59 protein-coding genes, 26 tRNA genes and 1 riboswitch (2 of these 86 only partly in view) are annotated in these 53,166 nt (G+C 72.7%); of the genes, 19 read left to right on the top strand and 66 right to left on the bottom strand.

Annotated elements, in window-relative coordinates; genetic code table 11:
- Positions 1 to 43, bottom strand: partial view of a 1-phosphofructokinase family hexose kinase gene (locus ACN27A_RS13180; RefSeq protein ID WP_421453012.1) — the 5' portion only. Its footprint begins 935 nt before the window's first position; the window shows 43 of its 978 coding nt (coding positions 1-43); its start codon is at positions 41 to 43; its stop codon lies off the left edge, out of view.
- A 178-nt stretch (positions 44 to 221) separates the two neighbouring features.
- Between ACN27A_RS13180 and ACN27A_RS13175 the strand changes: the two genes are divergently transcribed.
- Positions 222 to 686, top strand: coding sequence for an SRPBCC family protein (locus ACN27A_RS13175; RefSeq protein WP_421453009.1), 465 nt, complete (start codon positions 222 to 224; stop codon positions 684 to 686).
- A 91-nt stretch (positions 687 to 777) separates the two neighbouring features.
- On the opposite strand, the gene ACN27A_RS13170 is transcribed toward ACN27A_RS13175, so the two are convergent.
- The 4 genes from ACN27A_RS13170 to ACN27A_RS13155 form a co-directional block, all read right to left on the bottom strand.
- A complete protein-coding gene (locus ACN27A_RS13170) occupies positions 778 to 1,863 on the bottom strand; it encodes a coiled-coil domain-containing protein (RefSeq protein ID WP_421458452.1) in 1,086 nt (361 codons plus the stop codon).
- Between the two features lie 13 nt (positions 1,864 to 1,876).
- Positions 1,877 to 2,008, bottom strand: a riboswitch (cyclic di-AMP (ydaO/yuaA leader).
- 153 nt (positions 2,009 to 2,161) lie between these two features.
- Positions 2,162 to 3,079: a cation diffusion facilitator family transporter gene (locus ACN27A_RS13165; protein WP_421453006.1), complete on the bottom strand. Its 918-nt coding sequence runs from the start codon at positions 3,077 to 3,079 to the stop codon at positions 2,162 to 2,164.
- Between the two features lie 76 nt (positions 3,080 to 3,155).
- The gene (locus ACN27A_RS13160) at positions 3,156 to 5,273 is read right to left on the bottom strand and encodes a HelD family protein (RefSeq protein ID WP_421453003.1); all 2,118 of its coding nucleotides are present in this window, start codon (positions 5,271 to 5,273) and stop codon (positions 3,156 to 3,158) included.
- A gap of 199 nt (positions 5,274 to 5,472) precedes the next feature.
- Positions 5,473 to 6,441, bottom strand: a complete 969-nt coding sequence (locus tag ACN27A_RS13155; RefSeq protein ID WP_421453000.1) for an alpha/beta fold hydrolase — start codon at positions 6,439 to 6,441, stop codon at positions 5,473 to 5,475.
- Between the two features lie 146 nt (positions 6,442 to 6,587).
- Here ACN27A_RS13155 and ACN27A_RS13150 point away from each other — a divergent pair, with 146 nt between their 5' ends.
- Positions 6,588 to 7,175 (top strand): carbonic anhydrase, encoded by a 588-nt coding sequence (locus ACN27A_RS13150; RefSeq protein ID WP_421452997.1) that lies wholly within the window; start codon positions 6,588 to 6,590, stop codon positions 7,173 to 7,175.
- Positions 7,176 to 7,233: 58 nt separating this feature from the next.
- On the opposite strand, the gene ACN27A_RS13145 is transcribed toward ACN27A_RS13150, so the two are convergent.
- The gene (locus tag ACN27A_RS13145; protein WP_074313395.1) at positions 7,234 to 7,563 is read right to left on the bottom strand and encodes a hypothetical protein; all 330 of its coding nucleotides are present in this window, start codon (positions 7,561 to 7,563) and stop codon (positions 7,234 to 7,236) included.
- Positions 7,564 to 7,870: 307 nt separating this feature from the next.
- On the opposite strand from ACN27A_RS13145, the gene ACN27A_RS13140 reads away from it, so the two are divergent.
- Together ACN27A_RS13140 and ACN27A_RS13135 are read left to right on the top strand one after the other, a co-directional pair.
- Positions 7,871 to 8,362, top strand: a complete 492-nt coding sequence (locus ACN27A_RS13140) for a DUF3145 domain-containing protein (protein WP_121400330.1) — start codon at positions 7,871 to 7,873, stop codon at positions 8,360 to 8,362.
- Between the two features lie 77 nt (positions 8,363 to 8,439).
- Complete coding sequence (locus tag ACN27A_RS13135; protein ID WP_421452993.1) at positions 8,440 to 10,179, top strand: glycoside hydrolase family 3 protein; 1,740 nt, start codon at positions 8,440 to 8,442, stop codon at positions 10,177 to 10,179.
- Positions 10,180 to 10,185: 6 nt separating this feature from the next.
- Here ACN27A_RS13135 and ACN27A_RS13130 read toward each other — a convergent pair whose 3' ends face one another.
- A complete protein-coding gene (locus ACN27A_RS13130; protein ID WP_421452990.1) occupies positions 10,186 to 10,836 on the bottom strand; it encodes a lipoprotein in 651 nt (216 codons plus the stop codon).
- Between the two features lie 74 nt (positions 10,837 to 10,910).
- Entirely contained in the window at positions 10,911 to 11,810 is a 900-nt protein-coding gene (locus tag ACN27A_RS13125) for a MerR family transcriptional regulator (protein ID WP_132237202.1), read from the bottom strand.
- A gap of 88 nt (positions 11,811 to 11,898) precedes the next feature.
- Here ACN27A_RS13125 and ACN27A_RS13120 point away from each other — a divergent pair, with 88 nt between their 5' ends.
- Positions 11,899 to 12,117, top strand: coding sequence for a hypothetical protein (locus tag ACN27A_RS13120; protein ID WP_421452987.1), 219 nt, complete (start codon positions 11,899 to 11,901; stop codon positions 12,115 to 12,117).
- 54 nt (positions 12,118 to 12,171) lie between these two features.
- Here ACN27A_RS13120 and ACN27A_RS13115 read toward each other — a convergent pair whose 3' ends face one another.
- From ACN27A_RS13115 to ACN27A_RS13080, 8 genes are all read right to left on the bottom strand, one after another.
- The gene (locus ACN27A_RS13115; RefSeq protein WP_421452984.1) at positions 12,172 to 13,611 is read right to left on the bottom strand and encodes an acyl-CoA carboxylase subunit beta; all 1,440 of its coding nucleotides are present in this window, start codon (positions 13,609 to 13,611) and stop codon (positions 12,172 to 12,174) included.
- Between the two features lie 10 nt (positions 13,612 to 13,621).
- Positions 13,622 to 14,848 (bottom strand): beta-ketoacyl-ACP synthase II, encoded by a 1,227-nt coding sequence (gene fabF, locus ACN27A_RS13110; RefSeq protein WP_421452981.1) that lies wholly within the window; start codon positions 14,846 to 14,848, stop codon positions 13,622 to 13,624.
- Between the two features lie 2 nt (positions 14,849 to 14,850).
- Complete coding sequence (locus ACN27A_RS13105) at positions 14,851 to 15,090, bottom strand: acyl carrier protein (protein WP_007072348.1); 240 nt, start codon at positions 15,088 to 15,090, stop codon at positions 14,851 to 14,853.
- An 83-nt stretch (positions 15,091 to 15,173) separates the two neighbouring features.
- Positions 15,174 to 16,118, bottom strand: a complete 945-nt coding sequence (locus ACN27A_RS13100) for a beta-ketoacyl-ACP synthase III (protein ID WP_311411918.1) — start codon at positions 16,116 to 16,118, stop codon at positions 15,174 to 15,176.
- Complete coding sequence (locus tag ACN27A_RS13095) at positions 16,115 to 17,284, bottom strand: acyltransferase domain-containing protein (protein ID WP_421452975.1); 1,170 nt, start codon at positions 17,282 to 17,284, stop codon at positions 16,115 to 16,117. Before ACN27A_RS13095 ends, ACN27A_RS13100 begins: the two co-directional genes overlap by 4 nt.
- A gap of 78 nt (positions 17,285 to 17,362) precedes the next feature.
- A complete protein-coding gene (locus tag ACN27A_RS13090) occupies positions 17,363 to 18,778 on the bottom strand; it encodes a PucR family transcriptional regulator (protein ID WP_421452972.1) in 1,416 nt (471 codons plus the stop codon).
- Between the two features lie 13 nt (positions 18,779 to 18,791).
- Entirely contained in the window at positions 18,792 to 19,460 is a 669-nt protein-coding gene (locus ACN27A_RS13085) for a response regulator transcription factor (RefSeq protein ID WP_357579444.1), read from the bottom strand.
- Positions 19,461 to 19,476: 16 nt separating this feature from the next.
- Positions 19,477 to 20,661 carry a sensor histidine kinase gene (locus ACN27A_RS13080; RefSeq protein ID WP_421452969.1) on the bottom strand — a complete coding sequence of 395 codons (1,185 nt, stop codon included), beginning with the start codon at positions 20,659 to 20,661 and terminating at the stop codon, positions 19,477 to 19,479.
- A 291-nt stretch (positions 20,662 to 20,952) separates the two neighbouring features.
- Here ACN27A_RS13080 and ACN27A_RS13075 point away from each other — a divergent pair, with 291 nt between their 5' ends.
- Both ACN27A_RS13075 and ACN27A_RS13070 read left to right on the top strand, forming a co-directional pair.
- Positions 20,953 to 21,291, top strand: coding sequence for a hypothetical protein (locus tag ACN27A_RS13075; RefSeq protein WP_421452966.1), 339 nt, complete (start codon positions 20,953 to 20,955; stop codon positions 21,289 to 21,291).
- A gap of 36 nt (positions 21,292 to 21,327) precedes the next feature.
- Positions 21,328 to 22,254 carry an NADP-dependent oxidoreductase gene (locus ACN27A_RS13070; RefSeq protein WP_421452964.1) on the top strand — a complete coding sequence of 309 codons (927 nt, stop codon included), beginning with the start codon at positions 21,328 to 21,330 and terminating at the stop codon, positions 22,252 to 22,254.
- 102 nt (positions 22,255 to 22,356) lie between these two features.
- On the opposite strand, the gene ACN27A_RS13065 is transcribed toward ACN27A_RS13070, so the two are convergent.
- Positions 22,357 to 23,007 (bottom strand): hypothetical protein, encoded by a 651-nt coding sequence (locus ACN27A_RS13065; RefSeq protein ID WP_421452961.1) that lies wholly within the window; start codon positions 23,005 to 23,007, stop codon positions 22,357 to 22,359.
- Between the two features lie 273 nt (positions 23,008 to 23,280).
- Here ACN27A_RS13065 and ACN27A_RS13060 point away from each other — a divergent pair, with 273 nt between their 5' ends.
- A complete protein-coding gene (locus tag ACN27A_RS13060) occupies positions 23,281 to 23,877 on the top strand; it encodes a copper resistance protein CopC (protein WP_421452959.1) in 597 nt (198 codons plus the stop codon).
- 178 nt (positions 23,878 to 24,055) lie between these two features.
- Here ACN27A_RS13060 and gltX read toward each other — a convergent pair whose 3' ends face one another.
- From gltX to ACN27A_RS13045, 3 genes are read right to left on the bottom strand one after another with little or no spacing between them, the layout of a single operon-like run.
- Positions 24,056 to 25,465 (bottom strand): glutamate--tRNA ligase, encoded by a 1,410-nt coding sequence (gene gltX / locus ACN27A_RS13055; RefSeq protein ID WP_421452956.1) that lies wholly within the window; start codon positions 25,463 to 25,465, stop codon positions 24,056 to 24,058.
- A 49-nt stretch (positions 25,466 to 25,514) separates the two neighbouring features.
- Complete coding sequence (locus ACN27A_RS13050; RefSeq protein ID WP_421452953.1) at positions 25,515 to 26,792, bottom strand: MFS transporter; 1,278 nt, start codon at positions 26,790 to 26,792, stop codon at positions 25,515 to 25,517.
- Positions 26,789 to 28,120: a GH1 family beta-glucosidase gene (locus ACN27A_RS13045; RefSeq protein WP_421452951.1), complete on the bottom strand. Its 1,332-nt coding sequence runs from the start codon at positions 28,118 to 28,120 to the stop codon at positions 26,789 to 26,791. The genes ACN27A_RS13050 and ACN27A_RS13045 overlap by 4 nt, the downstream gene beginning before the upstream one ends.
- A 186-nt stretch (positions 28,121 to 28,306) precedes the next feature.
- Here ACN27A_RS13045 and ACN27A_RS13040 point away from each other — a divergent pair, with 186 nt between their 5' ends.
- The gene (locus ACN27A_RS13040) at positions 28,307 to 28,753 is read left to right on the top strand and encodes an SRPBCC family protein (RefSeq protein ID WP_393165056.1); all 447 of its coding nucleotides are present in this window, start codon (positions 28,307 to 28,309) and stop codon (positions 28,751 to 28,753) included.
- A gap of 140 nt (positions 28,754 to 28,893) precedes the next feature.
- Here ACN27A_RS13040 and aceE read toward each other — a convergent pair whose 3' ends face one another.
- On the bottom strand, positions 28,894 to 31,638 hold the full coding sequence (aceE, locus tag ACN27A_RS13035; RefSeq protein WP_421452948.1) for a pyruvate dehydrogenase (acetyl-transferring), homodimeric type: 2,745 nt from the start codon (positions 31,636 to 31,638) through the stop codon (positions 28,894 to 28,896).
- Positions 31,639 to 31,823: 185 nt separating this feature from the next.
- Here aceE and ACN27A_RS13030 point away from each other — a divergent pair, with 185 nt between their 5' ends.
- The 7 genes from ACN27A_RS13030 (at position 31,824) to ACN27A_RS13000 (ending at position 37,914) form a co-directional block, all read left to right on the top strand.
- Positions 31,824 to 32,228, top strand: a complete 405-nt coding sequence (locus tag ACN27A_RS13030; protein ID WP_132237228.1) for a YjbQ family protein — start codon at positions 31,824 to 31,826, stop codon at positions 32,226 to 32,228.
- A gap of 69 nt (positions 32,229 to 32,297) precedes the next feature.
- Positions 32,298 to 32,780 (top strand): MarR family winged helix-turn-helix transcriptional regulator, encoded by a 483-nt coding sequence (locus tag ACN27A_RS13025; RefSeq protein WP_421452945.1) that lies wholly within the window; start codon positions 32,298 to 32,300, stop codon positions 32,778 to 32,780.
- Between the two features lie 171 nt (positions 32,781 to 32,951).
- Positions 32,952 to 35,456 carry a transketolase C-terminal domain-containing protein gene (locus tag ACN27A_RS13020; protein WP_421458450.1) on the top strand — a complete coding sequence of 835 codons (2,505 nt, stop codon included), beginning with the start codon at positions 32,952 to 32,954 and terminating at the stop codon, positions 35,454 to 35,456.
- Positions 35,457 to 35,568: 112 nt separating this feature from the next.
- Entirely contained in the window at positions 35,569 to 36,006 is a 438-nt protein-coding gene (locus ACN27A_RS13015; RefSeq protein WP_132237238.1) for a DUF3052 domain-containing protein, read from the top strand.
- Positions 36,007 to 36,089: 83 nt separating this feature from the next.
- Positions 36,090 to 36,557 (top strand): peroxiredoxin, encoded by a 468-nt coding sequence (locus ACN27A_RS13010; protein ID WP_121400357.1) that lies wholly within the window; start codon positions 36,090 to 36,092, stop codon positions 36,555 to 36,557.
- Positions 36,558 to 36,636: 79 nt separating this feature from the next.
- A tRNA-Val gene (locus ACN27A_RS13005) sits at positions 36,637 to 36,708 on the top strand.
- 264 nt (positions 36,709 to 36,972) lie between these two features.
- Entirely contained in the window at positions 36,973 to 37,914 is a 942-nt protein-coding gene (locus tag ACN27A_RS13000; protein WP_421452942.1) for a tyrosine-type recombinase/integrase, read from the top strand.
- Here the strand turns inward: ACN27A_RS13000 and ACN27A_RS12995 are convergent.
- The 17 genes from ACN27A_RS12995 to ACN27A_RS12915 form a co-directional block, all read right to left on the bottom strand.
- Complete coding sequence (locus ACN27A_RS12995; protein WP_421452939.1) at positions 37,911 to 38,408, bottom strand: hypothetical protein; 498 nt, start codon at positions 38,406 to 38,408, stop codon at positions 37,911 to 37,913. The genes ACN27A_RS13000 and ACN27A_RS12995 overlap by 4 nt on opposite strands.
- 198 nt (positions 38,409 to 38,606) lie before the next feature.
- Positions 38,607 to 39,383, bottom strand: a complete 777-nt coding sequence (locus ACN27A_RS12990) for a hypothetical protein (protein WP_421452936.1) — start codon at positions 39,381 to 39,383, stop codon at positions 38,607 to 38,609.
- 219 nt (positions 39,384 to 39,602) lie between these two features.
- Complete coding sequence (locus ACN27A_RS12985; RefSeq protein ID WP_421452933.1) at positions 39,603 to 39,914, bottom strand: hypothetical protein; 312 nt, start codon at positions 39,912 to 39,914, stop codon at positions 39,603 to 39,605.
- Positions 39,914 to 40,282: a hypothetical protein gene (locus ACN27A_RS12980; RefSeq protein ID WP_421452931.1), complete on the bottom strand. Its 369-nt coding sequence runs from the start codon at positions 40,280 to 40,282 to the stop codon at positions 39,914 to 39,916. Before ACN27A_RS12980 ends, ACN27A_RS12985 begins: the two co-directional genes overlap by 1 nt.
- The gene (locus ACN27A_RS12975) at positions 40,269 to 40,415 is read right to left on the bottom strand and encodes a hypothetical protein (RefSeq protein WP_421452928.1); all 147 of its coding nucleotides are present in this window, start codon (positions 40,413 to 40,415) and stop codon (positions 40,269 to 40,271) included. The genes ACN27A_RS12980 and ACN27A_RS12975 overlap by 14 nt, the downstream gene beginning before the upstream one ends.
- 56 nt (positions 40,416 to 40,471) lie before the next feature.
- Positions 40,472 to 40,684 carry a hypothetical protein gene (locus tag ACN27A_RS12970; RefSeq protein WP_421452926.1) on the bottom strand — a complete coding sequence of 71 codons (213 nt, stop codon included), beginning with the start codon at positions 40,682 to 40,684 and terminating at the stop codon, positions 40,472 to 40,474.
- Positions 40,681 to 41,385, bottom strand: coding sequence for a DNA polymerase beta superfamily protein (locus ACN27A_RS12965; protein WP_421452924.1), 705 nt, complete (start codon positions 41,383 to 41,385; stop codon positions 40,681 to 40,683). Before ACN27A_RS12965 ends, ACN27A_RS12970 begins: the two co-directional genes overlap by 4 nt.
- Positions 41,382 to 42,155, bottom strand: coding sequence for a hypothetical protein (locus ACN27A_RS12960; protein WP_421452921.1), 774 nt, complete (start codon positions 42,153 to 42,155; stop codon positions 41,382 to 41,384). Before ACN27A_RS12960 ends, ACN27A_RS12965 begins: the two co-directional genes overlap by 4 nt.
- Positions 42,152 to 42,541, bottom strand: coding sequence for a hypothetical protein (locus ACN27A_RS12955; RefSeq protein WP_421452918.1), 390 nt, complete (start codon positions 42,539 to 42,541; stop codon positions 42,152 to 42,154). Before ACN27A_RS12955 ends, ACN27A_RS12960 begins: the two co-directional genes overlap by 4 nt.
- Positions 42,538 to 42,930 carry a hypothetical protein gene (locus tag ACN27A_RS12950; protein WP_421452917.1) on the bottom strand — a complete coding sequence of 131 codons (393 nt, stop codon included), beginning with the start codon at positions 42,928 to 42,930 and terminating at the stop codon, positions 42,538 to 42,540. Before ACN27A_RS12950 ends, ACN27A_RS12955 begins: the two co-directional genes overlap by 4 nt.
- A 34-nt stretch (positions 42,931 to 42,964) precedes the next feature.
- The gene (locus ACN27A_RS12945; protein ID WP_421452915.1) at positions 42,965 to 43,489 is read right to left on the bottom strand and encodes an AAA family ATPase; all 525 of its coding nucleotides are present in this window, start codon (positions 43,487 to 43,489) and stop codon (positions 42,965 to 42,967) included.
- A complete protein-coding gene (locus tag ACN27A_RS12940; protein WP_421452912.1) occupies positions 43,486 to 43,875 on the bottom strand; it encodes a hypothetical protein in 390 nt (129 codons plus the stop codon). The genes ACN27A_RS12945 and ACN27A_RS12940 overlap by 4 nt, the downstream gene beginning before the upstream one ends.
- Positions 43,876 to 43,885: 10 nt before the next feature.
- A complete protein-coding gene (locus ACN27A_RS12935) occupies positions 43,886 to 44,383 on the bottom strand; it encodes a hypothetical protein (protein ID WP_421452910.1) in 498 nt (165 codons plus the stop codon).
- Positions 44,380 to 44,634, bottom strand: a complete 255-nt coding sequence (locus tag ACN27A_RS12930) for a hypothetical protein (RefSeq protein WP_421452907.1) — start codon at positions 44,632 to 44,634, stop codon at positions 44,380 to 44,382. The genes ACN27A_RS12935 and ACN27A_RS12930 overlap by 4 nt, the downstream gene beginning before the upstream one ends.
- A gap of 85 nt (positions 44,635 to 44,719) precedes the next feature.
- Complete coding sequence (locus ACN27A_RS12925) at positions 44,720 to 45,997, bottom strand: DUF7221 family queuine tRNA-ribosyltransferase-like protein (protein WP_421452905.1); 1,278 nt, start codon at positions 45,995 to 45,997, stop codon at positions 44,720 to 44,722.
- The gene (locus ACN27A_RS12920; protein WP_421452902.1) at positions 45,994 to 46,362 is read right to left on the bottom strand and encodes a hypothetical protein; all 369 of its coding nucleotides are present in this window, start codon (positions 46,360 to 46,362) and stop codon (positions 45,994 to 45,996) included. Before ACN27A_RS12920 ends, ACN27A_RS12925 begins: the two co-directional genes overlap by 4 nt.
- A complete protein-coding gene (locus ACN27A_RS12915) occupies positions 46,359 to 47,033 on the bottom strand; it encodes a hypothetical protein (RefSeq protein WP_421452899.1) in 675 nt (224 codons plus the stop codon). Before ACN27A_RS12915 ends, ACN27A_RS12920 begins: the two co-directional genes overlap by 4 nt.
- Before the next feature lie 185 nt (positions 47,034 to 47,218).
- On the opposite strand from ACN27A_RS12915, the gene ACN27A_RS12910 reads away from it, so the two are divergent.
- Both ACN27A_RS12910 and ACN27A_RS12905 read left to right on the top strand, forming a co-directional pair.
- A complete protein-coding gene (locus ACN27A_RS12910; protein ID WP_421452896.1) occupies positions 47,219 to 47,551 on the top strand; it encodes a PadR family transcriptional regulator in 333 nt (110 codons plus the stop codon).
- Complete coding sequence (locus ACN27A_RS12905; RefSeq protein ID WP_421452894.1) at positions 47,548 to 48,090, top strand: hypothetical protein; 543 nt, start codon at positions 47,548 to 47,550, stop codon at positions 48,088 to 48,090. Before ACN27A_RS12910 ends, ACN27A_RS12905 begins: the two co-directional genes overlap by 4 nt.
- Before the next feature lie 210 nt (positions 48,091 to 48,300).
- On the opposite strand, the gene ACN27A_RS12900 is transcribed toward ACN27A_RS12905, so the two are convergent.
- Together ACN27A_RS12900 and ACN27A_RS12895 are read right to left on the bottom strand one after the other, a co-directional pair.
- The gene (locus ACN27A_RS12900; protein WP_421452892.1) at positions 48,301 to 48,996 is read right to left on the bottom strand and encodes a hypothetical protein; all 696 of its coding nucleotides are present in this window, start codon (positions 48,994 to 48,996) and stop codon (positions 48,301 to 48,303) included.
- 75 nt (positions 48,997 to 49,071) lie between these two features.
- A tRNA-Cys gene (locus tag ACN27A_RS12895) sits at positions 49,072 to 49,145 on the bottom strand.
- Positions 49,146 to 49,166: 21 nt separating this feature from the next.
- On the opposite strand from ACN27A_RS12895, the gene ACN27A_RS12890 reads away from it, so the two are divergent.
- Positions 49,167 to 49,460 (top strand): hypothetical protein, encoded by a 294-nt coding sequence (locus ACN27A_RS12890; protein ID WP_421452890.1) that lies wholly within the window; start codon positions 49,167 to 49,169, stop codon positions 49,458 to 49,460.
- Between the two features lie 4 nt (positions 49,461 to 49,464).
- Here ACN27A_RS12890 and ACN27A_RS12885 read toward each other — a convergent pair.
- The 26 genes from ACN27A_RS12885 to ACN27A_RS12760 all read right to left on the bottom strand — a co-directional run.
- Positions 49,465 to 49,537 (bottom strand) — tRNA-Arg (locus ACN27A_RS12885).
- Positions 49,538 to 49,773: 236 nt separating this feature from the next.
- A tRNA-His gene (locus tag ACN27A_RS12880) sits at positions 49,774 to 49,847 on the bottom strand.
- Positions 49,848 to 49,867: 20 nt separating this feature from the next.
- Positions 49,868 to 49,939: transfer RNA gene (locus ACN27A_RS12875), tRNA-Val, on the bottom strand.
- A gap of 1 nt (position 49,940) precedes the next feature.
- Positions 49,941 to 50,030, bottom strand: a tRNA-Asn gene (locus ACN27A_RS12870).
- Positions 50,031 to 50,035: 5 nt separating this feature from the next.
- Positions 50,036 to 50,108 (bottom strand) — tRNA-Glu (locus tag ACN27A_RS12865).
- A gap of 1 nt (position 50,109) precedes the next feature.
- Positions 50,110 to 50,184 (bottom strand) — tRNA-Val (locus tag ACN27A_RS12860).
- A 5-nt stretch (positions 50,185 to 50,189) separates the two neighbouring features.
- Positions 50,190 to 50,258: transfer RNA gene (locus tag ACN27A_RS12855), tRNA-Ile, on the bottom strand.
- A 3-nt stretch (positions 50,259 to 50,261) separates the two neighbouring features.
- Positions 50,262 to 50,334 (bottom strand) — tRNA-Lys (locus ACN27A_RS12850).
- Between the two features lie 6 nt (positions 50,335 to 50,340).
- Positions 50,341 to 50,414 (bottom strand) — tRNA-Arg (locus tag ACN27A_RS12845).
- Positions 50,415 to 50,417: 3 nt separating this feature from the next.
- A tRNA-Lys gene (locus ACN27A_RS12840) sits at positions 50,418 to 50,493 on the bottom strand.
- A gap of 1 nt (position 50,494) precedes the next feature.
- A tRNA-OTHER gene (locus ACN27A_RS12835) sits at positions 50,495 to 50,581 on the bottom strand.
- A gap of 5 nt (positions 50,582 to 50,586) precedes the next feature.
- Positions 50,587 to 50,659 (bottom strand) — tRNA-Pro (locus ACN27A_RS12830).
- A gap of 4 nt (positions 50,660 to 50,663) precedes the next feature.
- Positions 50,664 to 50,735: transfer RNA gene (locus tag ACN27A_RS12825), tRNA-Arg, on the bottom strand.
- Positions 50,736 to 50,748: 13 nt separating this feature from the next.
- Positions 50,749 to 50,823 (bottom strand) — tRNA-Ile (locus ACN27A_RS12820).
- Position 50,824: 1 nt separating this feature from the next.
- Positions 50,825 to 50,914: transfer RNA gene (locus tag ACN27A_RS12815), tRNA-Ser, on the bottom strand.
- Positions 50,915 to 50,919: 5 nt separating this feature from the next.
- A tRNA-Asp gene (locus ACN27A_RS12810) sits at positions 50,920 to 50,992 on the bottom strand.
- Between the two features lie 87 nt (positions 50,993 to 51,079).
- Positions 51,080 to 51,152, bottom strand: a tRNA-Ala gene (locus ACN27A_RS12805).
- A 178-nt stretch (positions 51,153 to 51,330) separates the two neighbouring features.
- Positions 51,331 to 51,414 (bottom strand) — tRNA-Leu (locus tag ACN27A_RS12800).
- A gap of 11 nt (positions 51,415 to 51,425) precedes the next feature.
- Positions 51,426 to 51,497, bottom strand: a tRNA-Met gene (locus tag ACN27A_RS12795).
- 4 nt (positions 51,498 to 51,501) lie between these two features.
- Positions 51,502 to 51,579 (bottom strand) — tRNA-Thr (locus tag ACN27A_RS12790).
- Between the two features lie 86 nt (positions 51,580 to 51,665).
- Positions 51,666 to 51,737 (bottom strand) — tRNA-Gln (locus ACN27A_RS12785).
- A 35-nt stretch (positions 51,738 to 51,772) separates the two neighbouring features.
- Positions 51,773 to 52,216 carry an HNH endonuclease gene (locus ACN27A_RS12780; protein ID WP_421452887.1) on the bottom strand — a complete coding sequence of 148 codons (444 nt, stop codon included), beginning with the start codon at positions 52,214 to 52,216 and terminating at the stop codon, positions 51,773 to 51,775.
- A gap of 103 nt (positions 52,217 to 52,319) precedes the next feature.
- A tRNA-Gly gene (locus tag ACN27A_RS12775) sits at positions 52,320 to 52,392 on the bottom strand.
- Position 52,393: 1 nt separating this feature from the next.
- Positions 52,394 to 52,470, bottom strand: a tRNA-Thr gene (locus ACN27A_RS12770).
- A 5-nt stretch (positions 52,471 to 52,475) separates the two neighbouring features.
- On the bottom strand, positions 52,476 to 52,715 hold the full coding sequence (locus ACN27A_RS12765; RefSeq protein ID WP_421452884.1) for a hypothetical protein: 240 nt from the start codon (positions 52,713 to 52,715) through the stop codon (positions 52,476 to 52,478).
- Between the two features lie 389 nt (positions 52,716 to 53,104).
- Positions 53,105 to 53,166 (bottom strand) — tRNA-Leu (locus ACN27A_RS12760); it runs 14 nt beyond the window's last position.

The following is a 53,166-nucleotide window of genomic DNA, read 5'->3' as shown; positions in this document are numbered from 1 at the left end:
TCAGCCGGGGCGTGGGCGCGAATACCATCACATGCCCGCTCATCCGTCGTACCCGTTCATGCGCCCATCCTCCGTCGGTCGACACGTGCCGTGACCATCCATCAGCTGACCGTAGTGGGGTCGGCGGCCGGACGTCCGGACTCCGGGCGGGATCGGCGCGGCGTTGCCAGGGCGCCCGGCATGCGCGACGATCGGGCGACCACCGACGCTGGGGAGACGGCGTGCTCAGGCGAAGTTCCTTCAGCTACACCGTCCAGGCGCGTTGCTCCCTCGCGGAGGCCGCGGCGCTGCTCGCCGACCCCACCCGGCAGGAGGACCTGCACCCGCTGATCGTCCGGGTCCGCCGGGTGCCGCCCCGTCCTGGCGCGCGGGCCAGCTACGACATCACCGATCGACTGGCCGCCGGGCCGGTGCGCCTGCCGATCACCTACCGGGCCGACGTCCTCGTGGACGATGCCGACGAGATCGTCACCGTGGCCCGGCAGTGGCCTGCCACCACGGTGCGCAACCACACCCGGCTGCGGGCGGAGCCCGACGGCGTCCGCATCGAGGTCGAGATCACCCTCGCCGCGCCCGCGCCGCTCTTCGGGTACGCGTTCCGCCAGGCCCGCGCCGCCCACCTCGGGCTGGCCGCCCGCCTCGCTGCGGCCCTCGACACGAGCCCGCCCGGGTCGCCGGCCGACTGACCGCCGGACAGGCCCGGCCGCGGTGGCGGGAGGCGACGGACGCCGTCGCGCCCCGGTGACCCGCGACGGGCGGGGCACCGGGGCGCGGGCGTCAGTAGACCGACAGGTGCACGTGGTTGGTGTGGTCGCTGGACGGGTCGCCGTTGGCCCCGCTGTACGACTTCCAGCCACTGCTGGGCAGCCAGATCTGCCTGTACCAGATCACGTAGAGCACGGCGAGCCGGTCGGCGTTGCGCACGAAGTACGCCGACAGGTTGTTGCCGTACGTCCGGTCGCCGCCGGTGGCGTCGCCGCCGAAGCCGCCCTTCTGGGCCGCGAAGTCGCAGGCCCGGCCCTTCGGGTGTTCGCCTGAGCCGCCGGGGCGGTAGCAGGAGACGTAGCGGGTGAAGCCCGCTGCCTTGGCCTGGTTGAGCGCGTGCAGGGTGCGCGGGGTGATGCAGCCGTTGGCGGGGGTGGGGTCGTTGACGCTGCACGACTCGCGCGGCCAGGAGCCGTCGGAGTTGCGCGGGGCCGCCTTCGCCGTCTTGTTCGAGGTGCCGCCCGGCGAGACGCCCGCCCCCGTGGACTGCTGGCGCTGTTGCTGCTGCTCGCGGTTGGCGACCGTCAGCGCCCGTTCGGCCTGCTCCTTGCGCTTGGCCATCACGGTGACCTGCTTGCGCTGCTCCCGGATCTCGCCGTCCAGGGCGAGCTTGGTGCGGGTGGCCTGGTCCCGGGTCTCCTGGAGTTCGCGCAGGGCCCGGTCCTCCTTGGCGGCCACCGCGTCGAGGGCGGCGGCGCGGTCCATGAAGCCGTCCGGCGAGCTGCTGTTGAGCAGGGCGGACGCCACGCTGAGCCGGCCGGTGCGGTAGGCCGCTCCCGCGATCTCGCCGACCCTGGCGGTGTGCGCGGCCAGCTCGACCTCGGTGGTCTTGAGCTGCGCGGCGAGCTGCTGCTGCCGCCTGGCCGACGTGTCCAGGGCGCGCTTGGCGTCGAGGTAGCCCTTGCTGGCGGCCTCCAACTGGGCCCGCAGGGCGGGGGTGCCGCCCTCCTCGTCCTGGCCGGGGGCCGCGGCGAGCAGTCCGGCCCGGGTGGCGGCCGCCGCCGGGGCGGCGGTGACCGGGGCCACCGCGGCGCCGAGGGCGAGCATCGTGGCGATCAGGGCCGCCGTCCGGGCGGCACGTCGTCGTACAGGTGCCATCACTGGCATACACGTGTCCTTCCGTCAGCCGCCGACCGGGTTAGCTGACGGGTTCGGGACGGAAGATCCCTACCGCTGAAGCGGATGCACCCCACGAACATGGTTCCCCGGTTCGCCCCGCCGGGCGATTAGGCGGCGGCCACCGCCGGCACCGGTGGGTGCCGCCTGGCGGAGGCCGAAGCCGAGCCTACCGGTGCCGGTGTGACTGATGCAGCGCAGGTGACGCAGGGTGTACGTCCACTAACAGTCAAATCCGGCATAAGTGCACAATACTCTCCCAGATTTAAGGTTGTCCTCATTACCACTCAAGCGACCCGCAGGCCCCGCGCGACGCTCCGGGCTCGATCTGCAACGTGGCGTGCTCGATGTGGAAGTCGTCGTGCAGCGCGGCCCGGGCGGCGCCCAGCACCGCGCCGACCTCCGCGCCGGGTGCCATGGTCAGGTGGGCCGAGGCCACCTCCATCCCGGAGGTCAGCGTCCAGACGTGCAGGTCGTGCACCTCGGCGACGCCGGGCACGGCGGCCAGCCGGTCGTGCACCGCGGTCACCTGGAGGTGCTCCGGCGCGGCCTGCACCAGGATGCGCAGCGCGGCCCGCCCGAGCCGCCAGGTGCGCGGCAGGATGAGCACCCCGATCGCGACCGCCACCAGTGGATCCGCCCACCACCAGCCGGTGGTGGCGATCAGCAGCGCGGCCCCGATCACGCCGAGTGACCCCAGCAGGTCGCCGAGCACCTCCAGGTACGCGCCGTGGACGTTGATGCTCTCCTTCGCCCCGGAGCGCAGCAGCGCGAAGGCGCCGATGTTGGCGAGCAGGCCCAGCACGGCGACCACCAGCATCGGGCCGGCCAGCACCTCCGGCGGGTCGCCGAAGCGGCGCACCGCCTCGATCACGACGTAGACCGCGACGCCGGAGAGCAGGGCGGCGTTGGCCAGTGCGGCCAGCACCTCCAGCCGGTAGAGGCCGAAGGTGCGCTGCGGGTCGGCGCCCGCCCGCCGGGTGGCGGCGATCGCCGCGAGCGCCATGCCGATGCCGAGCACGTCGGTGAACATGTGCCCGGCGTCGCTCAGCAGGGCCAGCGAGCCCGTGCGGAAGGCCGCCACCGCCTCCACCACCATGAGGCCGGCGAGCAGCCCGAACGCCGCCCAGAGCCGGCCCCGGTGGCGGTGCGCGGCATTCGCCACCGACCCGTGATGGTGGTCATGACCTGCGCCCACGCGCCCACCCTCCGTCAGGCGTCCGGATTCGCGTTCAATCTATGCTCACATCGCTATGTATGCAAGTAACGGCGGCTCAGCCGATCGGGTCGACGGTGGTCAGCCGCTGGGTGGCCCGGGACAGCGCCACGTAGAGCGTCCGCACCCCCGACCCCGGGTCGGCCCGGATCTCGCCCGGGGCGACGAGGACGACCCCGTCGTACTCCATGCCCTTGGCCTCCAGGCTGGTCACCACCTGCAGACGCGGCGCACCGAGCCCGCCCAGCCAGCCGGCCACCTCGTCGCGGCGCGGCACCGGCGTGATCACCCCGACCGTGCCCTCGACCTCGGCGAGCAGCGCGCCGGCCGCCGCCACCACCGCGGCCTCCAGCTCCGCCGGCGGCACCGACAGCGCGACCGGGTCGACGCCGGTGGAGCGCACCGCCCGGGGCAGCGGCAGGTCCGGGTGCAGCCGGCGGATCTCGGCCGCCGCCACCGCGAAGATCTCTGCCGAGTTGCGGTAGTTCGTGGTGAGGGTGAAGTGGTGCCGTTTGCGCCGGCCCAACGCCTGGTCCCGGGCCCGGGTCAGCTCCTCGGGATCCCCCGTCCACGCCGTCTGCGCCGGATCGCCCACCACCGTCCACGAGGCCAGCCGGCCCCGCCGGCCGATCATGCGCCACTGCATCGGCGAGACGTCCTGCGACTCGTCGACCACCACGTGCGCGTACTCCCGGTAGTCGTCCGGGCGTTCCCGCGCCGCCTCGCGGGCGGCGCGTTGCCGGTCGGCGAAGGTGCTCAGCTCGCGGACCCCACCGGCCAGCTGGAACGGGTCCCGCTTCGCCCGGGCGGGCTTCATCGGCTTGCCGAGCAAGGCGTCCAGCTCGTCGAGCAGCGCGATGTCGGCGATCGTCAGCCCGGCGGCGTCGAGGCTGCCGTACGCGTCGGTCAGCAGCCGGATCTCGGCGCGGGAGAGGATCCCCTCGGCGTAGCGGTGCAGCCGGTCCGGACGGGCCAGCCAGCCCAGCACGTGCCGGGGGTGCAGCCGGGGCCACCACGCCTTCAGGAACTCCCGGAACTCCGGCCGCTCGGCGATCTCGTCCTCGAACGCGCGCTGCTCTGGCAGGCGGCCCACGCCCAACCTGCGGGCCTGCGCCCACAGCGCCGCGAAGACCCCGTCGAAGCCGGCCCGGCGCACCTCGTTGCGGCGGGCGCCCCGGGGCATCGCCCGGTCCCGGATGCCGTCCAGCTCGCGGCGTTCCAGCCGGAGCAGCTCGCCCCGGTAGAGCAGGCGCAGCTCGGTCGGGCCGCCCGGCACCGCGTCCCGGACCGCCCGCTCCAGCACCCGCCGCATCCGCAGCGAGCCCTTCACCGCCGCCACCGCCGGCGGATCGGTGCGGGTGGCGGTCAGACCCGCGAAGAGCGTGCCCAGCGAGTGCAGGGTGGCGGTGTCCTCGCCGAGCGAGGGCAGCACCGAGGCGATGTACTCGACGAAGACCGACGACGGGCCCACCACCAGGATGCCGCCGCCGGCGAACCGGCTGCGGTCGGAATAGAGCAGGTACGCGGCACGGTGCAGGGCCACGGCCGTCTTCCCGGTGCCCGGACCGCCGGACACGATCGTCACGCCCGCGCCGGGGGAGCGGATCGCCTCGTCCTGCTCCCGCTGGATGGTGGCGACGATGTCCCGCATCCCCCGGCCGGTGGCCTTCGACAGCGTGGCCAGCAGCGCGCCGTCGCCGACCACCGCCATGTCGGCGGGCGCGGCGACCGGATCGAGCAGGTCGTCCTCGATCCGGGTGACCCGCTCGGCGGAGGACTGGATCGTGCGCCGCCGCACCACGCCCAGCGGCTGCGCGGGGGTGGCCTGGTAGAAGGCGGCGGCGGCCGGGGCCCGCCAGTCGACCACCAGCGTGGACGCGTCGTCGTCGCGGATGCCGAGCCGCCCGACGTGCAGCACCTGCCGGTCGAGCAGGTCCAGCCGGCCGAAGACCAGGCCCTCGTGCTCGGCGTCCAGCATGTGCCGCCGCCGTGCGGCGTGGAACACCATCGCGTCCCGTTCGACAAGCGCCCCGAAGTTGCCCACCCGGGCGAGCCGGTAGCCCTCCTTCTCGGCGCTGACCGCCGACCGGCGCAGCTCGGCCAGTCGGGCGTACACCCGGTCGAGATGCCGCTGCTCGACGGCGATCTCCTGTTCCAGGGTGGTCTGGTCGGTCACCGCTCGCTCCTCCTGACGTCGGCGGCGGGCGGCGCGAACCGTGCGAACCGCGCCAGGCCAACCGCAAGAGGGTACGGCCCGCAGGCAACCAGCGGCGCCACCGGTGCGGGAAAGGAACCCGCGTCACGCCCGCAGGGGCCGCGACGCGCTTCCCGCCGGGCCCGGTCCGGGTCCGCGTGGCGCTTCCCGTCGGCACGGTTCAGCCCGTGCCGCGCTCCCTGCCGGGCCCGGTCCAGTCCGCGCGGGTGGCGGCGGTGGCGCCCGCCCCGGGGGCGGTGAGCACGCGACGGAGCACGCCGCCGAGCGCCGCGTTGACCTCGTCGGGGCGTTCCATCATCAGCATGTGCCCGGCACCCGGGCAGACGGTCAGCTCGGTCGCCGGCAGCGCGCCGGCGATCGACTCGGCGCAGGGCGGCGGGGTGAGCCGGTCCCGGTCGCCGACCAGGGCGGCGGCCGGCAGGTGGGCCAGCGCGGCGAGGGTGTCCAGCCGGTGCTGCGCCCCGATGGACGCGCGGAACCCGCCGATCGAGCGGAGGGTGGCGCGGGCCACCGCCGAGGTGACCAGCCGGATGTCGTGCGGGTCGCAGCGGTCGCCGAAGAGCATCCAGCGGATGCTGGGACGCAGCGCACGCAGCAGCGCCCGGGGCGGTCGCCAGGCCCCGCACCGGGCCAGCACGCCGGCCCCCGTGGTCTCGGCGAGCCGGATCAACCGGGCGATCCGGGGCGAGAGGCCGTACGCCGTGTGCGTGTGGCCCTCGGCGGTGGTGGAGACGAAGACCAGCCCGGCCGTCCGGGCGGCGAAGTGCGCGGGGTGGCGGTGGGCGTACTCCATGATCGTCATGCCGCCCATCGAGTGGCCGACCAGCACGACACGACCGGCCGGGGCCACCTCGTCCAGCACCGCGGCGAGGTCGTCGCCGAGCTGGGCCACGGTGGCGGTGGGCAGCGCCATGCAGCTCGACCGGCCGTGACCGCGGGCGTCGTAGGTCACCACCCGCACCGCGTCGCCGAAGCGTTGCCGCAGGTCGGCGAGCTGCCGGTGCCAGGCCCGCCCGTCCAGCGTCCAGCCGTGCAGCAGCACGACGGTGACCTCGGCGTCGGCCGGTCCAACCGCCTCGACGTGCAGGCGTACGTCGTCGGGAAGACGCACCTCGACGTGCTCCGGCATCGTCACCTCCCAGGGCCGCACGGAACCGCAACACCGGGGATACCCGGTGGTAACACCGGCTACCCGTCATGAGACCACGGCAACCATGTCGGTGAGAAGGTTCGCAACCCGCTCCGGGCGGCCGGCGGGCCCGCCAAGCTGGGGGCATGGGGTCGCCCCGGGCCGCGCTGGCCGAGCTGCTCGCCGGCAACCGCCGATTCGTCAGCGGCCAGCCGGTGCACGGCCACGACGTCACCGCCGCCGCGGCGGCCTCGGGCGACCAGCAGCCGTACGCGGTCCTGCTCGGCTGCATCGACTCGCGGGTGCCGCTGGAGGCGATCTTCGACCAGACCTTCGGCTCGATCTGCGTGATCCGCACCGGTGGGCACGTACTGGACCGGGCGGTGCTCGGCTCCATCGAGTACGTGGTCGGTGAGCTGGAGGTGCCGCTGGTGATGGTGCTCGGGCACGAGCGGTGCGGCGCGGTGGCCTCCGCCGTGGACGCGTTGCGTGGCGGGCGGTCACCGGGCGGCGCGCTGGCCCACCTCGTCGACCAGATCGCCCCGGCGGTGACCGAGGTGGGCATCGACGACCCCCGGGTGCACCCGATGGCGGTCCGCCGGCACGTGCTCCGTACGGTCGCCGCCCTGCGCGCCGACGACCGGCTCGCCGTCCCGGTCGCCGCCGGGCGGCTGACGGTGGTCGGCGCCCTCTACGACCTGACGACCGGCGAGGTCACCCTGCTGGAGGCGTAAGGAAGAACCGCCCGCCGGGGGTCCCGGCGGGCGGTTCAGGTGTCGCGTGGGGGAGGGGTCAGCCCTCGAAGACGCCGGCCTCGACGAGGCGCTTCTCGGTGGCGTCCCAGCCGTCACCCGGGTGGGTGGTGTTGAGGTTGTTGATCTCGGCGCGGATCTTCGCGGCGTGGCCGGCGGCGGCCAGCACCCGGATCTCCTCGACGAAGGCCTCGGAGTCGGTGCGCAGGTGCGCGGTCTTGCCGTTGGTCAGGTTCCGCACGTAGGCGTGCTTGCCGCCGTTGAGCGGGATGAGGTACTTGAACTCGCCCAGCACGCTGAGGGCGCCACCCTGGCCAGCCTGGCCGGCCCGGACTGACGCGCGCGCGGTCTTAGAGGTGTTGCTCGCCACGGAGGTACTCCTTGCAAGACGTACGGGAGGACGGAACGTCCGGGGGCTGTGCGGACGACACCCTGGTGGGTGGGCCCGCGGAAGATGTGCGCGGCACAGGCCGCCGATGGAACTGTACACGACCGCGGTCCCTGGTTGGTCATCGCGTCGTGAGGGGTCAACCGGGGCACTCGTCCGACTATTCCGACCCGCGAATTTTCCGATTCCCTGGCGCATCATCCGTCACACCAGTCATCATGTGTTCCAGCAACCACTCGGGTGGTCGAGGTCGTAGGGGAAGACGCACCTCGCTCTCCGGGAGGTCACCGTGCCAACGCGTGGCGTCGTATACGTCCATTCGACCCCGCTCGCCGTGTGCTCACACGTCGAGTGGGCGATCGCGCGCGTCCTCGCCGCGCCGGTCAACCTGCAGTGGACGGCTCAGCCCGTCGACCCCGGCGCCCGCCGGGCCGAGTGCGGGTGGACCGGTCGCCCGGGGACGGGCGCCGAGCTGGCTGCTGCCCTCCGGCAGTGGCCCATGATCCGTTTCGAGGTCACCGAGGAACCAAGCCCCGGCGCCGACGGCGAGCGCTTCATGTACGTGCCCGGACGGGGCCTGTTCCGGGCGAGCGTCGGCGCGGCCGGCGACATCCAGCTCGGCGAGGACCGCCTGCGCAGCATCATGGCGGGCGCGCGGGCGCCCGAGGCCCTCGCGCACGCCCTCGACAAGGCGCTCGGCACGGCGTGGGACGCCGAGTTGGAGCCCTACCGGTACGCCGGCGACGGCGCGCCGGTGACCCTGCTCACCCGCGTCGGCTGACGCCGGGGCCCGGACCGGGGCCGACTCATCCTGGCGGGTGAAGGTCAAGTTGCCCCGATAAGGGGTGAACTGGTGGGATGGGCCGCGTGTCGACTACCCCGCGACGTGCCGGCGTCGCGCTCGCCGCCCTGACCGCACTGCTCGTCTCCGGGTGCTCCGGGCCGGCGGACCGCCGTCCCGACCCGGCCCCGACGAGCGCCGCCGCCCCGACGGCCGCCCCGACACCCGCCGCGAGCGTCCCCGGCGCCGACCCCGCCGCCCGCGCCGCCGCCCTCGTGGCCTCGCTCGCCGACGAGGACCTCGTCGGCCAGGTGCTGATGCCGTACGCCTACGGCGACGCGGCCACCCGGGTCTCGCCCGGCTCGGCGGCCGGCAACCAGGCGCTGGCCGGGGTGGACACCCCCGCCCAGATGGTCGAGAAGTACCGGCTCGGCGGGCTGATCCTGGTCGGCTTCAGCGCCGACGACCCGACCAAGGGCAACCAGGAGACGACGAACGTCGACAACCCGAAGCAGGTACGCGCGCTCACCGACGGCCTGCGTGCGACCGCCGGCCGGCTGCCCGCCGGGCCGGCGCCCTTCCTGATCGGCACCGACCAGGAGCACGGCGTGGTCACCCGGATCACCGACGGCGTGACCCTGCTGCCCAGCGCCCTCGCTGCCGGCGCCGCCGGACGGCCGGAGCTGACCGAGGCCGCCTGGCGGGCGGCCGGCACCGAGCTCGCCGCGATGGGGATCAACCTCGACTTCGCCCCCGTCGCCGACGTGCTCGCCACGCGCAGCACCGTGATCGGCTCCCGGTCGTACGGTGCGGACCCGAAGGTGACGGCGGGGCAGGTCGCGGGCGCGGTCCGGGGCCTGCAGGCCGCGGGCGTCGCGGCCACCGTCAAGCACTTCCCGGGGCACGGGCACAGCGCCGCCGACTCCCACGAGGGACTGCCGGTGCTCGACCAGCCCCGCCGGACGTTGGAGACCGGGGCGTGGCCGCCCTTCTCCGCCGCCATCGACGCGGGCACGATGGCCGTGATGTCCGCCCACCTCGACGCGCGGTCGGTGGACCCGGGCACTGCGGCGACCTTCTCGCACAAGCTGCTCACCGACGTGCTCCGTGGCCAGCTCGGCTTCCAGGGCGTGGTGATCACCGACGGGATGAACATGCCGCCGGCCAAGCGCTGGTCGCCGGGCGAGGCCGCCGTGCGCGCGCTGAAGGCGGGCAACGACCTCATCCTCATGCCGCCGAACGTCCGCCAGGCGTACGACGGGCTGCTCGCCGCGCTCCGCGACAAGTCGCTGCCCCGGACCCGCCTCGTCGAGGCCGCGACCCGGGTGCTGACGATGAAGTTCAAGCTGGCCGACCGGCCCACGCCCGAGCTGTCCACGCTGGCCGGCCCGGCGCACCGCAAGGCGGCGGAGGACCTGGCCGCGGCGGCGGTGACGGTGCTGCGGGGCGCCTGCGGCGGCGGCGTACGGGGGCCGGTGACCGTGACCGCCTCCGGCGGGCGCGAGCACACGCGGGCGGCGCTGACCGAGGCGCTCAAGGCGGCCGGGGTCAAGGTGGTGGCCGGCGGCGGCACGGTGGTGCACCTCGTCGGGTACGGCGACGGCGCTGGCGACCTGCGCGCCGACGCCGCCGTCACGGTCGCCATGGACACCCCGTACGTGCTGGCGAAGGCCAAGTCGCCCACCCTCCTGGCGACCTACTCCTCCAGCCGGGCGTCGATGACCGCCCTCGCCGGGGTGCTGGCCGGCAAGACCCGACCGGGCGGCCGGTCCCCGGTGCCGGTGACCGGCCTGTCCGCCACCACCTGCGGGGCCTGAGCCGCGTCAGTCCCGGTTGATCCGGGCCGACTGCTTGACCAGCTGGTACGCCGGCAGCAGCTCCATGGGGTCCGAGGTGTCCAGGCTCAGCACGATCGGACCGTAGAGGGAGGAGATCGCGATGGCCCGGTCGTTGACCGTGCCGCCGTCCTCCTTGGGGTAGCTCGCCTCGACGGCGTCGACGGTGCCGGCCTTCACCCGCCGGTACTCCGCGTCCGCGGCCTCCGGCGCGTATGCGTCGAGGAAGTACTTCAGGTGCTCCTGTGCGCCGCCGGCGACCCCGTCGACCCGCCACACCCGCAGGAACCCGGTGGAGCCGGTCGGCCGGGCGTTGAGCTCGCACAGCATGAGGGCCTTGCCGAGGCGGGGCTCGCCGAACTTCGCCGAACCCTTCACCGCCTCGACCTTCCACCTCGCCGGCACCGAGAAGGTGACCGGCAGCTCGCAGGGCGTGCCCTTGCCGCCCACCGTGGTCCCGGCGGGAGCCGCCACCACCTCGTCGTGCCAGGGCGGGCCGGGGGTCACCGGGGAGGCGGTGACGCTCGGCGAGGCCGAAGGGGAGCCACCGGCCGACGGTGCCTCCTTCCCGTCGGCGCAGCCGCCGGTCAGTCCGATGGTGAGCGCCGCGAGCACGGCGGCGCGGGTGCGACGTTGCATGGTGTCCATTCCCCGTTGACGACGAGAGCCGGCTCATCAAAGCGGCGCGCAGCGGCGACGTCAATCCGGTTGATCTACGGTGCCGCCCGCAGGGCGGCCACCAGCCACTCCACGGCGGGCACCGCGGGCGGGAACGGGGGCCGCCGGTTGAGCACCCCGATCAGCTGCCAGTACCGCTCCACCTGCCGGTCGGTGAAGGTCGCGATGCCGTCGGCGAGCGCGAGCCGTTCGGCGCGGGACAGCCCCGGGTCCACCATCTCGTCGAGCACCGCCCGCGCCCGCCCGGAGTCCGGGGCGATCCCGGCGGCGAGCGCGGCGCGCGCCGGCTCGACGGAGGGCATCGCCGGCGGCGGGGACGTCGCCGCCGCCCCGGCCACCGCCATCGCCCGTACCCGTAGCCGGAAGGCGGGGTCGGCGACCAGCCCGGCCAGCTCGACCCAGGCGTCCACCTCCTCGTCGGTGGGCTCGTCGGGCAGGTCGGCGGGGAGCGTCCGCATCGCCCGGGCCAGCCCGTCGCCGCCGGGACCGGGCTCCACGCCACCGAAGACCTCGGCGACGAACTCGTCGATGATCCGTTGCCGCTCGCGGGCGGAGAGGCGGGCCAGGTCGTTCATCAGTCTCAACTCCTCGGTCGTGCTGCCACGTCGGGCGACCGACCGCAGCACCGCCCGGCGCAGCCGCAGGGTGCGGATCTCCGCGTCCAGGGCGCGGCTGTGCGCCTGGGCCACCTCCCGGACGCTCGTCCGCCGCTGGAGGATCCGGCGGACGTCGTCCAGGCCGATCCCCAGCTCCCGCAGGCTGCGGACGAGGTCCAGCCGGGCCACGGCCGCTGCGTCGTAGAGGCGGTAGCCGCCGGTGGACCGGGCGGTGGGCGGGAGCAGGTCGAGGTCGGACCAGAAGCGGATCGTCCGGACGGACAGGCCGGTCCGGCGGGCGAGTTGCCCGATGGTGAACAGGTCGGTGCGGTCGGCCACGTCGACAAGCCTCCTGCCTCCAGCCGGTGGAGAGTCAAGCGGGAAACCGGGTCGCCCTCGGCCGGTTCACCTGGCACCCTGTGCGCCCATGGGGACAGCAGAGGGTTTCGCGTACGTCGAGCGGTCGGACGGCACGGTGGTGATCACCCACCACGGCCGGGCGGCGGGCACCCTGCGCGGCGGCCGGGCGGCGGAGTTCCTCGCCGAGGTCGACGGCGACCCGCAGCTCGTGATGGCCCGGTGGACCGGCAACTACCGCCGGGGCAACGAGCGGACCGCCCGCCAGCACCCCCGCAACCGGGCGTGAACGACGCGCAAGGGCCCGCGCTCGTGCTGAGCGCGGGCCCTTGCGTCTGTGCGGCTACAGCGGGATGTTGCCGTGCGCGCCCCGGGCCGCCGGGGCGGCGGCGAGGGCTTCGGCGATGCGGCGGCGGGTCTCGGCCGGGGTGATGACGTCGTCGACGACGCCGATCTCGAGGGCCCGGTTCACGCCACCGGCGATGCGGGTCTGCTCCTCGACGAGCTGCGCGCGCAGCGCCTCGCGCTCCTCGGCCGGGGCGGCGGCGAGCTTCTTGCGGTGCAGGATGTTGACGGCGGCGCCGGCGCCCATCACCGCGACCTCCGCGTTGGGCCAGGCGAACACCGCGGTGGCACCCAGGGAGCGGGAGTTCATCGCGATGTACGCCCCGCCGTAGGCCTTGCGGGTGACCAGGGTGACCCGGGGCACGACGGCCTCGGCGAAGGCGTGCAGGAGCTTCGCGCCCCGGCGGACGACGCCGTCCCACTCCTGGCCCAGGCCGGGCAGGTAGCCGGGGACGTCGACCAGGACGATCAGCGGCACGCCGAGGGAGTCGCACATGCGCACGAACCGGGCGGCCTTCTCGGCGCTGGAGGCGTCCAGGCAGCCGCCCAGGCGCAGCGGGTTGTTCGCGATCACCCCGACGGTACGCCCGGCGAAGCGACCCAGGGTGGTCACCACGTTCGGCGCCCACTTGGCGTGCAGCTCCACCCCGGGGGCGTCCAGCAGCGCCTTCACCACCGGCTTGACGTCGTAGGCCCGGTTCGTCTCGACCGGCATCTTCGCCGTCAGGTCGTGTCCCCCCTCGTCCTGGGCGGACACGTCGTCGGGCGACAGGCGCCCCTGCCGGCCGAGCAGCGCGGCGAGCTTGCGCGTCTCGGCCAGCGCCGTCTCGTCGTCGGCGCAGGTCACGTGGACCACCCCGGAGCGGCGGCCGTGCGGCTCGGGCCCACCGAGGCGGGCCATGTCGACCTGCTCGCCGGTGACGCTGCGGACCACCTCCGGGCCGGTCACGAAGATCCGGCCCGCGCCGCTCATCACCACGATGTCGGTCAACGCCGGCCCGTACGCGGCGCCACCGGCCGCCGGGCCCAGCACCGTGGAGATCTGCGGCACCCGCCCCGAGGCCCGCACCATCGCCGCGAACACCTGACCCACCGCGTCCAGGGCGACCACGCCCTCGGCCAACCGCGCACCACCCGAGTGCCACAACCCGATCACCGGCACCCGCTCCCGTACCGCGGTGTCGATCGCGTCCACGACGTGCCGGCACCCCTCGGTGCCCATCGCCCCGCCCATCCGCGTCGCGTCCGTGGCGTACGCGACGACCGGCGAGCCCTCGACCTCACCGCGCGCCCACAGCACACCCGAGGTGTCCCGTGGCACCGACAGCCGCAACGAACCGGCGTCGAACAACGCCCGGAGCCGAACCTCCGGATCCCGATGGTCCACGACGGACGAGGTGTCCACGCCAACGGCGGTGGTGGTCACGTGAGCCTCCATGGCTGTGGTCTCAGGCCCGCGTGAAGACGAGAGCCACGTTGTGCCCGCCGAAGCCGAACGAGTTGTTCAGCGCGGCGGGGATGTCCATGTGGCGCGCCTCGTTGGCGGCCACGTCCAGGCTGAGCCCGTCGTCGGGGTCGTCCAGGTTGATCGTCGGCGGCACGACACTGTCGCGGATCGCCAGGATGGTGGCGATCGACTCCAGCGCGCCCGCCGCGCCCAGCAGGTGACCGGACATCGACTTGGTCGAGGTCAGCACCGGGTGGTCACCCAGCGCCGCGCGCAGCGCGGTGATCTCCGCGACGTCCCCGACCGGGGTCGACGTGGCGTGCGCGTTGACGTGCACGATGTCCGCCCTGGCGACGTCCGCGTCCGCGATCGCCTTCGCGATCGCCCGGATCGCGCCCTCGCCCTCCGGGTGCGGCTGGACGATGTCGTAGCCGTCGGAGGTGAGTCCGGCGCCGGCCAGCCGGGCGTAGACCCGGGCGCCCCGGGCGGCGGCGTGCTCCGCCCGCTCCAGCACCACGATGCCCGCGCCCTCACCCAGCACGAAGCCGTCGCGGCCCTTGTCCCACGGCCGGGAGGCCCGCTCCGGCTCGTCGTTGCGGGTCGACATCGCCCGCATCGAACTGAACCCGGCGATCGGCAGCTGGTGGATGACCGCCTCGGTGCCGCCGGCCACCACCACGTCGGCCCGGCCGGCACGGATCATGTCCATGCCGAGCGCGATCGCCTCGGCGCCGGTCGCGCAGGCGCTGGCCACCGAGTGCACCCCGGCCTTCGCGCCCAGCTCCAGCCCCACCCAGGCGGCGGGGCCGTTCGGCATCAGCATCGGGATCGTGTGCGGGGAGACCCGCCGCGGGCCGGACGCCTCCAGGATGTCGTCCTGGGCGAGCAGCGTCAGCGCGCCGCCGATGCCGGAGCCGACGCTGACGCCCAGCCGCTCCGGGTCCAGCCCGGAGTCGGCCAGGCCGGAGTCCGCCCACGCCTGCTGCGCCGCGATGATCGCGATCGCCTCGGAACGGTCGAGCCGGCGGAGCTTGACCCGGTCGATCAGGCCGGTCGGCTCGACCGCGAGCCGGGCGGCGATCCGGACCGGCAGTTGCTCGGCCCACTCCTGGGTGAGCGGACCCACCCCGGAGCGGCCGGCGAGCATGGCGTCCCAGGTCGACGCGACGTCCCCGCCCAGCGGGGTGGTCGCGCCGAGCCCGGTGACGACGACGTCGGTGTGAGCCATGATCAGGACTGCGCCTCGATGTAGCTGACGGCGTCCCCGACGGTCTTCAGGTTCTGCACCTCGTTGTCCGGGATCTTGACGCCGAACTTCTCCTCGGCCGCCACCACGACCTCCACCATGGAGAGCGAGTCGACGTCCAGGTCGTCGGTGAAGGACTTCCCCTCGGCCACGTCGTCCGGGTTCACCCCGGCAACCTCTTCGAGGATCTCGGCGAGGCCGGCGGTGATCTCGTCACGGGTCATTGCGGTTGGTTCCTCTCATCGTGGATCATTCGACGGCCGACGACGCCGGCCGTCACTCCCCGGCACAGTGGCCGGAGGGGCTTTCAGGGGCAGCGGACGACCTGACCGGCGTAGGTCAGGCCACCGCCGAAGCCGAAGAGCAGCACCGGGGCGCCGGAGGGCACCTCCCGCCGCTCGACCAGCTTGGACAGGGCCAGCGGCACGCTCGCCGCCGAGGTGTTGCCGGACTCGACGATGTCCCTGGCGATGATCGCGTTCGGGATGCCGAGCCGCTTCGCGATGCCGTCGATGATCCGGGCGTTGGCCTGGTGCGGCACGAAGGCCGCCAGCTCCGACGGGTCGACCCCGGCGCGCTCGCACGCCTGCCGGGCCAGCGGCGCCAGCTCCGTGGTGGCCCAGCGGAAGACCGACTGCCCCTCCTGCTGGATGGACGGGCGCCAGCCCTCGATGCGTACCGCGTCGCCCTTCTCCGGCACCGAGCCCCAGACGACCGGGCCGACGCCGGCGGGCTCGCCCTCGCCGACGGCCGACACCACGGCGGCCCCGGCGCCGTCGGCGAAGATGATGCAGGTGGAGCGGTCCGTCCAGTCGACGATGTCGGACAGCTTCTCCGCGCCGATGACCAGGGCGTTGCGCGAGGCGCCGGCCCGGATGGCGTGGTCCACGGTGCCCAGCGCGTACGCGAAGCCGGAGCAGGCCGTGTTGAGGTCGAACGCCCCGGGCGCGGTGATGCCGAGCTTGGCGGCGACCCGGCAGGCCACGTTCGGGCTGCGGTCGGCGGAGCTGCACGTCGCCACGACGACCAGGTCGATGTCGGCGGCGGTGAGCCCGGAGTTGGCCAGCGCCTTGCCGGCGGCGGCGGCGGCCATGTCGGCGACCGTCTCACCGTCGGCGATCCGCCGGGTGACGATGCCGACCCGGTCCCGGATCCACTCGTCGCTGGTCTCGACCAACTGGGCGATGTCGTCGTTGGTGACCACGCGGGAGGGCTGGTAGTGCCCCAGCGCGACGATCCGACTGCCGGTCATGCGTGACCTCCGATGCGGACGAGCGGTTGGCCCGGCGCGACCGGGTCGTCGTGGTGGGCGAGCCACTCGGTGAGCACGCCGCTGCCGTGCGCGGTCACCTCGACCGGGCCCTGCCGGGTGGCCACGTGGCCGACGACCTGGCCGGCGCGCAGCGTGTCGCCCTCGGTGAGTTCCCGCGCCGGCTCGAAGGTGCCGGCCGACGGGGCCACCACCACGCGGAACTGCATGGTCGGCTCGTGGCCCGGCGCCATGCCGTGCCGGGCGATCAGGTCCCGGGCGGCGGGCAGGTCGTCGGGGGTGTTGAGGGTGACCACCTCGGGGGCCCCGGCCCCCTTCAGCTCCCGCTTCACCAGGCCCGCCAGGGTGCCGGCCGGGGGCAGCTCGATCACGCCGGTCACCCCGAGGTCGGCCAGGGTGCGCATGCAGAGGTCCCAGCGCACCGGCGCGGTGACCTGGCGGACCAGGCGCTGCACCATGTCGCGCCCGTGGTTGACGGCGGCCCCGTCGAGATTCGACAGCAGGATCCGGGCCGGGTCGCTCGGGGTGATCCCGGCGGCCACGGCGGCCAGCGCCGTCTCGGCGGGGGCCATGTAGGGCGTGTGGAAGGCGCCGGCCACCTTCAGGCGGATCACCCGGGCCTTCGCCGGCGGCTCGGCGGCGAGCTTCTCCAGCCCCTCGACGGAGCCGGCGGCGACGAACTGGCCGGCGCCGTTGCGGTTGGCCGGGTGCAGCCCGTGCGCGACGATCGAGGCGAGCACCTCCTCGGGGTCCCCGCCCAGCACGGCGGCCATCCCGGTCGGCTCCAGGGCGCAGGCCGCGGCCATCTCTCGCCCGCGTACGCCGGCCAGGGTGATCGCCGCCTCGGCCGGGAGCACCCCCGCGAGCGCCGCCGCGCCCAGCTCGCCGACGCTGTGGCCGACGGTGAGCGTGACGTCGTACATCGGCAGGTGCTCGGCGGCCAGCAGCGCGGCGGCGACCAGCAGCGGCTGGGTCCGCGCGGTGTCCCTGATCTCGTCCGCGTCGGCGGCGGTGCCGAGGTGCACCAGGTCGACCCCGGCCAGCGCCGACCACCAGCGCAGACGTGCTTCGGCGCCGGTGAGGTCCAGCCAGGGAGTCAGGAAGCCGGGTTTCTGGGAACCCTGGCCGGGCGAGAGTACGGCGAGCACGTCTATGACTCTCCCGGATACGCGCGGGTAGCGCTGTGCCGCCTCCGACCAAACCGCACTAGAACCTTTGGAGGGTTCCTACAAAAATCGGCGGCGATCATCACCTGTGTGTGACGTCTTACTGCTATTCGGGGTCATTGTCTGAGTTGGTACGACCGGAACCACCGGGTCGAGCCGGCCGACGGTGAGGGCCACCTGGAGCGCGAAGGCGTCCCGCGCCGCGAGCGGCGAGAAACCGGTGACGTCGGAGATCCGCCGCAGCCGGTAGCGCACCGTGTTCGGGTGCACGAAGAGGGAGCGCGCGGCGCTCTCCAGCGTGCCGCCGGCCGCGAAGAAGGCGTCGAGGGTCTCCAGCAGTTCCCCGCCGGCCCGCACCAGCGCGGCGTAGACGTCGTGCCGCAGCCGCCGGCGCGCCTCCGCGTCCCCGGCCAGCGCCCGCTCCGGCAGCAGGTCGTCCGCCGGCACCGGCCGGGGCGCGGTCGGCCAGGCCGGTGCGGCCCGGAAGCCGGCCAGCGCGGCGCGCGCCGACTCGGTCGCCTCGTCCAGGCTCGGCACGGCCGGACCGACCACCACCGGCCCGTCCCCGAAGGCGCCGAGCAGCTTGCCGGTGGCCGCGACGGGGTCGGCGGCGCCGCCGAGCACGATGACCAGCCGGTCGCCGTGCACGCCGCCGATCACCTCCGTGCCGATGCGCCGGGCCTGCCGGTGCACGGTGTGCAGCACGGCGGAGACCTCCCCGCCGGGGGAGCGGCCGACCGCCACCGCCACCGGCGGGGCGTCCGCCCAGCCGAGCGCCGCCGCCCGGCTCGCCAGCACGTCCGGCGAGTCGCCCCGCAGCAGCGCGTCCACCAGCAACGCCTGCAACCGGGCGTCCCAGGAACCGCGCGACTCGGCGGCCCGGGCGTACACCCGGGCGGCGGCGAAGGCGATCTCCCGGGAGAACCGCAGCACCGCCTCGCGCAACTGCTGTTCCTCGCCCTTCGCCGCCAGGTGCGAGACCTGCTCCTCGACGACGTCGATCATCACCTTCACCAGCGCGACGGTCTGCTGGAGGCTGATCGAGCGGGCGAGCGCCTGCGGCGCGGTGGCGAAGACCTCGTCCGAGACCTCCTGGGTGCTGTCCGCCGTGCCGCCGCCGTCGCGCAGCCACTGCACCAGCGACCGGGCGCCGGCCTGGGCCACCAGCATCACCCAGGAGCGGTGGTCGGGCGGCAGGTCGCGGAACCAGGGCAGCGTCTCGTCCATCCGGGCCACGCTGGCGCTGGCCAGCGCCCCCGCCGCCCGCTCGATCCGGCGCAGCGTGGCCGACAGTTCCGTCCCGCCCGGCTCGCTCACCGCCCCAGCCTGACACGCCCCGACCTGCGCCTCCGCGCCGGGCGGCCCGCCGCGCCCCGCCCGCCGCCCGTGGCCTGCCGGCCGTGGCCCGGCTCCGGGTGGCCCGCCGCCTCCGGCTCCGGGTGGCCCGCCCGGGCGCGGGTGACGGGCCCGTACCACGGGTGGCGGTGGGTCAGGCCGGCGGCGGGACGGGCAGTCCCAGCTCCTGGGCCAGGATGGCGGCCTGCACCCGGCTGCGCAGGTCCAGCTTGGCGAGGATCCGGCTGACGTGGGTCTTGGTGGTGCTCTCGGCCATCGCCAACCGGTCGGCGACCTGCTGGTTGGACAGGCCGAGCCCGAGACAGGCCAGCACGTCGCGCTCCCGGGGGGTCAGCGCGTCCACCGCCTGCCGGGTCGCGGCGGAGCTGGTGGGGGCGGTCGCCGCGAACTCGGTGATCAGGCGGCGGGTGACCGCCGGGGCGATGAACCCCTCGCCCCGGGCGACCGTCCGCACCGCCGCCACCAGCCCCGCCGCGTCGATGTCCTTGAGGACGAAGCCCGCCGCGCCGGCCCGCAGCGCCCCGAAGACGTACTCGTCGACGTCGAAGGTGGTGAGCACGAGCACGTCGGCGAGCCGGTCGGCGGCGATCTCCCGGGTGGCCGAGATGCCGTCCAGCCTGGGCATCCGCACGTCCAGCACCGCGACGTCCGGGCGCAGCTCCCGGCACAGCCGGACCGCCTCGGCGCCGTCCTCGGCCTCGCCCACCACCTCGACGCCGGCCGCCCCGGCCAGGATCAGCGCCAGCCCGGCCCGCACCGCCGGCTGGTCGTCGGCGAGCAGCACCCGGATCACCTCGGCCATGCCACGCCCCGTCCCCTCACGACGCCACCTCCGTCGGCAGCTCCACCCGTACCCGCCAGCGGCCTCCCCTCGGGCCGGCGGCGAACCGGCCGTTCAGCAGCGCCGCCCGCTCCCGCATCCCGATCAGGCCGGCGCCCGCGCCGGTCAGCGTGCCCCGGCCGGCGCCGACCGGGTTCTCCACGCCCACCACCACCCCCGCCGGCTCGTACGCGACCAGCAGGTCGGCCTCGCCGGCGCCGTGCTTGAGCGCGTTGGTCAGCGACTCCTGCACGATCCGGTACGCGGCCAGGTCCACCCCGACCGGCAGCGCGCGGGGCTCGCCGCGTCGGGTCGCCCGGACGGTCAGCCCGGCGGCGCGCACCCGGTCCACGAGAGCGTCGACCTCGCTGAGCCGCGCCCGGGTCGTCTCGTCGGTGGCGTCGACGGCCGCCCCGCCCTCCGCAGGTTCCCGCAGCAGGCCGATCATCTGCCGCATCTCGCCCAGCCCCTGCACGCTGCTCTCCCGGATCACCCGCAGCGCCGACTCGACCTGCGACCGGTCGAGCCCGGGCACGGAGAGCGCGGCCGTGGCGTGGATGGCCACCGCGCTCAGGTGGTTGGCGATCACGTCGTGCAGCTCCCGGGCCATCCGGGCCCGCTCCGCGCCGACGGCCTGCCGGCGGTCCAGCTCCACCAGCCGGGCCGTCTGCTCGGCCCGGGCCCGTTCGGCGACCGCCTGGTCCCGGTACTGCCGCACGCTGATCCCGGTGAGCACCGGCAGCACCCCGGCCAGCACCACGGGCGCGCCGATGCCCACGCCCCGCCAGTCGCCCCTCAGCAGCACCCCCACCGCCGTGCCGAGGACGCTCAACCCGATCGTGACCTGGAGCAGCCGGCGCCAGGTCCGGGCCGAGCCGTACACGCACGCGTCGTAGAGCACCTGGGTGTAGACGAGGACGGTGGCCAGCGAGCCGCCCATCGCGAGGTCGGCCAGCACCGCCACCGTGCCGAGCGCCAGGCTGGCCCGGGGGGCGACCCGGCGCAGGCCCACCGCCGTGCAGACCACCGTCAGCGGCAGCAGGAACAGCGGTTCCGGCAGGTCCGGGTGCCAGGACAGTTGCGGCTGCGTGCCCAGCCCGTACAGGACCACCCCGCCCACCAGCGAGGCGCAGGCCAGCACGACGTCCCGCCCACCCGTCCCGGCCCCCACCCACCCCGCCACCCTGCCCCACCCACCCGCCACCCTGCCCCACCCACCCGCCACCCTGCCCCACCCACCCGCCCCCACCCCCCGATCCCACCACACCCCCACCCCGCCCGTTTCCGCCGATCATGCAGTCGTGGTGGGGGACGAAAGCTGCACCGGCGTACGAAATCCCCACCACGACTGCATGATCGCGAGGGGAGGGGCGGGGGCGGTGGGGGAGTCAGGTGGGGCGTCGGTGCCGGCCAGTACGGTGACAGGGCCCGTCGGAGCGACCCCGGCGGGCGGGGCGAGCGTGAGGAGACTCCGATGGCGCACGGGGAGGCCGAGCACGGCTGCGCCCAGGGCGAGCCCTGCCGGCCGGGCCACCACGAGCAGCAGGCGGCAGCAAAGCACCGCCGGCTGCCCGGAGGGCTCCCGGCCCACTCGCCGGAGCACCCGGCCCGCGCGCCCGAGCGCCCCGAGGACGACGTCACGGTGCCCCGGCAGCGCGTCGCGGAACCGGCTCCGACCGGCGAGGCCGAGTTGGCGGCGCTCCCGGGCTGCCGCAGCGACCTGCCCGGCTGGGCCGGCGCGCACCGGCACGGCCCGGTCCGCCCCCGGCCGCGCGGCACCCGCCGCGAGCGGCCGCCACGCCGCTGGTGCTGACCACGGCGACGCCGCCCGGCCGCTAGCGTGACCGGTGTGAAGGCGATCGCGATCGACACGTACGGCCCGGCCGGCCTGCTGACCGTCCGGGACCTGCCCGACCCGCCGGTCGGCCCGGACACGGTGCTCGTACGGGTCCGGGCGGCCGGGGTGAACCCGGTCGACTGGAAGGTGCGCGAGGGGCACCTGGCCGGTGCGATCCCGGGTCACTTCCCGCTCGTCCCCGGCTGGGACGCGGCCGGGGTGATCGAGGCGGTCGGGCCGGCGGTGACCGGGTTCGCCGTCGGCGACGAGGTCGTCGGCTACGTCCGACGCGACCACATCCAGCACGGCACGTACGCCGAACTCGTCCCGGCACCCGAGCGGGCGCTGGCGGCCAAGCCGGTGCGGGCGTCCTGGGCCGAGGCGGGTGGCCTGCCCCTGGCGGGCCTCACGGCGTACCAGGCGCTCCAGTCGGCCCGCACCGGCGCCGGCGACACGGTGCTGGTGCACGGGGCGTCCGGCGGGGTGGGCCACCTGGCGGTGCAGATCGCCCGCGCGTTCGGCGCCGACCGCGTGATCGGCACGGCCGGCGCGGCCAACCACGACTTCGTCCGGTCGCTGGGCGCCGAGCCGGTCGCGTACGGCGACGGGCTGGCCGACCGGGTCCGCGCGGTCGCGCCCGACGGGGTGGACGTGGTGCTCGACCTGTTCGGCGGCGACGCGCTCGACGTGTCGGCCGAGCTGATCACCCGTCCCGCGCGGCTGATCTCGACGGCCGACCCGGAGCACGTCACCCGGCTGGGCGGCAGCTATCTGTTCGTCAAGCCGTCGACCGTGGACCTGGGCATGCTCGCCGGGCTGGTGGACGCCGGCCGGCTGACCGTCCACGTCGAACGGACGTTCCCGCTGGCGCAGGCGGCGGACGCGCAGCGTCTGGTGGAGGCGGGACACGTCCGCGGCAAGGTGGTCCTGGAGATCTGACCGCGCCGGGGCCTCGGCGCGTCGGCGGAGCCGCTCGGCCCGCCGACGCGGCCCCGGGCGGGGCCGCGACCAGCGTCAGGGCGCCGGGTGACGACGGCGGGCTCAGCGGGTGCGGCGGCGGACCAGCAGCGCGATCCCGGCGAGCCCCGACGTGATGACCAGCACCACCGCGACGTTGAGCAGCAGCAGCCGCTGCAACTCGCCGAGCGCCTCGTCGATGTCCTTCGCCGGGTTGAGGGCGTCCTCCGGGATGACCCGCTCGCCGCCGCCGACGCCCCCGCTGACGGTGTCGAACTGCCGCTCCAGCGGCACGCCCGCCGTGCGGAGGGTCTCCGACATGCTGAGCCGCCCGAGGAACCAGCCCGCGGCGGTCTTGCGGGCGTCCGGCTGCTTGGCCGGGCGGAAGACGCGCGGCCCGCCGACCGCCTTCGGGTAGAGGTCGTACGTCTGCTTCGCGACGTCACCGGCGAACACCACGACGGTGTACTTCGGACCGAGGTCGGCCGCCTTCGGGCCCTTGGGCTGCCCTGTACGGCCGAGGAAGTTGACCTGGTCGATGATCGCCACCACGTGCGTCGGGTGGGCCTCCGCGCGCAGCCGCAGCGGTTCCGCCAGCCCGTGCCCGGTGATCTCCACTCCGGCCGGTGGGGTCTTCGGCGCCGCCGTCGCCGTCGCGGCGGAACCGAGCGACAGGACCGCCGCCGCGAGCCCGCCCGCCAACACCGCGACCAGCCGCCGCATCGTTCGGACCATCGCCGCCTCCTCGCCCCGTTCGATGGATGGCTTGCTGCAGGTCACGCGTTGGTTGGCTGACGGGGGTGACCGAACCCGTGCAGGGTGCCACCCTCAAGACTGCGCAGAACGTCGATCGGTTGCAGCTCGTGGAACAGTAATTGGAACTATCTGTGATCCCGGCCCGACCAATGAACGGTAGCCGTGGATCAGCGGGCGGATCGTACCTTTACGGAGGGGTTCATGGGGGGCAGGTTCCCACGTGTGGCGCTCACCTGGCCAGTGTTGGTCGGCGTGGCGATCGGTGTGTCGTTGGTGCTGCCGGCCGCGCCGGCGGCTGCCCACAACTCGCTGACCGGCAGCGATCCGCGCAACGGGGCCCGGGTGGCCGAGGCGCCGTCCCGGATCGAGCTGCGTTTCCTGGCGAAGGCGGACCCGAATACGACGAAGATCACAGTGACCGGTCCGGACAACGTGGCCGCGCTGGGCGGCGCGCCGGCCTTCTCCGGCTCGCGGGTGAGCGTCCCGTTCAAGCCGGGCCGGGCGGGCCTCTACATCGTCGGCTACCAGTTGGCGTCCAGCGACGGGCACCCGGTCTCCGGCGAGGTGCGGTTCACCCTGACCACCGGCACCCCCGCCGAGTCGCCGACCGGCGCGGGCACCGCCGGCCCGAGCGCCCCGGCGTCGGCCGTACCGCCTCCGTCCGGCGCCGCGCCGACCTCGGCCGCGCCCGATCCGACGGGCGCGGGCACGCCGGGGTCCGCGGTGCCCGCGGCGAGGGAGAGCGACGACGCGGCCGGGCGCGGCTGGCTGTGGGCGCTCGGCGGCGTGCTTCTCCTCGCCGCCCTCGCCGCCGGCCTGCTGCTGCGTCGCCGCTCCGCCCGCCGCTGACCGGCACGAGCCCGGGACGCCTCAGCGCCCGGACCCACCGGTCCGGGCGCTGAGCGGGTACCCCGCCGTCAGGCACCACCCCGAGCCGGAGGTCGCGGGCCGACGTGGCGGCGGCGTCGCAGGCGCGCGGGTGGGCCGTCCCGGCGGGGCGGCCGTGGCCGTCGGGAACGGGCCCGGCTCAGAACAGGCGGACCCGGGCGGCGCGCAGCCGGCTCAGGGTGCGCTCGCGGCCGAGCACCTCCAGCGACTCGAACAGCGGCAGCCCGACGGTACGGCCGGTGACCGCGACGCGCACCGGCGCCTGGGCCTTGCCGAGCTTGAGCCCGCGCTCGGCGCCGACCGCCTCCAGCGTCGACTTCAGCGTCTCGGCGTCCCACGACTCCAGCGCCTCGAACGCCGCCGTGGCGGCGTCCAGCAGCTCCGCCGAGCCCTCCTTCATCGCCTTGGCCCAGGCGGCCTCGTCGATCAGGGGCGCGGCGAGGAAGAGGAAGTCGACGTTCGGCACGATCTCGCTGAGCAGCGCGATCCGGGTCTGCGCCAGCGGGGCCACGGCCGCGAAGGCGTCCGCGTCGAACTCCTCCGGCTGCCACGGCGGCGGGGCGATGGTGCCGGTGCCCGTCAGCCACGGCCGGCACGCCTCGACGAACTCCTCGACGGGCAGCGCCCGGATGTACTCGCCGTTGAACGCGCGGAGCTTCTTCTCGTCGAAGAACGCCGGGGAGGGGTTGACGTCCTCCAGCCGGTACTCCTGCTCGATCACCGACCACTCGACGATCTCCCGGTCGCCCGACGGCGCCCAGCCGAGCAGCATCAGGTAGTTGCGCATCGCGGCGGCCAGGTATCCCTCGTCCCGGAACGCCTCCAGGGCCACCTTGTCGCGGCGCTTGGAGAGCTTCTGCCGCTTCTCGTTGACCACCACCGGCACGTGCGCCCAGATCGGCGGCTTGACTCCGAGCGCCTCCCAGAGCAGCTGCTGCTTCGGGGTGTTGGGCAGGTGCTCCTCGGCGCGGATCACGTGGGTGATGCCCATGGTCATGTCGTCGACCACGTTGGCGAGCAGGAAGACCGGCGAGCCGTCGCCCCGGGCGATGACGAAGTCCTCGATCAGCTTGTTCTCGAAGGTCGGCTCGCCGCGGATCAGGTCGACCACCACGGTCTCGCCCTCGTCGGGCGTATGGAAGCGCAGGGCGCGCCCCTCGCCGGCCGGCAGGCCCCGGTCCCGGCAGAAGCCGTCGTAGCCCTGGTACTGCGAGCCGGTGCGGGCCTGCACGGCCTCGCGGGTGCAGTCGCAGTAGTAGGCGCGGCCGGACGCGTGCAGCCGCGCGGCGGCGGCCCGGTGCTCGCCGGCGTACTCCGACTGGAAGTACGGGCCCTCGTAGCCGCCGCGCTCGATGCCGATCCAGTCGAGGGCGGAGAGGATGCCCTCGGTCCACTCCGGCTTGTTGCGGGCCGCGTCGGTGTCCTCGACGCGGAGCACGAACACCCCGCCCTGCTGCTTCGCGTAGATCCAGTTCTGCAACGCCGAGCGGGCGCCGCCGACGTGGAACATACCGGTCGGGGAGGGGGCGAAGCGCACACGTACCGTCACGTCCCCCAGCCTACGGCGGCCCGCGACCGGATTCCGTCAGGGGTGCGGCTCAGGGCACCGAGCGGATCTTCAGCACCAGGACGCTGCCCAGCACGGTGACCGCCGCGGTGACCGCGTAGAGCACCGGGTAGCCGCCGAGGTGCACCACGAGCGGGGCGGAGAGCGCCGGGCCGAGCACCTGCGGAGCCGAGTTGGCGATGTTGATCACGCCCAGGTCCTTGGCCCGGTCGGTCGCGGCGGGCAGTACCTGGGTGATCAGCGCGGCGTCCACCGACAGGTAGACGCCGTAGCCGGCGCCGAGCAGCAGCGCGGCGGCCACGGCCACCGGCCAGACCGGCGCGACGGCCAGCAGCAGCGCGGCGACCGCCATGATGCCGCCGGCGGTGATGACGAAGACCTTCCGCTTGCCGGAGCGGTCCGACAGCCGCCCGGCCACCACGGCGGTGGCCGCCAGGCCGGCCGTGTAGAGCAGGATCAGCACCAGCAGGCCGCCCTCGGGGTCGACGTGGCGCACCTCGTCGGTGAGGAAGTAGAGCAGGTAGAGCGTGCCGAGCGCGTTGCCGAGCTGCACCAGGAACCGGGTGATCCAGGCCCAGCCGAAGTCCGGGTGGCGGCGCGGCGAGACCCACATCGACGCGAGCAGGGCGCGCCAGCGCAGTGCCGGCCGGTGCGCCCGGGGCAGCGGGTCGTCGGTGGTGAGCAGCGCGAACGGCAGGGCCAGCAGCAGCACCGCCGCCGCCATCGCCAGGTAGCCGGCGGCGGTGCCGCTGACCACGGCGGTGACCAGCACCACCCCGAGCACCAGCCCCAGCGCCTGGGGGATGCCGACCCAGCCGGAGACGCCGCCGCGCTGGGCGACCGGCACCCGGTCCGGCACGGCGGCGGTCAGGCTGGCCAGCATCGCGTTGAAGCAGACCTGGGCGGCGACCCAGCCGAGCGCGACCCCGGCGACGGTGCGTTGCTGCGCCAGCAGCACCAGGGCCGCCGCGCCGAGCAGCGCCCCGCCGGCGGTCCAGACGTGCCGCCGGCCGAACTCCCGCCCGGCCAGCCGCAGGCAGGTGCGGTCCGACAGCGCCCCGGCGAGGGGGTTGGCGAGCACGGCGGCGAGCGCGCCGAGGCCGGTGACCACGGCCAGCGCCGTCTCCTTGTCGGCCGGCGCGATACGTTCCAGCTGCTGCGGCAGCAGCACCTGGATGGGCGTGAAGAACGCCATCCAGACCCCGAGGTTCGCGGCGAAGATCAGCGCGATCCAGCCCCGCCGCACCGGCGCGGTCGGCTCGGCGAGCGCCGCCGGCAGCGACGCGGGCGTCGGATCGACGGTGGTCACGGCCGGGCGATCAGGTCACGGAACCAGGCGTACGAGGACTTGGGCGTACGGAGCTGGGTGTCGAAGTCGACGTGCACGAGGCCGAAGCGCTTGGTGAAGCCCTCCGCCCACTCCCAGTTGTCCAGCAGCGACCAGACGAAGTAACCGGTCACGTCGACGCCCTCGGCCATCGCGGCGCGTACCGCGCGCAGGTGCCCGTCGAGGTACGCGATGCGCTCCGGGTCGTGCACCCGGCCGTCGGCGTCGGGCGTGTCGTCGTACGCGCAGCCGCTCTCGGTGACCTGGATCGGCGGCAGGTCGTCGGCGTACGTGCGGTGCAGCCAGCCGAGCAGCTCGCGCAGCCCGTCGGGGGCGACCGGCCAGTCGAAGGCGGTACGCGGGTACCCGGCCAGCGGCACGAACTCGAACGGCAGGGGCGAGCCCTCCTGCGGGGCGCGTACGCCGGTCGGGTTGTAGTAGTTGACCCCCAGCACGTCGATCGGCGCGGCGATCACGTCGAGGTCGCCGGCGCGCACCACTGCGGTGTCGAAGCCCAGCTCGGCGGGGTAGCCCCGGCCGAACAGCGGGTCCGTGAAGAGGCGGTTGTGCAGCGCCTCGTACGCCGCGGCGGCCGCCCGGTCGGCGTCGGTGTCCCCGGCCGGCCGCACGGGCGAGTAGTTGTTCGCGATGGCGACCGGGCTGGTGGTGCGCGCCCGCAGCGCGGCGACGGCGAGGCCGTGGGCGAGCAGCTGGTGGTGGGCCACCGGGAAGGCGTCGAAGAGCAGCGTCCGGCCGGGGGCGTGCTCGCCCGTGCCGTGGCCGAGGCTCATGTGGATGAAGGGCTCGTTGAGGGTGATCCAGAGCTTCACCCGGTCGCCGAGGCGGGCGGCGGTCGCGTCGGCGTACTCGGCGAAGCGGTGGGCGGTGTCCCGGTTCAACCAGCCGCCCGCGTCCTCCAGGGTCTGCGGCAGGTCCCAGTGGAAGAGCGTGGCGACCGGGTCGACGCCGTGGGCGAGGAGGTCGTCGACGAGCCGGTCGTAGAAGTCCAGCCCGCGCGGGTCGACCGGGCCGTCGCCGGTGGGCCGCACCCGGGGCCAGGCGATCGAGAAGCGGTACGCCGAGACGCCCAGCCCGGCCAGCAGCGCGACGTCCTCGGCGTGCCGGTGGTAGTGGTCGCAGGCCACGTCGCCGGTGCTGCCGTCGGCGACCCGGCCGGGGGTGTGGGCGAAGGTGTCCCAGATGGACGCTCCCCGCCCGTTCTCGTCGACGCCGCCCTCGATCTGGTAGGCGGAGGTGGACACTCCCCAGCGGAATCCGGCGGGGAACTCGGGCATCGCTGCGGTCGACATGCGCCCTCCCGTCGTACGTGAATCGTGCTCGCGACTCTAGGGGGCGGCCGGCCGTTGCGCCATAGGTCGTACGTCGCCGCAGCGCAAGAGTTTTCGGCGCGTCTTTTCCGAACCCGTCCGTATACGTCCGAATTTGCGCATAGAGTGCCGATATCGTGGGATGTCCTCACTGGAGGAAAGACGGAAATGATCCTCGTGGAACGCAGTGCGCACGTGATGGCGCCAGTGGAAGCGGTCTGGGACGTCGTGCAGCGGGCCGAGCAGTTGCCGGCCTGGCTGGCGGGGGTCCGTGCGGCCGAGGTGCTCTCGGGAGAGGGCTTCGGGCGCCGACAACTCGTCCAGGCCGGACGTGGCGCCGCGCATGAGGCCGAGGTGATCGCCTTTCAGGAACCGACCCTGATCGGCTGGCGCGAACGCGCCAAGGGCGCCGGTGCCCGGGCGGAGGCGCGCACCGAGATCTACGTCCAGCTCACCGCGGACGAGGAGGAGGGCGGGACGATCGTGCGGCTCATCGTCGTACGCTGGCCGGCCGGTCCGGTCAAGGCCGCCCTGCTCCGCCTCGGCCTGCGCCGGGTCGGCGCCGACCTGGAGGACTCGCTCGCCCGGCTGACCGATCTGGCCGCCGTCGGCTGAGCCGGGCACGTCCTGGCGCCCACCCGCGACGGCGGTGGCCCGGTGTCCCCGCCAGGGACTCCGGACCACCGCCCGTTCGCGCGTCGGCGGACGACGAAGGGCCCGGCGCGGGAAGCGCCGGGCCCTTCGTCTCGTACGTCCTAGCTGTCGCCGCCGGTCTCGCCGACCGGGGCCGCGTTCACGTCCTCGATGGCGTACTTCTTGGCCGCCTCGGCCGGCACACTCGCCGGGACCGCGCCGCGCAGGGCGAGCTGCCGCAGCGTCGCGACCACCACCGACTCGGCGTCGACGTGGAAGTGCCGGCGCAGGGCGTGGCGGGTGTCGGACATGCCGAACCCGTCCGTGCCGAGCGAGGTGTAGTCGCCGGGCACCCAGCGGGCGATCAGGTCCGGCACCGCGCGCATCCAGTCGCTGACCGCGACCTTCGGGCCCTCGGCGTCGGCCAGCTTCTGCTGGATGTACGGCACCCGCTGCTCCGCGCCCGGGTTGAGCAGGTTGTGCTCCTCGCACTCCACCGCGTCCCGGCGCAGCTCCGTCCAGGAGGTCACCGACCAGACGTCGGCGGCCACGCCCCAGTCCTGGGCCAGCAGCTGCTGGGCCTTGATCGCCCACTGCATGCCCGTGCCCGAGGCGAGCACGTTGGCCTTCGGCGCGTCGTCGCCCACCGACGGGGCGGGGGAGTAGCGGTAGATGCCCTTGAGCAGCCCTTCCACGTCCACACCCTCCGGCTCCGCCGGCTGGAGGATCGGCTCGTTGTAGATCGTCAGGTAGTAGAAGACGTTCTCCTGCGCCTCGCCGTACATCCGGTGCAGGCCGTTCTCCACGATGTGCGCGATCTCGAACGCGAACGCCGGGTCGTACGCGACCACCGCCGGGTTGGTGGCGGCGATCAGCAGCGAGTGGCCGTCCTCGTGCTGGAGCCCCTCGCCGTTGAGCGTGGTCCGGCCCGCGGTGGCGCCGAGCAGGAAGCCCCGGGCCATCTGGTCGGCGGCGGCCCACAGCCCGTCGGCGGTGCGCTGGAACCCGAACATCGAGTAGAAGATGTACATCGGGATCATCGGCTCGTCGTGGGTGGCGTACGCCGAGCCCGCCGCCGTGAACGAGGCGACCGAGCCGGCCTCGTTGATCCCCTCGTGCAGGATCTGCCCGCCGGTGGACTCCTTGTACGACAGGAACAGCTCCCGGTCGACCGAGGTGTAGCGCTGGCCGTGCGGCGAGTAGATCTTCTGCGTCGGGAAGAGCGAGTCCATGCCGAAGGTGCGGGCCTCGTCCGGGATGATCGGCACCCAGCGCTTGCCGAACTCCTTGTCCTTCATCACGTCCTTGAGCAGGCGGACGAAGGCCATCGTGGTGGCCACCTTCTGCTTGCCCGAGCCGCGCTTGACGTCGGCGAAGCGCTCCGGGCCGGGGATGGCCAGCCGCTTCTGGCCCGAGCGCCGCGACGGCAGGTAGCCGCCGAGCTGCTGGCGCCGCTCCTTGAGGTACGCGATCTCGTCGGACTTCTCGCCCGGCGTGTAGTACGGCGGCAGGTAGGGGTTGTCCTCCAGCGCCTTGTCCGGGATGTCCAGGTAGAGCCGGTCGCGGAAGGTCTTCAGGTCCTCCAGCGTCAGCTTCTTCATCTGGTGGGTGGCGTTGCGGCCCTCGAAGTGCGAGCCCAGCGTCCAGCCCTTGATCGTCTTGGCCAGGATCACCGTCGGCTGACCGGTGTGCTCCATCGCCGCCTTGTAGGCCGCGTAGAGCTTGCGGTAGTCGTGCCCGCCTCGCTTGAGGTTCCAGATCTCGTCGTCGCTGAGGTCCTCGACCATCTTGCGGGTCCGCTGGTCGCGGCCGAAGAAGTGCTCCCGGACGTACGCCCCGGACTCCGCCTTGTAGGTCTGGTAGTCACCGTCGGGCGTGGTGTTCATCAGGTTGACCAGCGCGCCGTCGGTGTCCGCGGCGAGCAGCGGGTCCCACTCCCGGCCCCAGACCACCTTGATGACGTTCCAGCCGGCGCCCCGGAAGAACGCCTCCAGCTCCTGCATGACCTTGCCGTTGCCGCGCACCGGCCCGTCGAGCCGCTGGAGGTTGCAGTTGATCACGAAGGTGAGGTTGTCCAGCTCCTCGCGGGCGGCCACGCCGATCGCGCCGAGGGTCTCCGGCTCGTCCATCTCGCCGTCGCCCAGGTAGGCCCACACGTGCTGGTCCGAGGTGTCCTTGATGCCCCGGTGGTGCAGGTAGCGGTTGAACCGCGCCTGGTAGATCGCGTTCAGCCCGCCCAGGCCCATCGAGACCGTGGGGAACTCCCAGAAGTCCGGCATCAGCCGCGGGTGCGGGTACGACGGCAGGCCGCCGCCCGGGTGCGACAGCTCCTGGCGGAACCCGTCGAGCTGGTGCTCGGTCAGCCGCCCCTCCAGGAACGCCCGCGCGTACATGCCGGGGGAGGCGTGGCCCTGGTAGAAGATGTGGTCGCCGCCGCCCGGGTGGTTCTTGCCCCGGAAGAAGTGGTTGAAGCCCACCTCGTAGAGCGAGGCCGAGCTGGCGAAGGTGGAGATGTGCCCACCGACGCCGATCTCGGGACGCTGCGCCCGGTGCACGAGCATGGCCGCGTTCCACCGGACGTACGCCCGGATCCGCCGTTCCACGTGCTCGTCACCCGGGAACCACGGCTCGTGCTCCGGCGGGATGGTGTTGATGTAGTCGGTGGTGGTCAGCGACGGCACCCCGACCTGGCGCTCACGGGCCCGCTCCAGCAGGCGCAGCATGACGTAGCGGGCGCGCTTTGTCCCGCGCTCGTCGATGACACCGTCGAGCGACTCGACCCATTCGCTGGTCTCTTCAGGGTCGATGTCCGGAAGCTGGCTCGGCAGACCAGCGGTGATCACCGGGCGCTTGCGTTCCGTAGCCACAGGCGTTCCCTCGGTTCTGTGTGGGATAGGTCTCTAGCGCCATCCTGCCCCCTGGTGGCACCTGTCGTCACGCCCACCGCCCGGAGACGCGACGCGCGACACAGGTACCCGTCGGTAACTTTGCGCAACCGGCCCGCCCGGCAGGGATCGGGCGGCCGACCGCCCGCTCGGGCAGAATGCGTCGTATGCGCAGTGAGGTGATCACCGTCCAGACCGGGGCCCGGCCGACCGTCCGGGACATCACGGCGGAGGCCGAGCGGTTCGTCGCCGGGCAGGGCGACGGACTGCTGCACGTCTTCGTGCCGCACGCCACCGCCGGGTTGGCGATCATCGAGACCGGCTCGGGGTCCGACGACGACCTGCTGGCCGCGCTCGACGACCTGCTCCCCACCGACGACCGGTGGCGGCACCGGCACGGCTCGCCCGGCCACGGGCGCGACCACGTCCTGCCGGCGTTCGTCCCCCCGTACGCGACCCTGCCGGTCGTCGACGGCCGGCTGGCGCTGGGCACCTGGCAGTCGGTCTGCCTGGTCGACCCCAACGGCGACAACCCGACCCGGACCGTCCGCTTCTCGTTCCTCCCCGGCTGACGGCGGGGTTCCGCGCGACACCGCCGATGGTGGAGCTGCTCAACTTTTGACGCGCGTAGGATGTGAGGCATGGCGCCGCAGCCCGTCCCGTCCGTCCCGCCGGATCCCGCCGACCGCGCGGCGCTGGCCGGCGACGTCGTGCGCCGCATCACGCACGTCGCCGCCGCGCTGCGCCACCACCAGGACCGGGAGATCGCCGAGCTGGGGCTGACCCCCGCGACCGCGCGGGCGCTGCACGAGCTGGACCCCGACCTGCCGCTGCCGGCCCGCGACCTCGCCGAAGGGCTGGGCTGCGACCGCTCCAACGTGACCGCCCTGGTCGACAAGCTGGAGCGGGCCGGGCTGGTCGAGCGGCACGCCGATCCCGCCGACCGGAGGCAGAGGACGCTGGTGGTGACCGGGGCCGGGCGGCGGGTGCGGGCCCGGGTGCACCAGGTCATGTCGGACTCCCGACTGCTCGCCGGGCTCACCGTCGAGGAGCTGTCGACCCTGCGCGAGCTGGTCTGGAAGGTCTCCGACGGCGGCTGCCCCGAGCGGTGCGACGAAGACTGACCCACACCGCGTCGTTCGTGTCCGAGTGGGCGCACAGGCCGCTCGTCGGTAATGCTGTCCGACGTGACCACCCCGCAAGATCTCGACGACCGGTTCCGGGAGACGCTGGCCGCGCTGGCCACCCCGTCGCAGCGGCGTGACCCCGCACGGCCGGTCACCGACGACACGACGCTGACCGGCGCGCGGGCGCTGGACCTCTTCGACGCGCAGGCCACCAGCCGCCAGCTCGACCTGGCTGGCCGGTGGCTGCGCAGCTTCGGCGAGGGCTACTACACGATCGGCTCCGCCGGCCACGAGGGCAACGCCGCGGTCGCCGCCGCGCTGCGCGCCACCGACCCGGCGCTGCTGCACTACCGCTCGGGCGCCTTCTACTGCGTCCGCGCCGCCCAGGCCGCCGGGTGGGCGCCGGCCGAGCGACCCGGGGCCGACCGGGACGGGACTGATCAGCCCTCGGGCGAGCGGTCCGACGCCGACCGGTTCGAGGTCGAGCGGTCCGACGCCGAGCGGTTCGAGGCCGACCAGCCCTCGGGCGAGCGATTCGACGCCGGGCGGGGTGGCACCGACCGGCCGGCGGCGGCCGGCGGGCCCGTCGAGGCCGCGCCGGGCGACCCGGACGGCCCCGGCGACGGTTCCGCGCCGGACGCCGCCGACCCGGAGGAGCCGACCGGCGGCGCAAGGTCCGCCGTGGACCGGCCGCTCCGCCCGGGGTACGCCGAGGCGGCCCGCGACGTGCTGCGGGGCATGGTCGCCTCCAGCAGCGAGCCCCTCGCCGGCGGTCGGCACAAGGTCTTCGGCCGCGCCGACCTGGCCGTCGTCCCGACCACCTCCACGATCGCCTCGCACCTGCCCCGCGCCGTCGGGATGGGGCTGGCCGTGGAACGGCTGCGCCGGCTGGACACCGCCGGTCGGCGGGACGGGGCGCCGACCAGCGGCGGCGATGGGGGCGCCATGCACACCCCCTGGCCGCCGGACGCCATCGTGGTCTGCTCGTTCGGCGACGCGTCGGTCAACCACGCCAGCGCCACGGCCGCGTTCAACACCGCCGGCTGGTACGACCACACCGGCCTGCGCATCCCGGTGCTCTTCGTCTGCGAGGACAACGGCCTCGGCATCAGCGTCCGCTCCCCGAAGGGGTGGGTGGAGACCACCCTGCGGTCGAAGCCGGGGGTCCGTTACTTCTCCGCCGACGGCGGCGACCTGCCGCGGGCGTACGAGGCGGCCGCCGAGGCGGCGGCCTGGGTGCGCCGGCACCGACGCCCCGCCGTGCTGCACCTGTCGACCGTACGGCTGATGGGACACGCCGGCGCGGACGCCGAGACCGCGTACCGGAGCCCCGGGGAGATCGCGGCCGACCTCGCCCGGGATCCGCTGACCGCCACGGCACGGCTGCTGGTGGGGGCGGGCCTCGCCACCGGCGAGGAGCTGCTGGCCCGGTACGACGAGATCGGCTGGCAGGTGCGGCGGATCGCCGAGGAGGTGCTGGACGAGCCGAAGCTGACCGCACCGGCCGACGTGGTCGCCCCGCTGGCCCCGCGCCGGCCGGCACGCCTCGCCCGGGCGGTGGCGGACGCGGCGGCGCGTGCCGGGGGCCCCGGCGCCGGTGCCCGCGCGGAGGCGTTCGGCGGAAAGCCGCCGGAGCTGACCGGCCCGCTGACGCTGGCGCAGAGCATCAACGCCGCGCTCGCCGACGGGATGCTCGACCATCCGCAGATGGCGGTGTTCGGCGAGGACGTCGGCGCCAAGGGCGGCGTGTACGGGGTGACCAAGGGGCTGCGGGACCGCTTCGGCGTGGCCCGGGTCTTCGACACGCTGCTCGACGAGACCTCGATCCTGGGGCTGGGGCTCGGCGCCGGGCTGGCCGGGATGCTGCCCGTGCCCGAGATCCAGTACCTGGCGTACCTGCACAACGCCGAGGACCAGCTGCGTGGCGAGGCCGCCACGATGCAGTTCTTCTCGCAGGGTGCGTTCCGCAACCCGATGGTGGTGCGGGTGGCCGGGCTGGCGTACCAGGAGGGCTTCGGGGGGCACTTCCACAACGACAACTCGGTGGCCGTACTCCGGGACGTGCCGGGCCTGGTGATCGCGGTGCCGGCGCGGCCGGACGACGCCGCGCCCATGCTGCGCACCTGCCTGGCCAGCGCGGCGGTGGACGGCACCGTCTGCGTCTTCCTGGAGCCGATCGCGCTCTACCACACCCGCGACCTGTACGCCGACGGTGACGGTGAGTGGCTGTCCCACTACGCCGAGCCCGGCGCGTGGACCGGCGGTCACGTGCCGATCGGGCGGGCCCGCGTCTACGGCGTCGGCTCCGCCGAGGACGTCACGATCATCACGTTCGGTAACGGGGTGCCGATGTCGTTGCGCGCGGCGGCGACCCTCGCCGACGAGGGGGTCGGCGCCCGGGTGGTGGACCTGCGCTGGCTCTCCCCGCTGCCGGTGGCCGACATCATCCGGGAGGCGGCGGCGACCGGCCGGGTGCTGGTCGTGGACGAGACCCGCCGCTCCGGCGGGGTCGGCGAGGGGGTCATCGCGGCCCTGGTGGATGCCGGATATGTCGGAGCGGCGCGACGGGTGGCCGGAGTTGACTCTTTTGTACCATTAGGTCCGGCGGCCCGTCAGGTTCTGGTCTCCGAGGAAGCAATTACCCAGGGTGCCCGCACGCTTCTGGCACGGTAAATTCCGTTCCACCCGGTGCGCCACTTGCGCGGGGAGCCACAACTGTGTGGACTTTGCCTGACGGCGTCGACGCGACGCCGCGGGCAGGGATGAGATGAGGAGGCACGCGACAGTGAGCGCGACCGCTGGTCAGGCCGCCGACGGGGTACGCAGCCTGGCGGACCGGTTCGGGATCGAACCGGGGATGGTCGTCATGGAGATGGGGTACGACGACGACGTCGACCAGGATCTCCGGGACGCCCTGACCGACCGCTGTGGAGATCTGGTCGACGAGGACACCGACGAGGTGGTCGACGCGGTGCTGGTCTGGTACCGCGACGGCGACGGTGATCTCTTCGAGCTTCTCGTCGACGCCCTCGGCCCGCTGGCCGACAACGGTGTCGTGTGGCTGCTCACGCCCAAGGCGGGGCGCGAGGGGCACGTCGAGCCGAGCGAGGTCGCCGAGTCCGCGCCCACCGCCGGCCTCCAGCAGACCTCCACCGTCAACGCCGGCCGGGACTGGAGCGGCGCCCGCCTCGTCCTGCGCCGCGGGGCCAAGGGCAAGAAGTAGGCCGGAGCCGGCGATCACCCGGCGGCGCCCGCTGCCGGGTGTGGCAGGCTGTTGCCCATCCGACCCCATCCTGAGGAGCTCGCATGCCGATCGAGGTTGGCGCCGAGGCGCCGGACTTCGTGCTCAAGGACCAGAACAACCAGGAGGTCCGGCTCTCGGACTTCCGTGGCAAGCGCACCGTGCTGCTGGTCTTCTACCCGCTCGCCTTCACCGGGATCTGCCAGGGTGAGCTGTGCGAGGTGCGGGACAACCTCAACGACTACGTCAACGACGACGTCCAGGTGCTGACCGTCAGCGTCGACTCGGTCTACGCCCACAAGATCTGGGCCGACAAGGAGGGCTACCAGTTCCCGCTGCTGGCCGACTTCTGGCCGCACGGCGCGGTCGCCCAGTCGTACGGCGTCTTCAACGACGTCGCGGGCATCGCCAACCGGGGCACCTTCGTGATCGACAAGGCGGGCGTGGTCCGCTTCGCCGAGATGAACATGCCGGGCGAGGCGCGCGACCAGCAGGGCTGGCGCAAGGCCCTCGCCGAGGCCGTCGCGGCCTGACCGACCGGGCACGCCGTACGACCGGGCCGGTGGGGGCAGGGTAAGCTTGCCACCCTCCGGCCCGCCGTACGGGCGTTCCGGGCGCGTAGCTCAGTGGGAGAGCACTCGCCTTACAAGCGAGGGGTCGCAGGTTCGAAACCTGCCGCGCCCACATACCCCCTCTCACCAGGCAAAACGTGGGAGGCGTGCAGCACCACCCATACGCTTAGTCGTACACGCAGCACTCGCTTACCGGATCGCCTGAACCTTGGTCTCAGCGCCGGCCAAACCCGCCAGATGCCCTCAGACGGCACAGGCGGGGCCTGCCGGCGTCCGGACCACCCTCGAAGCCGCCAGCGCGCCGCCACGAGGCTGTCAGGCGGCCCTTTCGGGCACCGCCCGGATTGCACGCGAGTGCTGTCTGGAGGTGGCACGCGTGCCTAGTAAGCGCGGTGACCTGCCCAAGAACCTCGGTCCCTTCAAGCCGTGGATCGACAGCTTCGCGCTGTCGCTCCAGGTCGACGAGAAGTCGACACGGACGAGGGAGATATACACCGACGCCGCCGGCTGGTTCGCCGGCTGGCTGATCCGAGAGACGCAGGTCCGCTCGTGGTCGAAGGTGACCCGCGACGAGCTGCGCCTGTTCTTCGCCCACATGCAGGAGATCGACTACGCCCGCGGCTACCGCAACAACATCGGCCGGGCGCTGCAAGCCTTCTTCAAGTGGTACGCAGAAGAGGAGGACGAGGCGAACCCGTTCGACAGGTTCCGGCCTCCGCCGCCGGAGAAGATCGGCACGAAGCGCAAGCCGATCATTGAGATTGAGCAGCTCGCCAAGCTGATCAAGGATGCGGAGAAGGGCAAGAGCTACGAGGACCGCCGCGATGCCGCCATCCTGCGACTCTTCGCATCTACCGGCTGCCGGCTTGCCGAACTCACCAACCTCGACATCCACAGCATCGACGTGGCGAAGCGGACCGCCGAAGTCGTAGGCAAGGGCGGCAAGGAACGCGTCGTGAAGTACGACGCCAAGACCGCCCTCGCCCTCGACCGGTACCTGCGTAAGCGCGGCGAGCACAAGGCAGCCGGCCTCACCGACGCCCTCTGGATCGGCGTACGCCGCAGCGTGCCGATGACTCCATCCGGCGTCCGGCAAGTCGTCGAGCGGCGGGGCGCCCGCCTCGGCCTGAAGATCCACCCGCATCTGTTCCGGCACACGTTCACTCACAACTGGCTCGACGAGGGCGGTGCCGAAGGTGACCTCATGGAACTCAACGGCTGGGAGAGCCCACAGATGCTGCGGCACTACGGGTCATCGGCCCGAGGAGCGCGGGCCCGCCGCGCCTACGACCGGGTCGACGTGATGCGTGGCGTCTAGCCCGGGTGTCGACCCCGGTTGCGGCCCTGCGTGCGGGGCCATAGCGGCGTCACCCCGCTCGGCCGGGTCGGCGGGGTGGCGCGGCCCGCCCTGGTCTCCTGGACGCCGTCGACGAAGCCCTTCCAGTACTGGTTGAAGCCCTCGCGCAACACCTGATTCACCATGCGGGTGCGCTCCTGGTGCCGCAACTCCTCGATCTCGTCACGCTTGACCTCTCGGCGGCACTGCTCCTGCATGATCAGCCAGCCGACGCCGCCGACTGCGGCGATGACGCTGATGGTGGCGGCAAAGCCCAGGTGGGTAGCGAAGAACGTGCCCACGTCGCCGAGGACGGCGTGGATCAGAATGGCGACCCAGTCGAGCAGTGCCATGGCGGCAACGACAGCGGTGGCTTTGGTGAAGCGGGCGGACGGCCGGGCGGAATGGATCTCGGCGCGAAGCTGTGCGATCTCGCGAATTATCTTTATGGACGCCGGTGCGACGTGTAGCTCCATGGTGGTCTCATCGGCGGGACTTTGCTGAGTGGGACTCATTGGTGGTGCTCCGATCGACGTTGCGGTTGAGGATCGGAGACGAGGTAGCGCCGTGTGCGGGGCTTTGCCGTCTCCCCGCCGCAGCACCGCCCTATCAGGGGGTATGCGGCGGCTGGCACTGGCCGATGTGCTGGCCGGTGCCTCGGAAGGCGAGTGCGGTCAGCCTGAGGGAGTGGCTGGTGGGTGATAGCGGCCGTCGTGGTGCTGGTCGCCGCCCCGCAACAGCCGGTTGGGCAGGTTGTGTGGCGCCCACCTGTCGATCGTAGTGGCGTCACTCGCGGGAGCTGAGGTGGTGGTGCTGGCGTCGTCGTTGTGGGGCCCGAGCCAGTTGTCGGCCCCGCCCGCCGGGTCTGTGTCGGCCGCTACGACCGTTGCAGGGGTCGGGTCGGTGCGCGGGTGGGGAGCTGGGTGGCGGGAGTAGTCGCTGGCGGGATGGTGACGCGGGGCCGCGTCGGCGGCAGGCGGGGTGTCAGTCGCGGCCGGCTTGCTGGCAGCCGGCGTACGCGCGGGAGGAGTGCGGTTGGTCGGGGCCGGCGCCGGGATGCCGTCCGCTTGGCGGGGCGGCTCAACCGTCCTGCCAGGCGATGGCTTCGGATTGGACGGAGCTGCCGGGGCAACGACTTCCACCACTTCGCCGACGACGCCGTTGACCACGTCATCGGCGACATCGGTGACCTCGTCGACCGGAGACTTCACGATCGGGATAGGTGCCGTGGCGTCGTCGACGGCGTCTGTGACGGCCTTGACCTGGTCGGTGACTGCGACGAGGAGCTTCCTGACCGGGGCGGGGTCCTCGCTGGGCGAACCTGCGGCGGGTCGGGCCTCGGCGGCTCGCGCGTCGCTGTCCCAACCGAGGGCGACGATGGTGCCGGCGGCGAGGGCGAATCCGAACAGGAGCAGGCGGACGCGACTGGTCGGCTGGTGCGCGATGCCCATCCGCACGCCTCCCCCCGTAACAGTGACGTGACAAGCCTTACCGGTATCGCAAATGATGTTGCCAGGAAAGTACCTCCGGTTGTGCCCGGATTGCCTCCGCCTGCAACTTCCATTTGCGGGACCAGACAGATAGTGAAAAGGACCCACATGGGCCCGTGCCCTTACACGCCACCCGCTCGTTAATCAGCCACATTGGACTGCTGAAGGCCGGGCTAATCCTCACGGCACCCTGCTCCGCCGAGCCTCGCGCAGGGCATCCAGCATCTCGGCAGAGCCCTCACGGTTCTCACCCAAGGTCAGGGTAATCCTGACGCCCATCGGGATGCGCAGCGTGTAGGCGCGGCGAGCCGAAGACACCAGTGCCGCAGCCTGATCCCGCTTGAAGGCCTCATGCAGCCGTAGCCGCTTCACCGTCCACCAGATGCCCTCGGGGATCGTGATGAGCGCGAGCCACAGCAATCCGCCGACGACGATCAGGCCGCCAACGACCAGGAATGGGGCGGCGACACCCATCCAGAAGTCCTCGCCCATCAGCCCTCGTCCCCACCGCTGAACTCGATGCCCGGGTCCTGAGGGCCGGCCGCCCGGCGCCGCAGGTTCACCCGAGCCGGGCCGACGAGGACCGGATACACGGCGTCGTACACCTTGCGGGCGTTCTTGCCGTCGTAGCCGACCATGACGGCGACACCCACCCCACCGAACACGAACAGGTGCGCGCGACGAGTGCTCGCGGCGAACGCCGCGAATCCCGCCCGGTCCTGTGCCTTGGATAGGGGCAGGCGCTTCGCGATGGCCTCACCGGCGACGTTGGCGGCGCGTGCGAACTGCCACAGCAGCCAGCCTGCGGCGGCCACGGCCGGCAGGGTGCCGAGGCCAAGCAGGTAGTCAGGAACGTTCAATGGATCCTCCCTCGGGAGCTTCCTCGACCGTCGTGAGGAGCTTCATGGCGACATCGAGCGGGTGGTGGTGCTGCGGTCCGGTCAGGTGGGCGACCACGTCGGACAGGGCGGCGTCGGGGTCCTCGTCGGACACCGCGAACTGCTCCCGGCAGCGGTCGCGGCGGCGGGCCCTGTCCGGGCAGAGGAGGATCACGACACCCTCCGGCGAGACAGCTCCCCGTCGACACCGTCGAGGAGTGACAACGTGAGCTGTCCCGCTTGCGACGGCGGGGCGGCGCCCTTCGGCCCGACCCGGTGGAAAGTGCCGGCGTCGAGCGCCGTGGCAACCTCGTCCAAGCCGCGCCGCAGGTTGCCGCGGATCGTGAGGAGCGTTGCGGTGGACGCCTGCTCGAAGCCGGTCACGCCGGGTCCAGGTGGGCGCGGCGGACCCGCAGCAGCCACGCCTCCACGGCGGCCCGGTCCGGCTCCGCCGGCAGCACCGACCGGACGGAGTCGAAGCGGGCCTCCGCCTCGGCGAGCGCCGGCCGGGCCGCTGCCGGGTCCGCCGCGACGGCTTCCCCGAAGTCGATGTACCGCTGCGGGTTCTCGACCCGGATGGGTAGCTGGCCGGTGGCGTAGAGGGCGAATCCCTGGTCGAGGAGGCGGAGCAGGTGCCGGCCGTGCTTGGCCTGCCGCTTGCGCATCTTCGACTGGAACTGGCCGGTGTCGACGAGGCGTTTGAGCTGCGACTTGGCGTAGCCGAAGTAGGAGTCGCGAGTCTGCTTGGCAGACAGGAACGCCGACCGGATGCCGATCATCTCGTCGCCGAGCGGCGTACGCACCTCGTACAGCTCGTCAGGCAACCACAGGATCTCGTTGACCGTGGGGTTGCCGCCGAGCATCAGCGTGGCCGCCTTCGCCGCCTCGTGGATGGTGGTGTCCGGGGTGTGGCTGACGACCGTGGCGTCCCGGCCGGTGGGCGGAGTGAGGCCGTGGAAGGCGACGGTCGGGGCCGCGTACACCCCGAGGCGGTCGACGTCGGAGCCCGGCCCGGCCAGCCCGTACGCGGTGGACCCGACCATCCCGAACAGCAGCAGGTTGTCCATCAGGGGCAGGCTGGTCACGCCGTTACCTCGGCGGCCTCGGAGCGAGCGAACAGCTCGATCGCGTCCAGGTCGACCGGCTTCAGCCCGTAGCACTCGTCCGGGCGGATCAGCAGCGACCTCCCACCATCTGTCAGCTCGTCGGACACGGGGCCGGCTGTCGGGACTTCCATGTCGTCGGTCCAGATCAGGCGGCGACCGTCGGCGAGTACCTGTCGGGCTGCGGCGAGCTTCGCCAGCGACGCGGCGTAGCCGTTGATGTCGTCGGTGAACGCGCGGTCCAGCGCGGGGAGATCCCACAGCCGCTCCAGCTCGTCGGCGTACGCGCACCAGGTCGTGCACCAGCGCACCTCGACCGCGAGGGTGGTGTGTAGTTCGCGGATGCGGTCGATCAGCGGTTTGGCCCAGCGCAGCCGGTAGGCGGTGCCGGCGGCACGAGCTTTGCCGATGCTGGTCTCGCAGCCCCACTGCGGGGTGGTCGCGTTGATGACGCCGTCCACGTCGAGCAGCCACACCGGCGGGATGGGGCCGGCGTCGGGCAGGTGCTTGGCGAGGAGGTTCCATCCGGTGCCGGTGGGCCGGTACGGGTAGTGGCCGAGGGTGTCGGCGTTGTCGCGGATGTCCACGGTGATCCAGCCGGCCTGCCGCTGCTCGGCGGTCGCCGACAGCACGTTGTGCGCCGGTGCCGTGGCCCGGTTATGTACCGCGTTCTCGTGCGGGGAGAACCAGACCATGCCGTCCGCGACGTCGCGGAGCAGCCGCAGGCGGGTCTTGGTCGGGAACAGGTTCATCGGCGCTCCTGGGTGTCGAGGACGGCCCACCGGCCGTCGATGTCGTCGGTGTTCAGCCGCTCGTGGGTGGCGTTGCCGTAGCCGGCGAACACGACCCGGTCGAGTCGGCCGGCGATGGTGACGGCCTGGTCACGCCAGCGCATCGCGGCCGAGAACACGGCCTGCCGGTCGTCGCCAACGGCGAGGAGGAACGGGTCGCCGATGGTGGTGAGGCGGGGGACCGCGAACGCGATCCACTGGCCGCCGCGCTGGCGGACCTTGACGGCCCAGAAGCCGCCGGGCAGGTGGGTGACGGCCACCTGCTTCTCGTCGAGCCAGATGCCGTAGGTCGGGTTGAGGGTCGCCCCGTTGACGGTGTGGGGGAACGCCCTAGTCGTGGCCGTCACGCTGAAACCACCATTGACATCTCCCGGAAGAAGCGCTCGCCCTCGCCCGTGTTGGTGACCCCGGCGTCGACCATGCGGCCGAGGAGCGCAGCGAAGCGGTATGGGCTCAGCAACTCGATCTCTCGTCGGAGGACCGGGTCGATGCGGTAGCCCTCGTAGTGCTTCTCGTAGGACAGAGCCGCCCCCCAACCAGCCTTCAGCGCTGCTGCACGGGAATGGGTCTCGCCGTGGGTGCACACGAATTCGATCTCGCGGACCATCGCTGTGTGGAGGTCTTCCCGGCCGCCAACGGGCGACCGCCGGTAGCGGGGCGTGCGGGTGCCGATGCGGAAGTAACGGCGCAGTTCGGCCGTTAGACCTTGGCCTGGCGTACTGGCTGTCTCGGCCATACCATCCCCCGAATCTTGGTAGCGATTACAACTATCAAGCTACGGCAAGGGATGCCGACATGTCCACGACATCTACCGAATTCGCCCGACCAGATCTGACCAGCGGCGGCAGCGGCAACGGCCGGCGCCGGCCCTGCACGTGCTGCTGGTGCATCGCCAGGATCACCTCCCGGCCCACCCGCGCCGGACCTACCCGCAGCGCGTCGCGCTCCACGCACGTCTCGAACGGGATCCGCGTGAAGTCCGCGACCCGGAACCGGGCACCCGTGCGGTCGGCGATGTCCCACAGCGCCACCAGGTGCTCGTCGACGAGGTTGGTGCTGTCCTCCACTACCGAAGTGCCGATGCGCAGCAGGTCCAGGATGGCCCCGTGGCACACCACGGTCGTCTGGCGCTCCTGCTCGCGAGTGCCGAGCCGGCGGCCGTGCAGCATCGCTCGGGCGTCGTCGCGGTTGATCCTCACCCGCGAGGCGGGGGCGATGTCCACCCAGCGGCGGGCCCACGTCGACTTCCCGCAACCCGGCAAGCCCCGCGTCGCCCACAGCTCCACGACGCTCACGACTCGAACCCTGTCGCCGGGGGGTCGATGTAGAACGCCCGCAGCCGCTCCAGAAGCGGCGTGACGTCGTCGCCCTGGGGGAAGCCGTGCGCCTCCATGCGCTGCCACGCCTGGCGGAAAACGCCCTGGCCGAACTCGCGGTCGCCGCCCATGCGGAGGACGTAGAACAGGGCGTTGCGGAAGTCGGAGGTGTCGCCGCAGCACTGGAGCAGGTCGTCGTCGCCACGCTGGCGGAACGCGCACCATTCCTCGGCGGTGAGCGGGCCGATCAGCTCGGGCGTCTCGTCGTGCTCGTCGGCCGGGTCCGGGTAGTCGTCGGCGTGCGCGTTGTGCTCGTTCCAGCTCGTCACCAGGTCTTCGGACGGTGCTCCGTGCTCGTCGTACATCGCGTGCTCCTCAGCGGTTGGTCGGCGTCGTGCCGGCGGTGGTCAGGTGTCGGCGTGGGTCGCCCATGCAGCACAGGCAGTCGTAGTCGCAGCGGGCCCGGCCCACGCCGCCCTCGCGGCGCACGGCCGGCACGGGCCGCAGGTGCGCGCGGGGCATGCACGTCCAGACGGGGCCGCCACCGGCGATGTAGAGCAGCCAGCGGGGCAGCCCGTCGACCTGTTCGCACCCGCACTGGCAGCGGCCGACGATGAACCCGCGCAGGCCGATGTGGGGGCCTGCGGCGATCCGTGCCGCGTCCCAGTCCTGAGGGGTCCACCGGGGGTCGTCGGGGCCGGCTGCGGTGATCTTCCACAGGTTGGCGCGAAGCGCCCGGTCGTGGACGGCCTTGCGGCGGGTCTGCTCGGTGGCGATGGTGCGGGTTGACTCGTCCAGCCATGCGGCGAGCGCGGTGAGGTCACCGTCGGTGAGGTCTGCGAGGTGCAGGGTCGGGAACTCGGGCAGGCTCATCGGGTGACCTCGGCGTTCGGGTTGGCAGCGGTCGCGGCGGCGTTGGCGGCCTCGGCCCGCTCGCACCCTGCCCGGTACGCGCCCTCGGTCTGCTCGCGGACGGCGTCGAGATAGGCCAGCCGTTCGGTCGTGGCCCCGGCCTGCTTCGCGTCGGCGTAGGCCCGCCGGGCGTGGGTGAGCGCGCGGCCGATCTTGGCGGTGTCGGCGACGATCGCGCGGTGGATGGCGGCGAGCGCGGCGTAGTCGGCCATCATGTCCCCCTGAAATCTCGGTAGGGCTTACAACTACTAAGATACGACAAGACGGGGGCAGCGTCCACGACATCTACCGAATTGCTCAGGCCGTCAGCGGCAGCATGGGCTGCACCTGCGCCCGTGCCGCCCGCTCTCGCTGCCCCGCACCCCACTCCCGCGCCGCCACCGGGCAGTTCTGCTCCCACCGCACCAACCCGTGCGGGCACCGACCGGTGTGGCGGCGGGCGTTGCCCGACCAGTCCGCCGAGTCGGTCGACGCAATCAGGCCGCCCACCAGGTCCAGCAGCGGCCCTTTCCCGCCGAGGGTGTGCAAGGTCAGCCCGGCAGCGTGCAGCACCCGCACGATCTCGGCAGCCTCCCGGACCGGGCGGCGCAGCAACGCACCCACCGCCACCACTGGTTCGGCCCGCAGGTCGATGCCGGCCGCCGCGTACATGTCGACGTGCCGCAGGTAGCCGGCCGCCGTCGTCCCGGTCACGAGCGCGGCGATGTGCACGCCCGTGTCGGCGGCACGTAGGTCTACCACCGACTGCCGGGTGCGCCGTTGGTGCTCCTCTTCCGTCAGCCCCGTCCGGGCCAGCGCCGCCCGCGATGCCGGCCAGTCCTGCGGCGCCGCCCACACCAGCCGACCGATCTCGGTCCCGTAGCGGCGGATGTCGGCCGCGTACTCGGCCGCCGGCACCGTCCACCCTCGGTAGCGCATGAGCTGGTCGTAGCCGCCGGAGTCCAGTAACCAGTCCTCGGCCGCCACCGGCAGGGCCTTCGCGCCCCGCAGCCGCACGTACGACACGAGGACCCGAACACCCCACCACAGCGACGACACGTCACCGCCGAGCCACACCACCGGCCCCTGCCGCTCCGGCTCCGCGTCAACCGCGGGCAGGGATGGCGGGCGGGCGATGTGCACGTTGACGGTCTTCTGCTGGAGGATGCCCCCGCACCCCTCGTACACGTTCTGGACGTACACGTCGAGGGTCCGCAGGGCGTCGTCGAGGCGGGCCAGGTACGGGCGGGGGAGTAGGGCGTACACGTCGGCGCCCCAGTCGATGCCCAACGCCAACGCCTGCTCCGCGAGAGTGTCCGCGCTCACCGACCCCGGGTCACCCATGCGCAGCTCGTACGGTTCGAGCACCTGGTCCAGCTCGACCAGCCCGTACCGGGCGGACAGGATCAGCACCCGCGCCGGACGGCCGAGGACGTCGGCGTCGAGTCGGGCACACTGCTCGGCCTGCTCCAGCGTGTGCCGGAACATCGACCCCACGTACAGGTCGCGGGCCGGGGCCGACCGGTCGAGCTTCGTGGCACCGCAGGGGATGACGTAGGTGATCCCGGAGTAGGCAGGCGCCGGCGTGTCCGTCACGGACGGCCTCCGATCGCCTCGGCGCGGGCCAGCAGCCGGCGCGCGGTCGCGTCGTCGAGGAAGCCACCCTCGGGTCGGCACCCGAACGGGCAGGCCATCTGCTCGACCAGGCCGTAGAGCCGGCACACCATGGGCCGGACATCCCGCACGGAGCAGCGCCGAAGCTGGGTCAGCGCGGGGCAGGGCAGGTCGAGCGGGCTGATGTCGAAACCGCGCTCACGGATCCGCTGCCGTTCGAGCGGGGTCATGGCGATGGCGTTGCATGACTCATGGCAGAGCCCTCGACACTCGATGGCCGGCAGTTCGGCGTAGAGCTGGTCCAGCTCGGCGACCCGGTCCCGGCCGCGCCGCTGGCGGCGGGTCACCGGACACCGGACGGGGTGCGCAGGGGTTCGAGGACGTAGGCCAAGCCGACCCGGATCACCTCGTCGGCGTCGGCGGCGGTGAGAGTCGGGTAGCCGGCGGGGGAGCGGTAGGCGACGTCGAGGTCACCCAACTGCACCAGCCACCCGCCGGCCTGCTTCTCGGCCTCGACGTACCGGCGGACGTCGGCGGCGTTGCTGCTGATCTGGATCGACTCGCGGCAGACGTTGGAGCGCCGGACGAACAGGGCGACACCGTCGATGACATCGTGGTCGCGGGCGAACACCAGCATCCGGTTGAGGTCGTTCGCCAGTGCGGCGAGGGCTTGCACGGCCTCCTGGGCGGCGCGCTGGCCGTCGGTGAGGGCCTGGTAGTGGGCGCGGGTCGCCTCCAGGACCTCGTCGATGAGCCGGTCCCACTCGGGGCCGTCGGGATCCACAGCACCGAGGGCGGCCGGCGACTTGAACTCGGGGATGCTCGTGTAGTTCGGGTCGGCCTCGGCGGCGGTACGCCGTGCGACGGCGTCCTCGTGGGCGGTGCGGATCGCGTCGAGCGCGCCGATGGTCGCGACGAGTTCCGCATTGGTGGGGAGCAGGTCGGCCCACTGCGGGATGCCGTCGACGGGCTGGCGGGGCACGGTGATGGGCTCGCGGGTCCCTTCGTCGCTGGTCATCGGCCGCAACCTCCCGAAAAGCTTGGTAGTAATTACAACTACCAAGCTACGACGCGATCGGGCCCTTGTCCACGACATCTACCAAGTTCTAGGCGCGAGGTCGCCTGCCGGAGCGCCGGCCGGCCTGCTGCGTGTCGCCGTGTCCGGAGTGGACGATGCTTATTTCACCTACTATCGTTAAGCGCATGCCTGACGGACCTGTGCGCGTAACGGGACCGCTCCTGGCCGTCTTGAACGCCCTTCTCGAAGCCGACGACTACGAGCTGCATGGCTGGGCGATCATGAAGGCCACGGGGAAGTCCGGACCCACCATCTACAAGATCCTGGAGCGGCTCGCCGAGTCGCAGTGGGTGACCTCCCGCTGGGACACGAACACCGAACCCGGCAAGCCTCGCCGCCGCTACTACCAGCTCACCGGGCACGGCGTGGCCAGCGCCCGGGAGCTGATCGCCCAGCGGCAGGCCAAGACCGCGCCGACCACTCGGACCCGCCTGGCGTTCGGCTGGTGCCAGGCGTGAACCGCTGGGAGATCATCCTCGGCATCGTGTTCGGGCTTCTCGTCAACGAGGTCACCGACATCTCGCCGTGGGCCGCGCGAAGGCTGACCCGATGGTCGGCCTATCGCTGGACGACGGACCCCGAGATGGCCGCAGGGTACGCCGAGGAGTGGGCGGCAGTCATCGACGACCGGCCCGGCAAGCTGCTCAAGCTCCTGACCGCTCTGCGGTTCGCCCTTGGGGCTGCCGGTCGAGCTGCACCCAGAGCAGTCGTTCAGGCCGTCCGCGCGGCGCGTACCTTCCGGCTACGGAGAACTCGCACAGCCCAGGCCGCGGACGACCGGCCAATTGTCCAACATTCAGAAGCGGAAGGACGTCTCTACATCGCTGTGGACGAATGGCATCCTGACTTGGCCGAGCGCTTCAAGCTGGACGTTGCGCACATCAAGCCCGCGAAAATAGGCGACGGCAACTGGCCGAAGCGGATGCTCCTTCTGCCCGCAGACGAACATGCCAAGTTCAAGCCTTGCAAGCGCCGCCACGAACCTCGGCCCGAGTAGGCCAGCACGCTGACTCTGTAGCCATCGAACGGGCAGTCCACTGCCCAGACGACGCCTCGGGGGTGCGGTGCCGGTGGGCACCGCACCCCCGCCTTCTACTTCTACACCTGGCGGATGACGCCGCCGCCGCCCTTCTGCACGTCGGCGACCTCCGCCAGCGTCTTTGATCCGTACTCGCCGCTGCGACGCCCGTTCCCGCAGGACAGCCACCTAATCCTTCAGGTAGGCGTCAGAGGCGGCAGACGTGTACGCCACGGGTAGCGCCGGCTGGCACCGGTTGCATCGCCGGTAGTTGTCTCCGCCCTTCGGCCCGCGCACCGACCGAATCCACTCCGCCAGCTCGTCACCGGTCATCCGCCGGACCCCGTTGGTTGGCTCGTACTCCCACGGCGGTCGCTGGAACGGATCGCGCCGCCCATCAACCACCTTCCCGTGGATGAACTCCTTCAGGGTCGCCCCCGGGTGGATCAGCTCCTCCCGAGGCGCCGCCGGGCACTTCCACAGGTGGATGGCCGCGCTGCGGGTCACGACGAACGGGTGCGTCTCGTCCGTCATCGTCGCAGCGCGTGCGGCCATCTGCGCAGCCGCTTCCTCGTACGCCGCCAACGCGTCCTGGTGCACCGAGGCGTACTCCTCGCAGGTGGGGCAGCAGCCGTTCGGCAGCAGCTCGGTGATGGTGCCCAGCAGCACCTCCCGCAGGGTGTCGAAGTCGCCGCCGGTGCTCTCGATCGCGTCGACCATCGCCAGTAGCTTCGGCACCTCCACGGCCCACCCGTCGACGGGGGACTTGACGGCCGGCCGGGGCTCACCGCGTCGAAGACGTTTCGGGGTCAGGTCCCAGGTGAAGCCGACATCCTCGATCTCGACCCCGTTGATGGTGACGTCCATCCCGTACGAAGCACCCACGTCCGCGCCCTCCCCAGTTCGCCGCTGGCGACGATACGGCGGACGGGCGCGAAGCTCCACAGCGGACGGCAACGTTGGAGGCCGAGACCGGATTCGAACCGGCGTACACGGTTTTGCAGACCGCTCCCTAACCACTCGGGCACTCGACCAAGCGCGTAGCGTTCGAGGACATGGGCGCCCCCGTGAAGAACCTCCAACTGACCCGACTCGACGACGGCCGCCAAGAACTGCGCATCGAGCTGGACGGGGACCACGCTGGCAACGCGCTAACCTGGCGCGGCCACCTGACGATTGAGCCGCTGCTCGACCAGATTCGCCCCGACCGGCCCGTGCAGTACGAGCTGGCGATGCAGGCGCACGCCGACTCCGACCCGGAGCCGTTCGCGGTGCTGGAGTTCCGTCGGCCACCGAGCGGCGAGCCGGAGCTGTTCACGCCGGCCTGGCCGCTGCGACCTGGCCGGTGATGGGCGCCCCCGGACCGATTCGAACGGCCGACCCCCAGGTTCGGAACCTGGTGCGCTATCCGCTGCGCTACGGGGGCATGGTGCGCGTCCCTGGTGCCGACCCAGGTCTGCTCGAAAGCGCTCGGTTTACAGCCGAGGGGGCGTGCCGCCGCCCACGACGCGCAAGTTCGGCCGCAACATCCGGCCATGATTCGGGGGATGTGGATCGCCCCCACATCGACTACCGTCAGGGGCAGCCCCCGCCTCGGCACCCCAATGCCACGCGGGGGTGGCCCCCGCCTCGGCACCCCCATGTCAAGCGGGGGCCTCCATGTGGGGTGACTGGCCGGAGTCGAACCGGCGCATGCGGGACCACAACCCGCCGCTCTGCCACTGAGCTACAGCCACACTCGCGGCCCGAAGGCCAGTGCCCGTACCTGGACTCGAACCAGGGCGACCCGCTGTGTGGGAGCGGTGCTCTGCCGCTGAGCTACACGGGCTTGGCTCCGACGGCTGGACTCGAACCAGCACCAGGCTTACACCTGAACGGATTAACAGTCCGCCCCGATACCAATTACGGTTTACGTCGGAATGAGTAGAGCCGACGGGATTCGAACCCGCGCAACAGCCTTGAAAGGGCAGCGACCTAGACCGCTAGTCGACGGCTCCGTGTCCCGAGGTGGATTCGAACCACCGACCCCCACCGTGTCGGGGTGGTGCTCTAGCCGGGCTGAGCTACCGAGACTTGGTGGCGGGTGTCCGATTCGAACGGCGTCTCCAGGTTATGAGCCTGGCGTGGTTCCACTCCACCACACCCGCAAGTACGCCGTGACCGATTCGAACGGTCGCCCCGCCGATTAAAAGTCGGCTGCTCTGGCCGCTGAGCTAACGGCGCGAAACGTCCCCCGGGCAGGAATTGAACCTGCGACGACCCGGTTTAGGAAACCAGCGCTCTATCCTCTGAGCTACCGGGGGATTTGGTGCGCCGCCAGGGACTCGAACCCTGCACTTACCGATTAAGAGTCGGCAGCTCTACCCCATGAGCTAGCGGCGCTTGGCGGAAGGTTGACGAGTCGAACGCCCAGGCTTTCACCTGCCTCCGGTTTTCAAGACCGGCTGGCCCCCACGGGCCGGAACCCTCCACGAGTCGGGTAGACAGGAGTCGAACCTGCGGCCTCCCGGTCCCAAACCGGGCGCGCTACCAACTGCGCCACTACCCGAAAGAGCCCCCGACTGGAATCGAACCAGCGCACGCGGTTCCGTAGACCGCTGCTCTATCCACTGAGCTACGGGGGCAAGAATTGTTGCGTGCCGACGGCTGGATTCGAACCAGCGGCCCCCGACTTATCAGGTCGGTGCTCTAACCGGGCTGAGCTACGACGGCTTGGCGAAGGGTGAGAGATTTGAACTCCCGGCGGGTTTCCCCGCTCCGCATCAGCAGTGCGGCGCCATCGACCAGACTCGGCCAACCCTTCATGCGCGCTGACGAGGGGAATCGAACCCCCGGCCCTCCGGCTGACAACCGGATGCTCTTGCCACTGAGCTACGCCAGCATGGCAGCCGCTATCGGCGGCAAGTCGCCCACGCTTACGTGACCTTGGTGTGTGGGAACCTCGGACCGACCGGGCGGGCCGGCGGCGTGGAGTCGGACGGAATCGAACCGACGGCCTCCGCTTTGCAAGAGCGGCGCTCTGCCAACTGAGCTACGACCCCATGGTCCCGGGCGGACTCGAACCGCATCTCCCCGTTGTCGCGGGGCGGTGGCGCCACTCCACCTTCCGGGCCGTCCCGGTCGCCGCGCAGCGTCCGCGCGTCGTTGCCGGGTTCCGTGTTCGCCCTCGGCACCGGCCCCGCCGGGTCCGTGCTTGGCTGGGCCACGGCGGGCCTGTCGTGCGCTCGGAGGGAGTCGAACCCCCACGCCCCTTCGGGCACGCGGGTCTGAGCCGCGCGTGACTACCAGTTCCACCACGAGCGCGTGGTGTTGCGTGCCGACGCCCGGTGTCGATCCGGGTGCCTCCCCGTTATGAGCGGGGCGCTCTGCCGTTGAGCTACGTCGGCGAGTTGGAGCCGGTGACAGGAATCGAACCCGCGTGCCTCCCCATTACAAGTGGGGTGCTCGGCCAACGTGAGCTACACCGGCGAGTCTTTGACAGCCGTTTCGAGTAGCGCTGCAAGTAGCCACGTTTCTTGCAGCTCAGAGTGTTTGACGGCTGTTTGATGCTGACGCTGGGAGCGGAGGATTCGAACCTCCACGAGCTGGGTCAGAGCCAGCGATGCTGCCGATTACATCAGCTCCCATCGCGGCCGGTGGGGTGATGGCCCACCGGCCGGAGTCACCGCCGCGCGAGCGACGACCACGACGGCGTCTGCGGGGTCACCCGCAGCACCATGCCGGCCTCAGCCGGTGTCCGGTCGCCCTTCGCCTGGTTGCAGGCGGCGCAGGCGGCGACGGTGTTGGTCCAGGTGTTCCGGCCGCCGCGGGAGCGGGGCAGGATGTGGTCGACGGTGGCGGCCGGGCCGGCGCAGTAGCCGCAGCGGCGGCCGTCGCGGTGCAGGACACCGGCCTTGGACCAGGCGGGGCCGTGGGTGTACCGCCACCGGGTGACGACGTACCGGACGAGCCGGACCACCTTCGGCATCGGGAACACCCCGAGCATCCGGTCCGGTTCGGCCTCGTGGATCTCGGCGACCCGCCGGCAGATCATGCGGATCGCGTGGGCGACCGTGACCCGGTGGAGGGGCCCGAGGTCGGCGTTGATGACGAGTACGGCGTCCACCAGGGTCCCTCCCTTCTTCCAACTGGACCGGCGGTGGTGTTGGAAGTTCGGGGTGAACTTCCAACGGTGGTTGAACAGATCGACAAATGATCTGTCAATCGAGAGCGGCTACCGGGACTTGAACCCGGGACCTCGACGTTGGCAACGTCGCGCTCTACCAACTGAGCTACAACCGCATGGAGCCATCGGGCGGGGTCGAACCGCCGGCCTCGCCCGTACCAGGGGCGCGCTCTGGCCAACTGAGCTACGACGGCGTGGTCTACGAGTACGAGATGCCCACCAGGTCGCCGTGCGCCTGCGCGACCGAGCACGGCCACGGCTGCCGGGGGCACACCCGGCACACCCACTCCCGGCGCAGGCTGTCCCAGTCGGGCCGGTGGTACGCCGGTGGCAACGCCCGCCGTGCCGGCTTGGTCATGAGGGCGATGCTCTCGGTGTCCTTGATGTGCAGGCCGTCCGGCGCGTACGGGCGGGAGGCGGCGCAGTGCGTGCAGGGCACCGGAGCGGGGCATCTCCCCGTTGGAAGCGGCGACCGTGCGGGGCGCCGCGCGACAGCGAGGTTCGTCGGCTGCCGGGGGACCGGAGGCTGCCCGCGTAGGGCGGCAAGGGCCTCTTCGTAGTCGGCACCGGTCGCACGGCAGAACGCCTCGACCTTCCCCAGTTCCGGGTAGTCGTGCCATTCGCCGCCGAGCCACCGGAAGATCGTCGATCGGCCGACGAGTCCCTTGGTGAGTTCGCCGATAGGGTTGCCCGTTCTGTCGGAGGCATCCTGCACGGCGTCGCGGACGAACGCGGCGAATCTGGCTTGTGGCGTCCCTGCTTCCATGAGCCCCCCCGGGTCTTGACCTTGGAGGATAGCCACAGGGCACGCGGCCTGCCTTCGTCCGTTGGTACCCCGGGAGGGAGTCGAACCCCCATCTCACCCGCCTTGAACGGGTCGCCTCTGCCGT

Source organism: Micromonospora sp. WMMD737 (genome assembly GCF_049179055.1).
GTDB classification, from domain to species: domain Bacteria; phylum Actinomycetota; class Actinomycetes; order Mycobacteriales; family Micromonosporaceae; genus Micromonospora; species Micromonospora reichwaldensis.
Note: the sequence above shows the minus strand (reverse complement) of the source record. Positions and strands in the feature narration are given on the sequence as shown.

Bases quoted from the DNA above. Each gene is read 5' to 3' on its own strand.
- ACN27A_RS13075 (WP_421452966.1), top strand. From the start codon at position 20,953: ATGGCGCACGGGGAGGCCGAGCACGGCTGCGCCCAGGGCGAGCCCTGC.
- ACN27A_RS13120 (WP_421452987.1), top strand. From the start codon at position 11,899: ATGGGGACAGCAGAGGGTTTCGCGTACGTCGAGCGGTCGGACGGCACG.
- ACN27A_RS13155 (WP_421453000.1), bottom strand. From the start codon at position 6,441: ATGCCGGAGCACGTCGAGGTGCGTCTTCCCGACGACGTACGCCTGCAC.
- ACN27A_RS13150 (WP_421452997.1), top strand. From the start codon at position 6,588: ATGGGGTCGCCCCGGGCCGCGCTGGCCGAGCTGCTCGCCGGCAACCGC.
- ACN27A_RS12940 (WP_421452912.1), bottom strand. From the start codon at position 43,875: ATGTACGACGAGCACGGAGCACCGTCCGAAGACCTGGTGACGAGCTGG.
- ACN27A_RS12935 (WP_421452910.1), bottom strand. From the start codon at position 44,383: ATGAGCCTGCCCGAGTTCCCGACCCTGCACCTCGCAGACCTCACCGAC.
- ACN27A_RS12930 (WP_421452907.1), bottom strand. From the start codon at position 44,634: ATGGCCGACTACGCCGCGCTCGCCGCCATCCACCGCGCGATCGTCGCC.
- ACN27A_RS13010 (WP_121400357.1), top strand. From the start codon at position 36,090: ATGCCGATCGAGGTTGGCGCCGAGGCGCCGGACTTCGTGCTCAAGGAC.
- ACN27A_RS13170 (WP_421458452.1), bottom strand. From the start codon at position 1,863: ATGGCACCTGTACGACGACGTGCCGCCCGGACGGCGGCCCTGATCGCC.
- ACN27A_RS13030 (WP_132237228.1), top strand. From the start codon at position 31,824: ATGCGCAGTGAGGTGATCACCGTCCAGACCGGGGCCCGGCCGACCGTC.
- ACN27A_RS13025 (WP_421452945.1), top strand. From the start codon at position 32,298: ATGGCGCCGCAGCCCGTCCCGTCCGTCCCGCCGGATCCCGCCGACCGC.
- ACN27A_RS13045 (WP_421452951.1), bottom strand. From the start codon at position 28,120: ATGTCGACCGCAGCGATGCCCGAGTTCCCCGCCGGATTCCGCTGGGGA.
- ACN27A_RS13115 (WP_421452984.1), bottom strand. From the start codon at position 13,611: ATGGAGGCTCACGTGACCACCACCGCCGTTGGCGTGGACACCTCGTCC.
- ACN27A_RS12995 (WP_421452939.1), bottom strand. From the start codon at position 38,408: ATGGAGCTACACGTCGCACCGGCGTCCATAAAGATAATTCGCGAGATC.
- ACN27A_RS13105 (WP_007072348.1), bottom strand. From the start codon at position 15,090: ATGACCCGTGACGAGATCACCGCCGGCCTCGCCGAGATCCTCGAAGAG.
- ACN27A_RS13130 (WP_421452990.1), bottom strand. From the start codon at position 10,836: ATGCAACGTCGCACCCGCGCCGCCGTGCTCGCGGCGCTCACCATCGGA.
- ACN27A_RS13040 (WP_393165056.1), top strand. From the start codon at position 28,307: ATGATCCTCGTGGAACGCAGTGCGCACGTGATGGCGCCAGTGGAAGCG.
- ACN27A_RS13085 (WP_357579444.1), bottom strand. From the start codon at position 19,460: ATGGCCGAGGTGATCCGGGTGCTGCTCGCCGACGACCAGCCGGCGGTG.
- ACN27A_RS12890 (WP_421452890.1), top strand. From the start codon at position 49,167: ATGGGCGCCCCCGTGAAGAACCTCCAACTGACCCGACTCGACGACGGC.
- ACN27A_RS12960 (WP_421452921.1), bottom strand. From the start codon at position 42,155: ATGAACCTGTTCCCGACCAAGACCCGCCTGCGGCTGCTCCGCGACGTC.
- ACN27A_RS12915 (WP_421452899.1), bottom strand. From the start codon at position 47,033: ATGACCAGCGACGAAGGGACCCGCGAGCCCATCACCGTGCCCCGCCAG.
- ACN27A_RS12990 (WP_421452936.1), bottom strand. From the start codon at position 39,383: ATGGGCATCGCGCACCAGCCGACCAGTCGCGTCCGCCTGCTCCTGTTC.
- ACN27A_RS12950 (WP_421452917.1), bottom strand. From the start codon at position 42,930: ATGGCCGAGACAGCCAGTACGCCAGGCCAAGGTCTAACGGCCGAACTG.
- ACN27A_RS12910 (WP_421452896.1), top strand. From the start codon at position 47,219: ATGCCTGACGGACCTGTGCGCGTAACGGGACCGCTCCTGGCCGTCTTG.
- ACN27A_RS13135 (WP_421452993.1), top strand. From the start codon at position 8,440: ATGGGCCGCGTGTCGACTACCCCGCGACGTGCCGGCGTCGCGCTCGCC.
- ACN27A_RS13065 (WP_421452961.1), bottom strand. From the start codon at position 23,007: ATGGTCCGAACGATGCGGCGGCTGGTCGCGGTGTTGGCGGGCGGGCTC.
- ACN27A_RS12985 (WP_421452933.1), bottom strand. From the start codon at position 39,914: ATGGGCGAGGACTTCTGGATGGGTGTCGCCGCCCCATTCCTGGTCGTT.
- fabF (WP_421452981.1), bottom strand. From the start codon at position 14,848: ATGGCTCACACCGACGTCGTCGTCACCGGGCTCGGCGCGACCACCCCG.
- ACN27A_RS13100 (WP_311411918.1), bottom strand. From the start codon at position 16,118: ATGACCGGCAGTCGGATCGTCGCGCTGGGGCACTACCAGCCCTCCCGC.